Origin of the sequence: Lysinibacillus sp. 54212 (assembly GCF_036662795.1) — a bacterium.
GTDB lineage: Bacteria > Bacillota > Bacilli > Bacillales_A > Planococcaceae > Lysinibacillus_B.
Genome location: NZ_JBAFWZ010000025.1, coordinates 1 through 50,811, shown reverse-complemented (window position 1 = coordinate 50,811; position 50,811 = coordinate 1). Strand labels below are relative to the sequence as shown.

Annotated in this window: 56 protein-coding genes; 49 read left to right on the top strand and 7 right to left on the bottom strand. The window is 39.8% G+C overall.

Annotated features, from left to right (window positions below; all coding sequences use genetic code 11):
* Positions 1-251: hypothetical protein (locus V4T18_RS15095; protein ID WP_332650725.1), on the top strand; the 251-nt coding region annotated here is incomplete at its 5' end.
* 19 nt (positions 252-270) lie between these two features.
* On the opposite strand, the gene V4T18_RS15090 is transcribed toward V4T18_RS15095, so the two are convergent.
* Positions 271-810: a DUF2529 family protein gene (locus V4T18_RS15090; protein ID WP_332650722.1), complete on the bottom strand. Its 540-nt coding sequence runs from the start codon at positions 808-810 to the stop codon at positions 271-273.
* Between the two features lie 138 nt (positions 811-948).
* Between V4T18_RS15090 and V4T18_RS15085 the strand changes: the two genes are divergently transcribed.
* From V4T18_RS15085 to murA, 32 genes are all read left to right on the top strand, one after another.
* The gene (locus V4T18_RS15085) at positions 949-1,305 is read left to right on the top strand and encodes a response regulator (RefSeq protein ID WP_332650720.1); all 357 of its coding nucleotides are present in this window, start codon (positions 949-951) and stop codon (positions 1,303-1,305) included.
* A 140-nt stretch (positions 1,306-1,445) separates the two neighbouring features.
* Positions 1,446-2,300, top strand: coding sequence for a class II fructose-bisphosphate aldolase (locus tag V4T18_RS15080; RefSeq protein ID WP_332650718.1), 855 nt, complete (start codon positions 1,446-1,448; stop codon positions 2,298-2,300).
* Positions 2,301-2,407: 107 nt separating this feature from the next.
* Positions 2,408-3,058 (top strand): fructose-6-phosphate aldolase, encoded by a 651-nt coding sequence (gene fsa / locus V4T18_RS15075; RefSeq protein ID WP_332650715.1) that lies wholly within the window; start codon positions 2,408-2,410, stop codon positions 3,056-3,058.
* 43 nt (positions 3,059-3,101) lie between these two features.
* Positions 3,102-4,385 (top strand): UDP-N-acetylglucosamine 1-carboxyvinyltransferase, encoded by a 1,284-nt coding sequence (locus tag V4T18_RS15070; RefSeq protein ID WP_332650733.1) that lies wholly within the window; start codon positions 3,102-3,104, stop codon positions 4,383-4,385.
* Positions 4,386-4,454: 69 nt separating this feature from the next.
* The gene (gene glpX / locus V4T18_RS15065) at positions 4,455-5,417 is read left to right on the top strand and encodes a class II fructose-bisphosphatase (RefSeq protein ID WP_332650713.1); all 963 of its coding nucleotides are present in this window, start codon (positions 4,455-4,457) and stop codon (positions 5,415-5,417) included.
* 111 nt (positions 5,418-5,528) lie between these two features.
* Positions 5,529-6,812 carry a transcription termination factor Rho gene (gene rho / locus V4T18_RS15060; protein ID WP_332650711.1) on the top strand — a complete coding sequence of 428 codons (1,284 nt, stop codon included), beginning with the start codon at positions 5,529-5,531 and terminating at the stop codon, positions 6,810-6,812.
* Positions 6,813-6,994: 182 nt separating this feature from the next.
* Positions 6,995-7,198 (top strand): 50S ribosomal protein L31, encoded by a 204-nt coding sequence (rpmE, locus tag V4T18_RS15055; protein ID WP_332650708.1) that lies wholly within the window; start codon positions 6,995-6,997, stop codon positions 7,196-7,198.
* Between the two features lie 78 nt (positions 7,199-7,276).
* A complete protein-coding gene (locus V4T18_RS15050; protein WP_332650705.1) occupies positions 7,277-7,849 on the top strand; it encodes a thymidine kinase in 573 nt (190 codons plus the stop codon).
* Between the two features lie 113 nt (positions 7,850-7,962).
* Positions 7,963-9,039 (top strand): peptide chain release factor 1, encoded by a 1,077-nt coding sequence (gene prfA, locus V4T18_RS15045; RefSeq protein ID WP_332650702.1) that lies wholly within the window; start codon positions 7,963-7,965, stop codon positions 9,037-9,039.
* The gene (gene prmC / locus V4T18_RS15040; protein ID WP_332650700.1) at positions 9,026-9,889 is read left to right on the top strand and encodes a peptide chain release factor N(5)-glutamine methyltransferase; all 864 of its coding nucleotides are present in this window, start codon (positions 9,026-9,028) and stop codon (positions 9,887-9,889) included. Before prfA ends, prmC begins: the two co-directional genes overlap by 14 nt.
* A 44-nt stretch (positions 9,890-9,933) precedes the next feature.
* Positions 9,934-10,500 (top strand): stage II sporulation protein R, encoded by a 567-nt coding sequence (locus tag V4T18_RS15035; protein ID WP_332650699.1) that lies wholly within the window; start codon positions 9,934-9,936, stop codon positions 10,498-10,500.
* A gap of 101 nt (positions 10,501-10,601) precedes the next feature.
* Complete coding sequence (locus tag V4T18_RS15030) at positions 10,602-11,639, top strand: L-threonylcarbamoyladenylate synthase (RefSeq protein ID WP_332650697.1); 1,038 nt, start codon at positions 10,602-10,604, stop codon at positions 11,637-11,639.
* Between the two features lie 308 nt (positions 11,640-11,947).
* Positions 11,948-12,400 (top strand): low molecular weight protein arginine phosphatase, encoded by a 453-nt coding sequence (locus V4T18_RS15025; RefSeq protein ID WP_332650695.1) that lies wholly within the window; start codon positions 11,948-11,950, stop codon positions 12,398-12,400.
* On the top strand, positions 12,397-13,683 hold the full coding sequence (locus V4T18_RS15020) for a methyl-accepting chemotaxis protein (protein ID WP_332650693.1): 1,287 nt from the start codon (positions 12,397-12,399) through the stop codon (positions 13,681-13,683). Before V4T18_RS15025 ends, V4T18_RS15020 begins: the two co-directional genes overlap by 4 nt.
* 134 nt (positions 13,684-13,817) lie before the next feature.
* Positions 13,818-15,035 carry a carboxylate--amine ligase gene (locus tag V4T18_RS15015; RefSeq protein WP_332650690.1) on the top strand — a complete coding sequence of 406 codons (1,218 nt, stop codon included), beginning with the start codon at positions 13,818-13,820 and terminating at the stop codon, positions 15,033-15,035.
* 737 nt (positions 15,036-15,772) lie between these two features.
* Positions 15,773-16,210 carry a ribose 5-phosphate isomerase B gene (rpiB, locus tag V4T18_RS15010; protein WP_332650730.1) on the top strand — a complete coding sequence of 146 codons (438 nt, stop codon included), beginning with the start codon at positions 15,773-15,775 and terminating at the stop codon, positions 16,208-16,210.
* 14 nt (positions 16,211-16,224) lie between these two features.
* Positions 16,225-16,779 carry a TIGR01440 family protein gene (locus tag V4T18_RS15005; RefSeq protein ID WP_332650688.1) on the top strand — a complete coding sequence of 185 codons (555 nt, stop codon included), beginning with the start codon at positions 16,225-16,227 and terminating at the stop codon, positions 16,777-16,779.
* Between the two features lie 13 nt (positions 16,780-16,792).
* Positions 16,793-18,034, top strand: a complete 1,242-nt coding sequence (gene glyA / locus V4T18_RS15000; protein ID WP_332650686.1) for a serine hydroxymethyltransferase — start codon at positions 16,793-16,795, stop codon at positions 18,032-18,034.
* Between the two features lie 173 nt (positions 18,035-18,207).
* Positions 18,208-20,379 (top strand): EAL domain-containing protein, encoded by a 2,172-nt coding sequence (locus V4T18_RS14995; RefSeq protein WP_332650684.1) that lies wholly within the window; start codon positions 18,208-18,210, stop codon positions 20,377-20,379.
* Between the two features lie 129 nt (positions 20,380-20,508).
* Positions 20,509-21,138: a uracil phosphoribosyltransferase gene (gene upp, locus V4T18_RS14990; protein WP_332650681.1), complete on the top strand. Its 630-nt coding sequence runs from the start codon at positions 20,509-20,511 to the stop codon at positions 21,136-21,138.
* Positions 21,139-21,198: 60 nt separating this feature from the next.
* On the top strand, positions 21,199-22,320 hold the full coding sequence (wecB, locus tag V4T18_RS14985; protein WP_332650679.1) for a non-hydrolyzing UDP-N-acetylglucosamine 2-epimerase: 1,122 nt from the start codon (positions 21,199-21,201) through the stop codon (positions 22,318-22,320).
* Positions 22,321-22,845: 525 nt separating this feature from the next.
* Positions 22,846-23,217: an ATP synthase subunit I gene (locus V4T18_RS14980; RefSeq protein ID WP_332650677.1), complete on the top strand. Its 372-nt coding sequence runs from the start codon at positions 22,846-22,848 to the stop codon at positions 23,215-23,217.
* Between the two features lie 30 nt (positions 23,218-23,247).
* Positions 23,248-23,973: a F0F1 ATP synthase subunit A gene (gene atpB, locus V4T18_RS14975; RefSeq protein WP_332650675.1), complete on the top strand. Its 726-nt coding sequence runs from the start codon at positions 23,248-23,250 to the stop codon at positions 23,971-23,973.
* Between the two features lie 74 nt (positions 23,974-24,047).
* Entirely contained in the window at positions 24,048-24,260 is a 213-nt protein-coding gene (atpE, locus tag V4T18_RS14970) for a F0F1 ATP synthase subunit C (RefSeq protein ID WP_010857993.1), read from the top strand.
* 170 nt (positions 24,261-24,430) lie between these two features.
* Positions 24,431-24,952, top strand: coding sequence for a F0F1 ATP synthase subunit B (gene atpF, locus V4T18_RS14965; RefSeq protein ID WP_332650728.1), 522 nt, complete (start codon positions 24,431-24,433; stop codon positions 24,950-24,952).
* Complete coding sequence (locus V4T18_RS14960) at positions 24,949-25,479, top strand: F0F1 ATP synthase subunit delta (RefSeq protein ID WP_332650669.1); 531 nt, start codon at positions 24,949-24,951, stop codon at positions 25,477-25,479. The genes atpF and V4T18_RS14960 overlap by 4 nt, the downstream gene beginning before the upstream one ends.
* 28 nt (positions 25,480-25,507) lie before the next feature.
* Positions 25,508-27,016 carry a F0F1 ATP synthase subunit alpha gene (atpA, locus tag V4T18_RS14955; RefSeq protein WP_332650668.1) on the top strand — a complete coding sequence of 503 codons (1,509 nt, stop codon included), beginning with the start codon at positions 25,508-25,510 and terminating at the stop codon, positions 27,014-27,016.
* Between the two features lie 165 nt (positions 27,017-27,181).
* Positions 27,182-28,039: an ATP synthase F1 subunit gamma gene (gene atpG / locus V4T18_RS14950; protein ID WP_332650666.1), complete on the top strand. Its 858-nt coding sequence runs from the start codon at positions 27,182-27,184 to the stop codon at positions 28,037-28,039.
* Positions 28,040-28,091: 52 nt separating this feature from the next.
* Positions 28,092-29,507 carry a F0F1 ATP synthase subunit beta gene (atpD, locus tag V4T18_RS14945; RefSeq protein ID WP_332650664.1) on the top strand — a complete coding sequence of 472 codons (1,416 nt, stop codon included), beginning with the start codon at positions 28,092-28,094 and terminating at the stop codon, positions 29,505-29,507.
* 24 nt (positions 29,508-29,531) lie between these two features.
* Positions 29,532-29,939 (top strand): F0F1 ATP synthase subunit epsilon, encoded by a 408-nt coding sequence (locus tag V4T18_RS14940; RefSeq protein ID WP_332650662.1) that lies wholly within the window; start codon positions 29,532-29,534, stop codon positions 29,937-29,939.
* A gap of 64 nt (positions 29,940-30,003) precedes the next feature.
* Complete coding sequence (locus V4T18_RS14935) at positions 30,004-30,243, top strand: DUF1146 family protein (protein WP_332650660.1); 240 nt, start codon at positions 30,004-30,006, stop codon at positions 30,241-30,243.
* A 367-nt stretch (positions 30,244-30,610) separates the two neighbouring features.
* Positions 30,611-31,915: a UDP-N-acetylglucosamine 1-carboxyvinyltransferase gene (murA, locus tag V4T18_RS14930; RefSeq protein WP_332650657.1), complete on the top strand. Its 1,305-nt coding sequence runs from the start codon at positions 30,611-30,613 to the stop codon at positions 31,913-31,915.
* Between the two features lie 467 nt (positions 31,916-32,382).
* Here the strand turns inward: murA and V4T18_RS14925 are convergent, their stop codons facing one another.
* Both V4T18_RS14925 and V4T18_RS14920 read right to left on the bottom strand, forming a co-directional pair.
* Complete coding sequence (locus V4T18_RS14925) at positions 32,383-32,571, bottom strand: hypothetical protein (protein ID WP_332650656.1); 189 nt, start codon at positions 32,569-32,571, stop codon at positions 32,383-32,385.
* Between the two features lie 246 nt (positions 32,572-32,817).
* On the bottom strand, positions 32,818-33,021 hold the full coding sequence (locus tag V4T18_RS14920; RefSeq protein WP_332650654.1) for a hypothetical protein: 204 nt from the start codon (positions 33,019-33,021) through the stop codon (positions 32,818-32,820).
* A gap of 103 nt (positions 33,022-33,124) precedes the next feature.
* Here V4T18_RS14920 and spoIID point away from each other — a divergent pair, with 103 nt between their 5' ends.
* The 10 genes from spoIID (at position 33,125) to V4T18_RS14870 (ending at position 40,139) form a co-directional block, all read left to right on the top strand.
* Positions 33,125-33,982: a stage II sporulation protein D gene (spoIID, locus tag V4T18_RS14915; protein ID WP_332650652.1), complete on the top strand. Its 858-nt coding sequence runs from the start codon at positions 33,125-33,127 to the stop codon at positions 33,980-33,982.
* Positions 33,983-34,047: 65 nt separating this feature from the next.
* On the top strand, positions 34,048-34,695 hold the full coding sequence (locus V4T18_RS14910) for a M23 family metallopeptidase (protein WP_332650650.1): 648 nt from the start codon (positions 34,048-34,050) through the stop codon (positions 34,693-34,695).
* 183 nt (positions 34,696-34,878) lie between these two features.
* The gene (locus V4T18_RS14905) at positions 34,879-35,145 is read left to right on the top strand and encodes a sporulation transcriptional regulator SpoIIID (RefSeq protein ID WP_332650648.1); all 267 of its coding nucleotides are present in this window, start codon (positions 34,879-34,881) and stop codon (positions 35,143-35,145) included.
* 190 nt (positions 35,146-35,335) lie between these two features.
* Complete coding sequence (locus V4T18_RS14900) at positions 35,336-36,337, top strand: rod shape-determining protein (protein ID WP_332650646.1); 1,002 nt, start codon at positions 35,336-35,338, stop codon at positions 36,335-36,337.
* A gap of 110 nt (positions 36,338-36,447) precedes the next feature.
* Positions 36,448-37,287, top strand: coding sequence for a flagellar hook-basal body protein (locus tag V4T18_RS14895; protein WP_332650643.1), 840 nt, complete (start codon positions 36,448-36,450; stop codon positions 37,285-37,287).
* Between the two features lie 59 nt (positions 37,288-37,346).
* The gene (locus V4T18_RS14890) at positions 37,347-38,183 is read left to right on the top strand and encodes a flagellar hook-basal body protein (protein ID WP_332650641.1); all 837 of its coding nucleotides are present in this window, start codon (positions 37,347-37,349) and stop codon (positions 38,181-38,183) included.
* A 20-nt stretch (positions 38,184-38,203) separates the two neighbouring features.
* Positions 38,204-38,476: a DNA-directed RNA polymerase subunit beta gene (locus tag V4T18_RS14885; protein ID WP_332650639.1), complete on the top strand. Its 273-nt coding sequence runs from the start codon at positions 38,204-38,206 to the stop codon at positions 38,474-38,476.
* A gap of 274 nt (positions 38,477-38,750) precedes the next feature.
* A complete protein-coding gene (gene fabZ / locus V4T18_RS14880; protein WP_332650637.1) occupies positions 38,751-39,188 on the top strand; it encodes a 3-hydroxyacyl-ACP dehydratase FabZ in 438 nt (145 codons plus the stop codon).
* Between the two features lie 101 nt (positions 39,189-39,289).
* Positions 39,290-39,673: a hypothetical protein gene (locus V4T18_RS14875; RefSeq protein WP_332650635.1), complete on the top strand. Its 384-nt coding sequence runs from the start codon at positions 39,290-39,292 to the stop codon at positions 39,671-39,673.
* Positions 39,674-39,770: 97 nt separating this feature from the next.
* The gene (locus tag V4T18_RS14870) at positions 39,771-40,139 is read left to right on the top strand and encodes a hypothetical protein (RefSeq protein ID WP_332650633.1); all 369 of its coding nucleotides are present in this window, start codon (positions 39,771-39,773) and stop codon (positions 40,137-40,139) included.
* Between the two features lie 56 nt (positions 40,140-40,195).
* Here V4T18_RS14870 and V4T18_RS14865 read toward each other — a convergent pair whose 3' ends face one another.
* Entirely contained in the window at positions 40,196-40,621 is a 426-nt protein-coding gene (locus tag V4T18_RS14865; protein ID WP_332650631.1) for a YwpF family protein, read from the bottom strand.
* Between the two features lie 257 nt (positions 40,622-40,878).
* Between V4T18_RS14865 and V4T18_RS14860 the strand changes: the two genes are divergently transcribed.
* Positions 40,879-41,319 carry a single-stranded DNA-binding protein gene (locus V4T18_RS14860; RefSeq protein ID WP_332650630.1) on the top strand — a complete coding sequence of 147 codons (441 nt, stop codon included), beginning with the start codon at positions 40,879-40,881 and terminating at the stop codon, positions 41,317-41,319.
* Positions 41,320-41,556: 237 nt separating this feature from the next.
* On the opposite strand, the gene V4T18_RS14855 is transcribed toward V4T18_RS14860, so the two are convergent.
* Complete coding sequence (locus tag V4T18_RS14855; RefSeq protein ID WP_332650727.1) at positions 41,557-44,310, bottom strand: DEAD/DEAH box helicase; 2,754 nt, start codon at positions 44,308-44,310, stop codon at positions 41,557-41,559.
* Positions 44,311-44,325: 15 nt separating this feature from the next.
* Complete coding sequence (locus tag V4T18_RS14850) at positions 44,326-45,894, bottom strand: hypothetical protein (protein WP_332650629.1); 1,569 nt, start codon at positions 45,892-45,894, stop codon at positions 44,326-44,328.
* Positions 45,895-46,046: 152 nt separating this feature from the next.
* Here V4T18_RS14850 and V4T18_RS14845 point away from each other — a divergent pair, with 152 nt between their 5' ends.
* Positions 46,047-46,604, top strand: a complete 558-nt coding sequence (locus V4T18_RS14845; protein ID WP_332650627.1) for a hypothetical protein — start codon at positions 46,047-46,049, stop codon at positions 46,602-46,604.
* A gap of 185 nt (positions 46,605-46,789) precedes the next feature.
* Here V4T18_RS14845 and V4T18_RS14840 read toward each other — a convergent pair whose 3' ends face one another.
* The gene (locus V4T18_RS14840) at positions 46,790-47,263 is read right to left on the bottom strand and encodes a helix-turn-helix domain-containing protein (protein WP_332650626.1); all 474 of its coding nucleotides are present in this window, start codon (positions 47,261-47,263) and stop codon (positions 46,790-46,792) included.
* Between the two features lie 185 nt (positions 47,264-47,448).
* Here V4T18_RS14840 and V4T18_RS14835 point away from each other — a divergent pair, with 185 nt between their 5' ends.
* The 4 genes from V4T18_RS14835 (at position 47,449) to V4T18_RS14820 (ending at position 50,595) form a co-directional block, all read left to right on the top strand.
* Positions 47,449-47,763 (top strand): hypothetical protein, encoded by a 315-nt coding sequence (locus tag V4T18_RS14835; protein ID WP_332650625.1) that lies wholly within the window; start codon positions 47,449-47,451, stop codon positions 47,761-47,763.
* A gap of 232 nt (positions 47,764-47,995) precedes the next feature.
* Entirely contained in the window at positions 47,996-48,472 is a 477-nt protein-coding gene (locus V4T18_RS14830) for an IDEAL domain-containing protein (protein WP_332650623.1), read from the top strand.
* 250 nt (positions 48,473-48,722) lie between these two features.
* Positions 48,723-49,604, top strand: coding sequence for an NERD domain-containing protein (locus tag V4T18_RS14825; protein ID WP_332650622.1), 882 nt, complete (start codon positions 48,723-48,725; stop codon positions 49,602-49,604).
* 331 nt (positions 49,605-49,935) lie between these two features.
* Positions 49,936-50,595, top strand: a complete 660-nt coding sequence (locus V4T18_RS14820; protein ID WP_332650621.1) for a hypothetical protein — start codon at positions 49,936-49,938, stop codon at positions 50,593-50,595.
* The last annotated feature ends 216 nt before the right edge of the window (positions 50,596-50,811 follow it).

The following is a 50,811-nucleotide window of genomic DNA, read 5'->3' as shown; positions in this document are numbered from 1 at the left end:
ATCCGAACCAAAGAATGAGCTATCCGCACAAAAGCTGGTCGTATCCGAACAAAAGTAGGCTATTCGCACGAAAGCCGGGCGTATCCGCACAAAAGGTTGAGCCATCCGCACAAAAGCCGATCGTATCCGCACGAAAGCAGAGTCTATCCGAACAAAACACCACCACCCAAAAAAACCAATCCCAAACCAAAAAAACCACCACCACCCCAAAAAACCAACCCCAAACAAAAAAAACCACCACCAAACAATAGGTTCGGTAGTGGTTAACGATTATTCCGCTAATTCATCCTCATCAGAAATCATTTCATCATAATTCATTTTTATTGCTTCATAGATATACAGCGCTGCGATTAAATGGGGAAACACGATACGTTCACCTAGATTTGTTGGGTGTGGTAAAATGCCACCGCGTATCTTCATGCTAATATACGTATAGGCAAGCTCGCTCAGTACATTCTCTTCATTCGCTACTTCACTTGCAACGGCTGAAAATGGAATAAAGTGATCATAAAGCTGCTGGGCTAATGAAATAGCGTCCGCGTTATTTGCACTGCGCGTGAAAATACAAACACGGTCAGCTTCAGTAATTTTAGTAGCTGGTGTCCAGGGAATGAGTTTTACGAAAGGCGCTTCACTCGATAGGGCATTCATCTCTACTGCCTTCATCTCACCGAAGCATGCAAAATATACATTTCCATGTCCAATTGTAGCTTGTGCAAGTAAACGAGCTGTATCCTCAATTGCTTCTTCTTCACTTGCTTGAATTCGTCCTAATAGACCATTTAATTGAGTAGTTAAAATTTTCGACATAAATCCACCTCCACTCTATTATAAAATTGAATCAATCTAATTGCAAAATGGGGAATTTGATATAATAATAAGCAGGAATTGGAAAAAAAGTATAGAATATATTATAGATTGACAATTATCGGTAAGGGGAGTCGTGATATGAAAAGAATATTAATTGTAGATGATCAACATGGAATCCGACTTTTATTAAATGAAGTATTTAAAAAGGAAGGCTATCAAACATTTTTAGCGCCGAATGGAATAGAAGCTTTACGCATTTTTGATGAGGAAATAATAGATTGTGTATTATTAGATATGAAAATCCCAGGAATGAATGGTATAGAGATTCTTCGTCATCTAAAGGAAAGAAATTCTGCTATTCCAGTCGTGATGATGACTGCCTACGGAGAGCAAAATATTATTGAAGAAGCACTCCAATTAGGTGCAGTAAGTTATTTTACAAAGCCATTTAACATTTTTGATATTCAAAACGAAGTAAAGAAAATATTAGAATAATAAAGTGTCGAATTTTCACTTCCATAGTGAAAAATAATTCTGTATACACTAAAGCAGGCAGTAGCGCATACTGGCTGTTTTTGTTATGATTGATTTGAATGTTTTCCATCAATATTTATATCCCAAGGAGGATTTTTATAATGACATTAGTTTCTATGAAAGAAATGTTAATTAAAGCAAAAGCAGAAGGGTATGCTGTAGGTCAATTTAATATTAACAACCTAGAATTTACACAAGCAATTTTACAGGCGGCACAAGAAGAAAATTCACCTGTTATTTTAGGTGTATCTGAAGGTGCTGGTAAATACATGGGTGGCTTTATCTCAGTTGTACATATGGTGAAGGGCTTAATTGAAAGCTACAACATTACTGTACCTGTAGCTATTCATTTAGACCATGGTTCTAGCTTCGATAAATGTAAAGAAGCGATTGACGCGGGCTTTACATCTGTAATGATTGATGCTTCTCACCATCCATTTGAAGAAAATGTAGAAATTACGAAAAAAGTTGTCCAATATGCACATGCTAAAGGTGTATCAGTAGAAGCGGAATTAGGAACTGTTGGTGGCGAAGAAGATGGCGTGATTGGCGGCATTATTTATGCAGATCCACAGGAATGTAAAAACCTTGTTGAAGCAACGGGCATTGATTGCTTAGCGCCTGCTTTAGGTTCAGTGCATGGTCCTTATAAAGGGGAGCCGAACTTAGGCTTCAAAGAAATGGAAGAAATCTCTAACTTAGCGGACCTTCCTCTAGTACTACACGGAGGCACTGGTATTCCAACAAAGGATATCCAGCGTTCAATTTCTTTAGGTACTGCAAAAATTAACGTGAACACAGAAAATCAAATTGCAGCAACAAAAGTAATCCGTGAAGTGTTAAACAACGATCAAAAAGTGTATGATCCTCGTAAATATTTAGCACCTGCTCGTGAAGCTATCAAAACTACGGTTATTAGTAAAATGCGCGAATTTGGTAGCTCTCAAAAAGCTTAAGAGAAAGCGAACAGCTTGAAGTGATTGCAGGAGAAGTGTCTGAGTAAATCAGCCTTCTCTTGATTTTTGATATAAAGAACTATACTTGTCAGGAGGATTTTATTACTATGAAATTTTTTATTGATACAGCGAACTTGGATGAGATTAAAGAAGCACACTCTTGGGGTATTTTATCAGGTGTTACAACAAACCCATCCATTGTAGCAAAGGAAGCAAATATTTCATTCCATGATCGTTTACGTGAAATTGCTGAGCTAGTTGATGGCTCGGTAAGTGGGGAAGTAATCTCTTTAGATGCTGAAGGGATGATTAAAGAAGGACTTGAGCTGTCGGCAATCCATCCGAACATTACGGTAAAATTACCGATGACACCAGATGGCCTTAAAGCATGTAAATTCTTCGCCGAAAAGGGTATTAAAACGAATGTAACCCTTATTTTCTCTGCTAATCAGGCATTAATGGCTGCTCGTGCAGGTGCCACTTATGTATCACCATTTTTAGGCCGTCTTGACGATATCGGTCATAATGGTGTTGACTTGATTTCAACGATTGCTGACATCTTTACAATCCACGATATTAAAACTGAAATTATTGCCGCTTCAATTCGTCATCCGCAGCATATTACTGATGCAGCGTTAGCGGGTGCGCATATTTCTACAACACCATTCAAAGTTTTAAAGCAATTATTAGATCACCCATTAACTGAAAAAGGAATTGAAGGATTTTTAGCGGATTGGTCGAAGCGTGAAGGTCAATAATAAGAAAAATAATCTTTCCAACCATGAGGAGTCGTACGCTTATATGGATGTTTATAAAATTACAGGCGGCAAACGTCTACAAGGTACAATAAAGGTAAGTGGTGCAAAAAATAGCGCTGTTGCTTTAATCCCTGCATCAATTTTGGCGAGCTCTTCCGTTACAATTGGAGGGATTCCAGAAATTTCAGATGCATGGACACTAAAAGCCTTGCTTGAGGAAATCGGTGGCGAAGTAACATTTGACAATGGAAAAATGACAATTGATCCGAGCAAAATGCTTGCAATGCCTCTTCCGAATGGCAATGTAAAAAAGCTCCGCGCCTCCTATTACTTAATGGGGGCTATGCTCGGGCGCTTTAAAAAGGCTGTCATTGGGTTGCCTGGTGGATGCTTTTTAGGTCCACGTCCTATTGACCAACATATCAAAGGGTTTGAGGCGTTAGGTGCAACCGTAACAAATGAGCACGGCGCAATCTACTTACGTGCTGATGAATTACGCGGTGCAAAAATTTATTTAGATGTTGCCAGTGTCGGTGCAACAATCAATATCATGCTTGCTGCAGTTCTTGCAAAAGGTCGGACTGTCATTGAAAATGCAGCGAAGGAGCCTGAAATTATCGACGTGGCGACATTGCTTTCAAATATGGGTGCGAAAATTAAAGGAGCTGGTACGAGTGTAATCCGTATTGACGGTGTAGAAGAATTACACGGTACGAAGCATACAATTATTCCAGACCGTATTGAAGCGGCAACCTTTATGATTATGGCAGCTGCAATAGGCGATGGTGTTTTAATCGATAATGTGATTCCTCTTCATTTAGAGGCTGTGATTGCGAAATTACGTGAGATGGGCGTTCAAATTGATGAGGACGAAGAAAGTATATTCGTACCGAAGCAAGGTCCGCTTCATGCAGTAGATGTAAAAACGCTTGTATACCCAGGTATTCCGACTGATGTACAGCAGCCACTTTCGGTGTTATTAACGCAGGCAACAGGATCATCTAAAGTAACGGATACAATTTACTCTGCACGCTTTAAGCATATTGATGAGCTTCGTCGAATGAATGCCAAAGCGCGTGTTGAAGGAAATACGGCAATTATTGAAGGGCCAACAGCTCTTGAAGGATCAACTGTAACAGCTACAGATTTACGTGCAGGTGCAGCACTTGTACTCGCTGGTCTCCTTAGTAAGGGAGAAACAGAAATACACGATATATATCATATTGAGCGCGGCTATAGCTCACTCATTAAAAAGCTTTGCGCGCTTGGTGCAGATATTCGTCGTGAAACAATTCTGACAAGTACTCAAAACCGTCTAGAATCTTAAGGCGATGAATATGTTACAATGGTAGTGAAAGTTTCAGCAATAGGGCTGAAAACGGGAGGCAAATTTATAATGGAACGTAGTTTATCAATGGAAGTAGTCCGCGTGACAGAGGCTGCAGCAATTGCTTCAGCCAAATGGATGGGACGCGGACTAAAAAATGAAGCAGATGACGCAGCAACAACGGCAATGCGCGTTATGTTTGATACAATCCCAATGCATGCAAAGGTTGTTATTGGAGAAGGTGAAATGGATGAGGCACCGATGCTATATATCGGTGAAGAGCTCGGTTTACGTAATGGTGGACCAGAAGTAGATATCGCTGTCGATCCTTTAGAAGGTACAAATATTGTAGCGAAGGGAACAAATGGCGCGATGACAGTTTTAGCCATTGCAGATCGTGGTAATCTTTTAAATGCACCAGATATGTATATGGAAAAAATCGCTGTAGGACCAGAAGCGGCAGGGAAAGTAGACATTAATGCTTCTGTTACGTATAACTTATTACAAGTAGCGAAAGCGAAAAATAAGGATATTTCTGACGTTGTAGCAACACTTTTAGATCGTCCACGTCACCAAGCAATCGTTGATGAAATTCGCGAGGCAGGTGCCCGTATTAAATTTATTCAAGATGGTGACGTAGGTGCAGCAATCAACACTGCATTTGATGAAACAGGTATTGATATTATGTTCGGTACGGGTGGTGCCCCTGAAGGCGTCATTTCTGCCGTAGCATTAAAATGTCTAGGTGGCGATTTCCAAGCAAAACTTGTACCGGAAGATGAGGCACAGCTACAGCGTTGTAAGGAAATGGGTATAGATGTTGATAAAGTCCTTTCTATGGATGACCTTGTAAAAGGGGATGATGCTATTTTTGCAGCAACTGCTGTAACAGATTGCGAGCTTTTACGTGGTGTACAATATAAAGGCGCGTATGCATTAACGCATTCAGTCGTTATGCGTGCAAAATCAGGAACTGTTCGTTTTATTGAAGGACGTCACAGTTTCGAAAAAAAACCAACTTACAATAAATAACTTCTAAATATAATATGCCCGGAATACCTTTCTCCGGGCATCTTCTTACAAGTTTCATCCACTTCGAGAACATCCATAATATAAAAAATCTAAATAGACTGGGGACATGTTATGTCAGCTCTTACAATTGCGCAACTAGAAGATATGACGTTAAAAGAGTTATATGCTCATGCGCGCGAAGTTAAAGTTTCTTACTATAGCAAGCTTAATAAAAAAGAATTAATTTACGCCATTTTAAAAGCTCAATCAGAACGAGAAGGCTATTTCTTTATGGAAGGTGTACTAGAAATCGTATCTCAGGAAGGATTTGGCTTCCTTCGTCCAATCAACTATGCACCATCAAAAGAGGATATTTATATTTCAGCCTCACAAATTCGTCGTTTTGACCTTCGTAACGGGGATAAAGTAACGGGAAAAGTACGACCACCAAAGGAAAATGAACGTTATTATGGCTTATTGCAAGTACAAGCAGTAAATGGTGAGGATCCAGAGGTTGCAAAAGAACGTGTTCACTTCCCGGCCCTAACGCCATTATATCCAGATCGTCAAATTAAACTAGAAACAGAATCTAATAAATTATCAACACGTATTATGGATTTAGTCGCGCCAGTTGGGTTTGGTCAACGTGGTTTAATCGTTGCGCCACCAAAGGCAGGTAAAACATCATTATTAAAAGAGATTGCGAATGCCATTACAACAAATTATCCAGAAGCAGAGTTAATTGTTTTACTAATTGATGAGCGCCCAGAAGAGGTAACAGATATCGAACGTTCAGTAAAGGCAGACGTTGTTTCCTCAACATTCGATGAAGTGCCAGAAAACCATGTGAAGGTTGCTGAAATCGTATTAGAGCGTGCCCGCCGTTTAGTGGAGCATAAGCGTGATGTAATCATTTTAATGGACTCGATTACACGTTTGGCTCGGGCGTACAACTTAGTTATTCCTCCAAGTGGCCGTACACTTTCTGGTGGTATTGATCCTGCAGCATTCCACCGTCCAAAACGATTCTTTGGTTCAGCACGTAATATAGAAGAGGGCGGTAGTTTAACTATTTTAGCAACAGCATTAGTCGATACTGGCTCTCGTATGGATGAAGTAATTTACGAGGAATTTAAGGGAACAGGTAACTTAGAGCTACATTTAGATCGTCATTTAGCTGAGCGCCGTATCTTCCCAGCACTTGATATCCGTCGTTCTGGTACACGTAAAGAAGAATTATTAATTCCGGCTAACCAACTAGAGAAGCTTTGGGCAATTCGTAAAACATTTTCGGATGCACCAGATTTCGCCGAAAAATTCTTACGTAAATTACGTACAACAAAATCGAATGAGGAGTTTTTCGAGAAGCTAGATGCTGATATGAAAAAAGCGACAAAAGGAAAAGGTTTACTATAAAATACCCCTTGCATTTTTGGAATCGTCTATGCTATTATACTTTAAGTATGCAACGTGCACATATGTAGCTGGCTTTAACGCTTTTATTACGGTTCATCTGTAATAACATATTCGGGCTATGTAAGGTGCAGTTCGAATAATACTCTGTACCAGATGGTTCAGGGCGAGAGGAGAAAACGAATATGAAACAAGGAATTCACCCAGATTACAAAACTGCAGCAGTAACTTGCTCTTGCGGTAACACTTTTGAGACTGGTTCAGTAAAGGAAAAAATCGTTGTCGAGTTCTGCAACGAATGTCACCCATTCTACACTGGTCGTCAAAAATTCGCGTCTGCTGACGGACGTGTTGATCGTTTCAACAAAAAATACGGTCTTAAAAACTAATTTTGATAAAATGCCTGCTGAGCGTAAAGTCGTCCAGCAGGCATTTTTTTCAGCAATAATTAGAAAGGGGACAGAGCATTGGCACAGTTATTTTTTAAATACGGGGCAATGAATAGTGGAAAATCGATTGAAATTTTAAAAGTAGCACATAATTATGAAGAACAAAATAAGCCGGTATTAATCTTCACTTCGGGAATCGATACGCGAGATGAAGTAGGTGTAGTATCGAGTAGAATCGGTCTGAGAAGTGAAGCTATTGCCATTTTCGATAGAACAAATATTTTTGATATTGTCCGAAATCATGAGGAAAAGCTGTATTGTGTATTAATTGATGAGGTTCAATTTTTAACAAAGGAGCATGTCCAGCAATTAACGCAAATTGTAGATGAGCTAAATATTCCAGTAATGGGATTCGGTTTAAAAAATGACTTTAAAAACGACCTATTTGAAGGAAGTCGCTATATGCTCATTTATGCTGATAAAATTGAGGAAATGAAAACGATTTGTTGGTTCTGCCATAAAAAAGCTACGATGAACCTTCGTGTTGATGAAAATAAAAAGCCAATCTATACGGGTGATCAAATTCAAATAGGTGGAAATGACTCTTATTATCCTGTATGTCGCAAATGCCATCAAAATCCACCACTTTAATGAAAGATTTTCGCATAATTGTAGCATGAGAGGCGCAATTTCTTTATACTATTGAAGGTGGAATATAAACAACTTGCCAGTATGGCTTATATAAATAGTAGAGGTGAAAATCAATGTTTGATCGATTACAAGCGGTTGAAGATCGTTATGAAAGGTTAAATGAATTACTAAGCGATCCAGATATCGTGAACGACAGTAAAAAGCTTCGTGATTATTCAAAAGAGCAATCAGACATCCAAGAAACAGTCGAAGCATACCGAGAATATAAAGAAGTAAAGCAACAGTTTGCAGATGCACGTGAAATGCTTGATATCGAAAAAGATCCAGAAATGCTTGAGATGGTAAAAGAAGAATTTAACGACTTAAAGGGACAAATTGACGAGCTAGAGGAACGCCTTCGTATCCTATTAATCCCGAAAGATCCAAACGATAATAAAAACGTAATTATGGAGATTCGTGGAGCTGCAGGTGGAGACGAGGCGAATATTTTTGCCGGAGACTTATTCCGTATGTATACACGCTATGCCGAAACACAAGGCTGGAAAATCGACATTATGGAAGCAACACCGAATGCAATGGGGGGCTACAAAGAGGTCATCTTCATGATTAATGGGCAAGGTGCCTATTCGAAATTCAAATTTGAAAATGGTGCCCACCGTGTACAGCGTGTTCCGGCGACGGAATCACAAGGCCGTATCCATACATCAACAGCTACAGTAGCATGTTTACCAGAAGTGGAAGAGGTCGATGTAGATATTCACGAAAAAGATATTCGCGTTGACACGTTCGCATCATCTGGTGCGGGTGGTCAATCCGTAAATACAACAATGTCTGCTGTTCGTATGACCCACTTACCAACAGGGGTTGTTGTATCGATGCAGGATGAGCGTTCTCAGCTGAAAAACCGTGATAAGGCGTTAAAAATTCTACGTGCACGTGTAGCAGATATGTATCGTCAAGAAGCACAAAAGGAAATTGATGCAACACGTAAATCAGCAGTCGGAACAGGCGACCGTTCTGAGCGTATTCGTACGTACAATTATCCACAAAATCGTGTAACAGATCACCGCATCGGCTTAACAATTCAAAAGCTTGACCAAATTGTCGAAGGTAAGCTAGATGAATTTATCGATGCATTAATTTTAGAAGAGCAAGCTTCTAAATTAGAGAGCTTAAATGACAGAGCGTAAAACAATTTTTGAGGCCCTAAATGGGGCTTCTTCTTTTTTAGTGGATAAAGGTCGCGATGAAAATGCAGCAAGACTCTTACTGCAGCACATTTTGGGGACGAATTACTCAGGGCTCATGATGCGTATGCAGGAGACACTTACAGAAGAGCAATTAACAACATTCCATCTGTACATCGAAGCGCATGGGAATGGGAAGCCAATTCAATATATAACAGAGGAAGAGGAATTTTACGGGCGCACGTTTCAAGTTGACGAATCCGTTTTAATTCCACGACCTGAAACAGAGGAATTAATCGTCTGTGCACTGCAATCTATGAAAAAAATATTCGGTGAACATGCGCCGATTAAGCTTGCAGATATTGGTACTGGTAGTGGTGCGATTGCGATTACAATGAAAAAGGAATGGGCAGAGGCGAGCGTAACTGCAACAGATATTTCCCAAGTAGCGTTAGAAAAGGCTAGAATAAATGCTGCCAGTCTACAAGCCAATATCGATTTTCGTTTAGGTGATTTAACGGAGCCAATTTCAAATGAAAAATGGGATGTTGTTTTATCTAATCCGCCGTATATAGCATTTGACGAGGCAGCAGAAATGTCAGAGGTCGTGCTAGCGCATGAACCACATTCGGCACTTTTTGCAGAAGAGGATGGACTTATTCTATATCGAAAGTTGGCTGAAAGTTTACCGACACTAATGAATAAGCCGGCCTTTATTGCAGTCGAAATTGGCTATAAGCAAGGACAAGCGGTAAAAACTTATTTTCAGCAGTACTTTCCAAAAGCCCATGTAGAAGTGCTAAAAGATATAAATGGAAAAGATAGAATCGTTTTTTGTGAAATAACGGAATAAAATAGAAACTCCTTGTCAATGATAGGTGGCAAGGAGGGATTTATATGTTACGTGATTACGAGATTGTTAGAAAGCCAAATATATTCTTTGCAGTGATTAAACTATTAGCCAGTGGACTTGCCTTATATTGTATCGTTCTATTAGTACCGACTATTGTAGAAGTTGCTGAGGCAACTAGAGTAGTAGAAGAGGACTCAGTCAAAATACGTGTTATTGCTAATAGTAATACGGATAAGGATCAGCAAATCAAGCAGGAAGTTGCAGAAAGCTTAAATTCGCTCGAGCCAATCCTAATGCAATATGAACGGAATGAGATTAAAGATTCCGATGTCTATAATGAAGTAAGCAGCTTAGTGGAAAAAGATTATCCACAATTAGATGTGAGTGTGTCGATTGGGGATAACTTAATTCCACCGAAACTCTATTTGAACTCTTTTTATCCACAAGATTCTTACAATTCGATCGTTTTGAAAATCGGGAATGGACGTGGAGATAATTTCTTTTGTTCAATATTTCCTAGTATTTGCAAGGAACCAGAAGAGGAAGAAGAGCAGGAAGAGGAAGAAGTACGCTTTGTGCTTTGGGATTGGTTTAAGGGATTATGGTCGTAGGAGTTGTGCACATTTTCTGAAAACTTATACACAATTTCTTCGAAGTTATTAACAAATTGTGGATTACTAGAAAGAATTGTTAGAAATAAAGGAGTGAAACGATGAAAACGCTACTATTAACCGTGGATAATTGTGTGAATAATTCAGAAATTTATTCACAAGCTGTGGATTACTTAAACAGAGGTGAGTTAGTTGCCTTTCCAACAGAAACAGTTTATGGCTTAGGGGCAGTTGCTACAGATGAGAGTGCGATAAGGAAAATTTTTGAAGCGAAAGACCGTCCTTCTGATAACCCGTTAATTGTTCATATCGGAAATGTTGAAGAAATACCTACTTATATAGAGTATATTCCCGAAGTAGCCAAAAAATGCATGGAAAAATTTTGGCCGGGACCGCTTACGATCGTTATGAAGGCAAAGGATGGGGTCGTAGCTCCAAGTGTCACAGCGGGCTTAAATACGGTCGGAATAAGAATGCCAGATCATCCAGTAGCACTTACTTTATTACGGACTTTAAAAAAACCATTAGCAGCGCCTAGTGCCAATCGAAGTGGAAAACCGAGTCCAACGAAGGCATTTCATGTGAAAGAAGATATGGATGGACGTATCCCGTGTATAATAGACGGTGGCACAACGGGGATAGGCTTAGAGTCCACTGTACTTGATGTAACAACAGAGACGCCTGTCATTTTACGCCCAGGTGGTGTGACGAAGGAGATGCTAGAGGAAGTCATCGGTCGGGTTGCACAGCCGACGTTACAAGAGCAAAAGGAAGAAAAGACTCCAAAAGCACCTGGCATGAAATATACCCACTATGCACCTGAAGCACCGGTTTATCTGATCGATGACAGCACAAATTTATACGAGGCGATTGCTAGACTGCAGGCGGAAGGTCATACAGTAGCATTGCTTGCACCAGATGGCTATGAACAGTGCGGAGCAAATTATTTCTTTACTCTTGGTGATGAGAACGAACAGCAACAAATGGGCGTGTACTTATATGATGCGTTGCGTGCTTGTGATAAAACAGATGCAACCATTATTTTAGCAAGGGCTACATATAAAAAAGGTGTAGGCGTGGCCATTATGAACCGTCTCGAAAAAGCTGCCGGCGATAAATGGTATAACAACAAAAAATAAAAGCGAAAACTTCACGATATTTGTGGAGTTTTTTTATACTATAATGGTAGTTTCATAATTTAAATGATTTATAATGTTATTTTTTAGTATATATTATTATCTTTTGTAACAATTAGAGTTTGGTATATAGTTCTTTTTACTTTCAAATATATGATATCTTTACTTTTATTCTATTATTAAATTTGATATGCTAGATTACAAATACATGCTTAAAAGTAGTATATTTCGTGATTATTACGTGTATATTTTTAGTTTAGATAGGGAATTTGCAAGAAATAAACGACAAATGGATATGGAGAGATAGATCGATGAATATTTATTTTGTATGTACAGGGAATACTTGCAGAAGTCCAATGGCAGAGGCAATTTTAAAGAATAAACAGCTGCCTAATGTTGAGGTGCGTTCGGCAGGTATTTATGCACTCGAGGGCGGAGAGATATCAGAGAATGCAAGGGCGGTGCTTGCAGAAGAAAATATTCAACATAATCATGTTTCCAAGGGAATCAATCAGCAGGATATTGAATGGGCAGATGTAATATTAACGATGACAAGTGCACATAAGGATATGGTATTACGATTTTTTTCTCAAGCTCAAAATAAAACCTTTACATTAAAGGAATATGTTACGCCATATAGTGGACAAGATGTATTCGATCCATTTGGCGGAGACCTCAATCTTTATAAGCAAACGTATCAAGAATTAAAACGACTGATAGAAGAACTAGAAATTAAATATAGAGAGGGGTTACCAAAAGAATGAAATCTAGTAGGAAAGCATTTAACTTACGCAGAAAATTAATATTATTTGTTGGTGTTTTAGCCCTGATAACATACTCGGTTAGCTTTGTATTTATTGAATTTATACAACCTACTTTTTTTGCAGGGGTAGACCGAAAATTATTTGAAGTGATTACATACGGATTAGGCATTACGTGGTCTTGTATTTTAGCAGCTATTTTTAGTATTGTCCTTGTTCGTCCTCTACAGCAGCTTGAGGAGACGGCAACGCGTGTAGCAGAAGGAAATATCGGGCAGGATGTCAATATGCCTCGAACAAATGATGAAATTCGTTCGGTAGCGGAGGCGTTCCAACTAATGCTGACGAATTTACGCAAAATGGTAGACGGAATTGAGGATAATTTTCATACAACGAATAGTACGATTCAAAATTTATCAGACCAAACTGCGGCAGCATCCAAGCAATCGGAAAGTATTGCGGGTACTGTAAGTCAAATTTCGAGAGGATCAGACATTTCTGCAACTGCAGTACAGGACACGGTAGAGGCAATTGAAGATGTACGAATACTAGCAACGGAAGTAAATGATCTTGCATTAAACTCTGCAACGCAATCTCATTATATTATTGAAAATTTAACGGAAACAACAGATGCGATTCAAAGTTTAGTAGAGAGTATCCGTAAAATTGCAAAGGGCAATGAGCAAGCGTTAGAAAATATTAAAGAGCTTGAAAATAATGCTCAACAGGTTGAACGTATTATTGGGCTTGTGGGTGATATTGCTGCACAAACGAACTTATTAGCGCTGAATGCATCGATTGAAGCTGCACGCGCAGGGGAACATGGAAAAGGCTTCGCTGTTGTGGCCGAAGAGGTGCGTAAATTAGCGGATGAAAGTGCAAATGCGGTTAACGGCATTACAGCTTTAATTCAAACGATTCAAAACAATGTTAATGTTGTTGTAAAGCAAATGAATGAACAGGTTACGTATGCAGTAAGTGAATCGAATCGCGTATCAGAAACAACCGCTGCAGTTGAAGGCATGGCTAATAATGTACATGGCATGGCGAATGCCGTTGTAGATATTTCTAAGCTTGTAGAAAAGCAAATGCACAATATTGAAACGACTGCACGTCAATCGCAGGAAGTTGCAGCGATTACGCAAGAAACATCGGCGAGTGCACAGGAGGTTAGTGGTGCAGCGACAGAGCAGGCGTATTCTATCGATCAAATAGAAAAGCTATCGCAGCATTTACAGCAGCAGTCCGATGAATTGCATAAAGTAATTCGTCGATTTGAACGCTAGGAATAAATAATGTTAGAATAAGAACGTGGTGGCAAATACTTGTCATCGCGTTTTCTTAATGGTTTGGCTAGTATAATTGCTAGTGAGGCAAGCATTACGACATTTTAAACAACAAGCAAAAAGTAGGAGGACTTATGGGTGACAATTATCCATTCATTCCAATAATCGTTGGAACTGATATAAATGCATATACGATGACCATTTCCTTTCATGAGGAATATGGTATTAGGCCAATCTTAGTAGGGAAGGCACCCCTACCATTCACAAAGTTAAGTACAATTCCGAAGGTCATCGAGTATTTTGATGAAATATCGGATCCGGAAAAATTCGCGTCTGTTTTAATAAAGGTAGCCGATAAGTATAAGGAGCCTAACAAGAAGCTTCTTTTAATTGGTACAAATGATTTATATGTACGATTAATTATTGAAAATGCAGAAATATTACGAGAGCATTTCGTATTTAACTATATTTCAGAAGAGATCATGAATAAGCTTCAAATTAAATCGAATTTTTACAAGCTATGTGAAGAATTAGGAGTAGATACTCCAACAACATATTTTTATAGCTGTGAATCTCAGTCAGACTTTGATGAAGAGATGGTCTATCCAGTCATTGTAAAGCCAAGTAATGGGATTATGTATAATGAACGGAAATTTGCTGGTCAGCAGAAAGTGTATAAAGTGAACACACTCGAAGAATTAAACCGTGTTATTCATATGATTAAAGAGAGTGGTTATTCGGACGAGCTCATTATCCAAGATTACATTCCGGGCGATGATACATACATGTGGGATTCGGTTGTGTATGTTAGCTCCCGTGGAGAGGTTCAGCTTGTAACCTTTGCAAGAGTCGTGCTGCAGGAGCATACACCAACCGCGATTGGGAATTATACAGCAGTAATGACATCTTATAATGAGGAAATGATGAAAAAGCTGCAAGGATTTTTAGAGCATGTTGGTTATACAGGCTTTGCAAATTTCGATATTAAATATGATGAGCGTGATGGGAAATATAAGCTATTTGAAGTAAATATTCGTCAAGGTCGTTCGAGCTATTATACAACCCAAACAGGTCATAATATGGCACGTTATTTTGTGGATGACTTGATTTACGGAAAAGAGAAGGAGCTAACTTATTTAAAAGAAGATTATTTATTTACTGTTGTGCCGAAAATTGTTTTAAAGAAGTTTGTTGGGAATAAGGAAGTACAGCAGGAAATTCGTCGTTTACTTCGCCAACGTAAATTCGGAAATCCATTGTTTTATAAAAAAGATAAACATTTTAAACGAAAATTATATATGTTTGCCCGCCAGGTGAACTACTACTTTAAATATAAGAATAATAATTGGTGATATTTTTTTGATGATATCCAAAATAATCTAAAAAAATGAGTAAACTTACATCCGTAAAATTCTAATTAAGTTCTGTTTTAAAAGTAAATCGCTGATTTCCGTTTCAGGCGGTCGCTTTCCGCGGGCGAAGCGTTGAGCCTCCTCGTCGCCAGGTGCTCCTGCGGGGTCTCAACACTCCGCTTTCCCGCTGGAGTCGCCGCCTTTCACTCCAATCAACGAACATCCACCCTTTACAAATCTAAATGAATAATAATATCCGTAAAGAGTTTTATCTCTAAATATAGACTCTATAAAATCAGGAAGTAAAAGGGGAATTTAGGAAACAAGTATTTTTAAATTTTCTCATTTAGAATTGTAATATTAGGCAAGCCCCGCCACGTAGACTTCTGTGGGAAAGCGAGACAGACGAGACCCCACAGAATTTGCACACGTGCAAATTCGAGGAGGCTCGGCGCTCGCCCACGAAAAGCGAAGTGGCGGGGCTTGCCAGTTGAAATATTGCTCACTCTTTTTTAGAGTAGTCGGTAAAGGTTGAATAGATTCAATTGACGAAAAAATAAACGAATACTATAAAAAATATGGAGGATACGGCAATATTGTCGAACGTTTTTAGCCTTTTAATGATTTAATATTCGTGTTTTGTTCAGTATAATTATGAAAAAGCCTAAAAAAGATTTTTTTATAGTCCAATTAATGTTACACTATGTATGATTATATTTCGAAAAGAGGGAATTTCATTGAAAATCGCTATCTCTTCAGATCACGGCGGTAATAACCTACGTAAGGAGATTATGGCTCTTTTAGATGAGTTAAATATTAGCTATGAAGATTTTGGTCCACAAACAAATGAGTCAGTAGATTATCCAGACTATGCTCGTCCAGTTGCAGAAAAAGTAGCGGCGGGTGAATTTGATCGTGGGATTCTAATTTGCGGCACAGGTATAGGTATTTCAATTGCGGCTAACAAATTTAAAGGAATTCGTTGTGCGTTAGTGCATGATGTATTTTCAGCAAAAGCAACACGTTGTCATAATGATTCCAATGTATTAGCAATGGGTGAACGTGTGATTGGACCTGGCCTTGCAAGAGAAATTGTTGCAGCTTGGTTAAACACAGATTTTGAGGGCGGTCGTCATACTCGTCGTGTCGAAAAAATATCCGAGTTAGAAAAATAAGAGGCGATTTGAAAATGGAGTATATTGAAACAATAAAAGGTCAACTTAATCAATTACTAGAAGAGTTTGAAAGGCAGGTTACGTTTCAGCCGAAGCAGCTTTTAGTTATTGGTTGCTCTACTTCAGAGGTACTCGGACAACGCATCGGAACTTCAGGAACATTGGAGGTCGGTGAGGTTATCTATGAATTATTATCGAAATTTTCGAAAAAACACGGATTATATATTGCTTTCCAAGGCTGTGAGCATATTAATCGTGCCTTAACGCTCGAGCGAGAGGCGGCTGAATATTATCGGTATGAGCCAGTTACTGTCACGCCAGTTCGTACAGCTGGGGGTGCGATGTCAGCCTATGCTTACACAAAGATGTCACATCCAGTTGTAGTAGAAAATATCCGTGCACATGCGGGAATTGATATCGGGCAAACAATGATCGGTATGCATTTAAAAGAAGTAGCTGTACCAATCCGAACATCTGTGAAAACAGTTGGTGAGGCGATTATTACGTTAGCAACGACGCGTCCTAAGCTAATTGGTGGCGAACGCGCACAATATACACTAAACATTTAGGGGGATTTACACTATGGCATTTGAAAAATTAGCTCTTCAAGACAAAGCCGTTTTAGACGGTATTTTAGCAGAGAAAAAACGTCAAAATTCAAACATCGAATTAATTGCTTCTGAAAACTTTGTAACGGAAGCGGTAATGGAAGCACAAGGTTCATATTTAACAAATAAATACGCTGAAGGTTACCCTGGTAAACGCTACTATGGTGGCTGTGAGCATGTGGACGTTGTAGAAGATATCGCACGTGATCGTGTAAAAGAATTATTCGGCGCAGAGTATGCAAACGTTCAGCCTCACTCAGGTGCACAAGCAAACATGGCCGTATACCACACAATTTTAAAGCCTGGTGACACAGTACTAGGTATGAACTTATCGCACGGCGGTCACTTAACACACGGTTCTCCAGTAAACTTCTCTGGTGAATTATATAACTTCGTAGAATACGGTGTAACTGAAGATACACATGTGATCGACTATAACGATGTTCGTGAAAAAGCAATCGCTAACAAGCCGAAATGTATCGTTGCAGGTGCTTCAGCTTACCCACGTGAAATTGACTTTGCAAAATTCCGTGAGATTGCAGACGAAGTAGGCGCATACTTAATGGTAGATATGGCGCATATTGCTGGTCTAGTAGCTGCTGGTGAGCATATGTCTCCAGTTCCTTATGCTGACTTCGTGACGTCAACTACACATAAAACATTACGTGGTCCACGTGGTGGTTTAATTCTTGCTTCAAAAGAATGGGAGCAAAAATTAAATAAAGCTGTATTCCCTGGTATTCAAGGAGGACCTTTAATGCATGTAATCGCTGCAAAAGCAGTAGCATTCGGTGAAGCTCTTCAACCTGAGTTCAAAGAATATGCAAAACAAATTAAAGTAAACGCTAAAGCATTAGCAGCTAGTTTAATAGAAGAAGGCGTTGAAATCGTATCAGGTGGTACGGATAACCACTTATTACTACTAAATGTAAAATCTTTAGGTTTAACAGGTAAAGTGGCAGAGCACTTACTAGATGAAGTAGCGATTACAACGAATAAAAATACAATTCCTTACGATACAGAATCTCCATTCGTAACATCTGGAGTACGTGTTGGTACTGCAGCAATTACGACACGTGGCTTTAAGGAAGAGGATGCAACAGAAGTTGGTAAAATTATTGCTTCTGTTCTAAAAAATCCAGAAGATGAGGCTGTGAAAGAAGAAGCACGTCAACGTGTCCAAGCATTAACGGACAAATATCCATTATACGCATAATAAATAAAAAAAGAGGTACTTTTGCACTAAGCAGGAGTACCTCTTTTTTTTGGATATAATAGAAAAAAACCTAAAAATATACCTTTTACATATTGCTTACTGCATATATATTCAGTAATAATTAATAGTAGTAACATATCTGTATTTATAGATTGAGATAAGGAGGGGTGTCTATGGCTATTCAATTACCAAGTAGGAGATATGAAATATTATACCGCGCTATAAAGTCGTTAGGTGATAAGTCGAACAGAAGCTATCTAATTTTAGACTCAGATTTTAATATTGCGTACTGTAATGAGCTCTATAGTCAATTAACAAACTTTCAACTATCGGAAATCGCGTACCGACCTTTTCAATCATTTGTATATAATACAAAAGGTGATAATTATATTACAGAAATACAAAAACGTCTTCAGCAAGGGAAAATTACGAAGGCGGAAATACTACATAAGAAAAATAAAGGAAAAACCTTTTTTTCAGAAATCGAATGTTATCCTTTTCAAAATGAAATAGGCGAAACACAGCTAGTCTTATTATTCGTAAAAGATTCCACGTATATACAAATCTATGAGTTAATGAACCGACTTGAGCAGGAAATGTTCGGAGCTATTCAAAGAGAAAGCTCATTTTTTGAACAAATTCAGCTCATATGTAATGGAATGGATGAGCCGTTTTCTCCTCATTGTTTAACGACGATTGCTATTAAAGAAAAAGAGCAAATACATATTATGTCATCAGATCAGTTTGGCGAATTCCAAAAGATTAACTACGTATTAAAAGATCCCATGGAAATTGCGACGTATGAATCTTTAATAGGAAACACGGAACCGTTCATAGATCAACATATAGAAGGAACACATCTACATGCCTACCATAAGGAATTTGCACGCTCTAGAGGCCTTAATGGCTGTGTCCATTTTCCAATCAGTCAACAGAACAGTGAAAGTCTAGGTGTGATAACGATTTATTTCGGAAAGAAAGGATATGCTAATAAACCGTATATTCAGCTTATAGATAAAGTGGTAGATTTAATATTTTTGGCGTATACCTATGAAAAAAAACAGCAGGAAATTTATCAGCTAGCATACATAGATCCTTATACTGGAATTGTAAATAGAGAAGGATTTATAAAAAGAATTAAAGAGCTTGGATCCCAACGACAAAATGGAGTAATTAAAATCCTTGAGCCGAGTGAATTCTCAAGAATTGTCGAGCTATATGGACGTGCGGCCGGTCAAGAGGTATTGAAACAACTATTCGAGCGATTTTTAAAGGAAAGCGTTCACCGTTCGATTATTATTGGTCGCTTCTCAAGCTCTTCGCTCGTCCTCTATACGACTCGTTCAGAGGATCGCTTATTTGAAACAGAGGTATTGTTAAAAAAACTGGTCGAACAGCCCTTTGTTATTAATGACCAAAGAATTTATATTTCAATAAAATGTGGCATTGCCATTTTTAAAAAGCAGGACTATTTAAACGATAGTATACGGCATGCTGAAAGTGCACTAACGGCTGCTAAGGGACATGCAGGCACGTTTATAAGTTATTATCAAAAGCGGACAGACGAGCAGCTTGAAAAAGAAATGCATATCTTAAATCACCTAAATGAAGCGGTCAAAAATAAAGAGCTAATGGCATATTTTCAACCTAAGGTAGAGCTGCGTAGAGGTCGTATCGTAAGTATGGAAGCACTTGCTAGGTGGTATTCATCGAAGCTTGGCTTTGTGTCGCCAGCTGATTTTATTCCAATAGCCGAGCGGGCAGGGCTCATACGTGAAATTGATTTACAAATTATTGAGCAAGTGTTGATTTGGTTCCAGCAACGACAGTATAAGGGGAAACGGATTGTACCAATTGCTATCAATATTTCACCAGAGCATTTCTATCATCCGAAATTTGTCGAACAGCTCGAAGATTTAGTGAAAAAATATTATGCAGACCCTAATTATTTAATTATTGAAATAACAGAAAATTTAGGGCTTGAGGATATCGAGCGTGCACAAAAAATTATTAGAGAATTATTTGTTCGTGGATTTAAAACAAGTGTCGATGACTTTGGGATTGGCTATTCCTCTCTCAGTTATTTGCAAAAGCTTATGTTTTCAGAATTGAAAATAGATCGAAGCTTTACTTCCCGTATACATGAGGCGGGAACATATGCAATCGTACGCTCGATTATTCAAATTGCTTATAACCTAGAAATTAGCGTTGTAGCAGAAGGTGTAGAGACAGAAGAGCAGGCTGAAGTATTGCAACAACTTGGCTGTGATTATGCTCAAGGATTTTTATATCATAAGCCAATGTCCATTGAAGAAATTGAAGATAAAAGAGTATTGGATGCATGAATTTATGAGGAATATTAAATAAATATTCCAAATTATAACGTCAAGAAACTGTGATAACTGTTTTTGTCACAGTTTCTTTTTTTGTGCTATACTATTTCAGATAAACAACAGTTAGGAGAGATCTACTCTATGAGTAAAGTATACGTTTTTGATCACCCATTAATTCAGCATAAGCTTACTTATATTCGTGATATCAATACAGGCACAAAAGAATTTCGAGAGCTAGTAGATGAGGTAGCAACGTTAATGGCCTTTGAAATTACTCGTGAGCTACCACTTGAGGAAATTGAGGTAGAAACACCTGTAACAAAGGCTAAAACAAAAGTATTATCAGGTAAAAAAATTGCCATTGTTCCAATTTTACGTGCAGGTATCGGTATGGTTGACGGGGTATTGAAATTAATTCCAGCTGCTAAGGTTGGTCATATTGGTTTATACCGTGATCCGGAAACGTTAAAGCCAGTAGAATATTATGCGAAGCTGCCAGCTGATGTAGAAGAGCGTGACTTTATTATCGTTGATCCTATGTTAGCAACAGGTGGCTCAGCAGTTGAGGCAATTAACTCACTGAAAAAGCGTGGAGCAAAAAGTATTAAATTCATGTGCTTAATCGCCGCTCCAGAAGGTGTAGAGGCGATTCAAAAAGAGCATGACGATGTAGATATTTATATTGCAGCGTTAGATGAAAAGCTAAATGATCACGGCTATATCGTTCCAGGCCTAGGTGACGCAGGAGACCGTTTATTCGGTACAAAATAAAAATACAACAGGGATGCTATATTGTAGCATCCCTATTTCTCATAGGAAAGGTGAAGAGCATTGACGAAAAAGTTTAAAGTAATGACGATTTTTGGTACGCGACCAGAAGCGATTAAGATGGCGCCGCTCGTGTTGGAGCTAGAAAAACACCCTGAAACGATTGAATCCATCGTGACAGTGACAGCGCAGCATCGACAAATGCTTGATCAGGTGCTTGAGACATTTAATATTCAACCAAATTACGATTTGAACATTATGAAGGATCGACAAACGCTAATCGATGTTGCAACAAATGCGCTGCAAGGGTTAGATAAAGTGATGAAAGAAGCTCGTCCTGATATTGTACTTGTACATGGTGACACAGCAACAACGTTCATCGGTAGTTTGGCTGCATTTTACAATAAGATTGCCATTGGTCATGTGGAGGCGGGACTTCGTACAGGACAAAAATATTCGCCATATCCTGAGGAAATGAATCGTCAGCTGACAGGTGTGATGGCAGATTTACATTTTGCACCAACAGAGCAATCGAGAGAGAACCTTTTAAAAGAAAATAAGCCAAATGATGCGATTTATATTACAGGAAATACAGCAATTGATGCATTAAAAACGACAGTTAGTAAAGAATATAGTCATCCGATCCTTGAGAAGATTGGTGCGGACCGTATGATTTTATTAACTGCACATCGCCGTGAAAATTTAGGAGAGCCGATGCGTAATATGTTCCGTGCGATTAAGCGCCTTTTAGCAGAGCACGCGGATGTACAGGTAGTCTATCCCGTGCATATGAATCCAGCTGTTCGTGAAATTGCCAATGATATTTTAGGTGATGACCCACGTATTCACTTAATTGAACCGCTTGAAGTCTTTGATTTCCATAACTTTGCTTCCCGTTCATTTATGATTTTAACTGATTCTGGTGGCGTGCAGGAGGAGGCACCTTCATTAGGAAAGCCTGTACTTGTCCTGCGAGATACAACAGAACGTCCTGAAGGTATTGCGGCTGGTACGTTAAAGCTTGCGGGTACAGATGAAGAAACAATTTATAAGCTTGCGAATGAATTATTAACTGATTCCACAGCTTATGAGACTATGGCGAAAGCTTCCAATCCTTATGGGGATGGTTTTGCTTCACAACGAATTGTTGATGCATTACTTAATTTTCTGCAAAATGAAAAATAAAAACATTCAAAAAAATAAAAATTCATTTTTAAAAATAGTATTTAGCGAAAAGTAGTTTAAAGTAGCGAAAATCGTCGTTAGTTTAAGGTGTGGAAATGTATTTGTGAATTTTCATACACAAATTTGTCAACAATTTGACAAGGAATTCTCTCTTGTGAAGTTTTTCACCAGAACTAATTGACATCAAATATCCCCTATTGTATGCTAACAAAGGGTAAGAATGATAAGGGTTTCCTATAGTCAAAAGACCTTGAAACACTTGTTATATCAAGTTTCTACTAGATTGACAGTCGTAACCAAAAACTGTCAATTTACAACATTTTTATGGCTCAAGATTTTTGTCCATAAAGGTGGTTGACGTTTTAGTAGCAGAATTAGTTGCGTGAAAAGGACATGCTAGGCAGCTTTACTATTTGTTACTAAAAGGCAACATTGCTTGTAGTACATTCACTACACACTGCCATTCGCTTGATGGTCATACAAGATTCTTTACTCGAAAAAAATGGTTCAGGAGATTAATTGCCAATGCTAGATTTGCATCATATTTTCGCTATGCAGAAGAAAGCGTTATTTTTTTTGCTCGCTCTTTGTGCTTTAGGCTGGGGATTTACTGCATACCAAACAGTGTTCGCCGGAATAGCCGTAGGTGCATTTTTTGGCACGTATAACTTTTGGATTTTACTTCGACGAATGGAGAAGTTTGACCGTTCCATTGGTGAAGGGACGAAAACACCATCAATAGGTACGGCTTTACGGTTCGGATCTGGTGTTGCGGCAGTCGCAATTGCAATTTCGTTGCCACAATATTTTCACTTAATTAGCACGGTCATTGGGCTAATGATTCCGTACATCTTCCTCGTTGTTGAGCGAGTAGTACACTATGTCAAAAACCATTAAAGTGCATTGGAAAGAGAGGTGAATGCAGAAATGAATCATAAAAGTCCTGAAGCGGTACTTGACCTTGGCTTTGTTTCATTAACATTTAACTTATCAACAGTGATGATGTTAATGGTGTCAGCGGTCATCGTGTTCTTAATTGCTTTTATTTCGACACGTCGCTTAGCACTTAAGCCAACAGGTATGCAAAACTTCATGGAGTGGATAATGGACTTCGTGAAAGGCATTATTTCAGGTAACATGGACTGGAAAACAGGTAGTCGGTTCCATATTCTTGGGATTACACTTATCATGTTCGTCGCAGTGTCCAATTTGTTGGGGCTTCCATTCGCAATCATGTATGATGATTACTTATGGTGGAAATCACCAACAGCTGACCCAACAGTAACAATGACATTAGCAGCTATGGTAATCGTATTAACGCATTACTACGGTATTAAAGCTAAAGGAACTGGTGGTTATGTAAAAGAAACATACTTCCAGCCAATGTCGTTCATGTTCCCATTAAAGATTGTTGAGGAGTTTGCGAATACGTTAACTCTTGGTCTACGTCTTTACGGTAACATTTATGCCGGTGAGATTTTACTTGCGTTAATCGCAGGTTTAGCAACATCTGGTGCAGTAGGCTTCATCGGTGCGGTTGTTCCGATGATGGCATGGCAAGGATTCTCGATCTTTATCGGGTTTATCCAAGCTTTCATTTTCACTATGTTAACAATGGTTTATATGGCACACAAAGTGAGTCACGACCATTAATTATAAATTTCCACATTAACCACGTGGTCATTTGAATCAAAAAAAAAAGCAAATTCCAAGGAGGAAATTTTACAATGGGTTTATTAGCAGCAGCAATCGCAATCGGTCTAGGTGCACTTGGTGCAGGTATCGGTAACGGTCTTATCGTTTCAAAAACAGTAGAAGGTATCGCTCGCCAACCAGAGGCTCGTGGCGTTCTTCAAACTACAATGTTCATCGGGGTAGCATTAGTTGAGGCCCTTCCGATCATCGCGGTAGTAGTAGCATTCATCGTAATGAACAAATAATCTTAGGATTATTAGATGATAATGGCGAAGCACATCTTCGCCATTCCTTTTGTATGGGTAAGGATATCTCCTTCTCCAATCATAATTAGTAGTAATTAACACTGAAAGCAAAGTTTTAAACATTATAGATTTTTTTGAATATCCAAGCTCTTGAAGGGAGTGAAACAATCGTGGTATTAGATAAACTGGTACTTGGTGCTGGAGCAACAGGTCTTAATACAGGTGATATCCTTGCAACAGTTGTAATCTTCGGCGTTTTAATGCTTCTTTTAAAGAAATTCGCATGGGGTCCATTAATGGGCGTAATGCAACAACGTGAAGAATTAGTTGCAAGTGAAATCGATGCAGCTGAAAAAGCGCGCAAAGAAGCTCACCAATTATTAGAAGAACAAAAAAGCATTTTAAAAGAAGCTCGTACTGAAGCACAAACAATTATTGAAGGTGCTAAAAAGCAAGCTGATGTGACACGTGAAGAAATCGTCACTACAGCTCGTAACGAAGCTACTCGCTTAAAAGAAGCTGCTGTTCGTGATATTGAAGCAGAAAAAGAGAAAGCAATCGCTGCTGTTCGTGAAGAAGTGGTTTCACTATCAGTTCTTGCGGCGTCTAAAGTTCTTGGAAAAGAAATTTCTGAGGCTGACAACAGCGCATTAATTAAAGAAACGATTGCGAAGGCAGGCGAAGCGAAATGAGTCAAGTAGCTAAGCGCTATGCTGAAGCATTATTCGGATTAGCAAGCAATCAAAATATCATTGCTGAAGTAAGCGCAGATTTAAAGGAGCTTTCAAAAGTTGTAGAAACAACACCTGAATTACTTTCATTAGTAAATGCTCCTAAAATTTCTGCTGAACAAAAGAAAGCAATGTTAGCAACTATTTTAGTAAACGTGAATTCAGCAGTACTTAATACAATCAACCTTTTAGTTGATAAAAAACGTATTAATGAAATTGCTGAAGTAGCACAAGAATTCCAAGCTTTAGCAGCGTCTGCACAAGGTGCTGCAGAAGCAACAGTATTTTCAACTCGTGCTTTAACTGACGAAGAACGTGCGGAAATTTCTGCATCATTCGCAAAGTTAGTAGAAATGGAAAAACTAGACATTACAAACGTAATTGAGCCATCTTTAATAGGTGGTATTCGTGTACAAATCGGCAACTACATTTATGACAGCACAGTAGCAGCAAAGCTAGATGGTCTAAAGCGTACGTTAGTTGGTTAATTTTAAGAAATGTGAGAGGTGAACATACATGGGCATCAAAGCTGAAGAAATCAGCAGTCTGATTAAACAGCAGATTGAAAATTACCAATCTGAATTACAAGTAAGCGAAGTAGGTACAGTTATCCGCGTTGGTGACGGTATTGCTCTTGCTCATGGCCTCGACAACGTCATGGCTGGAGAGCTTTTAGAGTTCTCTAACGGTGTAATGGGTATGGCACAAAACTTAGAAGAAGGTAACGTAGGTATCGTTATTCTAGGTGACTACCTTGGCATCAAAGAAGGCGATGAAGTTCGTCGTACAGGTCGTATCATGGAAGTACCAGTTGGTGACGCACTAATTGGTCGTGTTGTAAACCCATTAGGTCAACCAGTTGACGGATTAGGTCCAATCAACACAGATAAATCTCGTCCAATTGAAAGCCCAGCTTTCGGTGTAATGGCACGTAAATCAGTTCATGAGCCATTACAAACAGGTATCAAAGCGATTGACGCGCTTGTACCAATCGGTCGTGGTCAACGTGAGTTAATTATCGGTGACCGTCAAGTAGGTAAAACATCTGTTGCAATTGATACAATCTTAAACCAAAACGGTGAAAACATGATTTGTATCTATGTTGCAATCGGTCAAAAAGAATCTACAGTACGTGGCGTAGTTGAAACGCTTCGTAAAAACGGTGCATTAGATTACACAATCGTTGTAACAGCTTCAGCTTCTCAACCAGCTCCGCTATTATTCTTAGCGCCATTTGCTGGTGTAACGATGGCAGAAGAATTCATGCTACAAGGTAAGCACGTATTAGTTGTATATGATGACTTATCAAAACAAGCATCTGCTTACCGTGAGCTTTCATTATTATTACGTCGTCCTCCAGGTCGTGAAGCTTACCCTGGTGACGTATTCTACTTACACAGCCGTTTATTAGAGCGTGCTGCAAAGTTAAACGAAACTTACCAAAATGGTTCTATTACAGCATTACCGTTCGTAGAAACACAAGCAGGGGATATCTCAGCTTACATTCCTACAAACGTTATCTCTATTACAGATGGTCAGATCTTCTTACAATCTGACTTATTCAACTCTGGTGTACGTCCAGCGATCAACGCCGGTTTATCAGTATCACGTGTAGGTGGTTCTGCTCAAATCAAGGCGATGAAAAAAGTTGCTGGTACATTACGTCTAGACTTAGCTGCTTTCCGTGAGTTAGAGTCATTCGCTCAATTCGGTTCTGACTTAGATAAAGCAACTTTAGCTAAATTAGAGCGTGGTAAACGTACTGTTGAGGTTCTTAAACAAGACCTAAACAAACCACTTAAAGTTGAAAAGCAAGTAGTGATTCTTTATGCATTAACTAAAGGTCACTTAGATGATATTCCAGTAGCTGATATCACTCGTTTCGAGGGTGAATTATTAAGCTGGTTAGATTCAAACCACACTAGCGTATTAGATCATATCCGTACGACAAAAGATCTTCCAGCTGATGCAGATCTAGTTGAAGCGATCAACGCTTTCAAAAAGACTTTCGCAAAATCTGAGTAATATCTAGATAAAGGATATTCGAGCGCGTATTGCATCCGACAAGCGCTGGAGAATACTCACAAATGTGCTTGCACATGAAGGGAGTATTTGAAGCGACCTCGAGGATGCTGCGAGAATATCTAGATAACGGTTCTTGATACAATAACAAAAGGTGGTGAAATACCAGTGGTAAACTTACGCGAAATTAAAGGTCGTATTAACTCTACAAAGAGCACGCAAAAAACGACAAAAGCGATGCAGATGGTTTCGTCTTCGAAATTACGTCGTGCAGAGCAAAACGCAAAAGCTTATGTTCCTTACATGGAGAAAATTCAGGACGTAGTAGGCGCAATCGCAGCAGGTACAAAAGACAGTGGACATCCAATGTTAATGTCTCGTCCTGTTAAGAAAACAGCTTATTTAGTAATTGGTTCTGACCGTGGTTTAGCAGGTGCTTATAACTCAAGTATCCTTCGTCAGCTACAACGTGTAATTAACGAACGTCACAAATCAAAAGATGAGTACGTTATTTTTGCAATCGGTCGTGTTGTCCGTGATTACTTTGTAAAACGTGATCATAATGTCATCGGCAGTGTTGTTGCTCTTCCTGACCAACCTACATTTGCTGATATTAAAGAAGTCGCTCGTAATGCTGTTGGTATGTTCATTGATGGTGCATATGATGAACTTTATATGTACTATAACCACTTCGAAAGTGCTATTTCTCAAGTAGTAACGGAGAAAAAGGTTCTTCCTTTAACTGATATTGCACCTTCAAGCACAAATGCTGCATATGAATTCGAGCCTTCAGGTGAAGCAATTCTGGAAGTATTACTTCCTCAGTATGCAGAAAGCTTAATTTTCGGCGCCTTATTAGACGGAAAAGCAAGTGAACATGCTTCTCGTATGACGGCAATGCGTAGTGCAACAGATAATGCATCTGACTTAATTGCAGACTTATCTCTTCAATACAACCGTGCTCGTCAAGCGGCAATTACACAAGAAATTACAGAAATCGTTGGTGGAGCTGCAGCCTTAGAATAGGTCTGCACCTCGCACTGACTTCGTATAAGAATACGATAGGAGGGTACACATCATGAACAAAGGACAAGTTCTACAAGTAATGGGTCCAGTAGTAGACGTTAAGTTCGAAAACGGCCAATTACCAGCAATCTATAACAACTTAACTGTTAAGATTGAACGTCCAAACCAAGAGCCAACTCTTTTAGCTCTTGAAGTTGCAATCCACTTAGGTGACGATGTTGTTCGTACAATCGCGATGTCATCTACTGACGGTTTACAACGTGGAGCAGAAGTTATTGACTCAGGTAAAGCAATCTCAGTACCTGTTGGTGACGTAACATTAGGTCGCGTATTTAACGTACTTGGTGAGGTTATCGACTTAGGTGAAGAAATTCCAGCAGAAGCTCGTCGTGATTCAATTCACCGTGAAGCTCCAGCTTTCGATCAATTATCAACTACTGTTGAAATCCTTGAAACAGGTATCAAAGTAGTAGACTTATTAGCACCTTACATTAAGGGTGGTAAGATCGGTCTATTCGGTGGTGCCGGTGTAGGTAAAACAGTATTAATCCAAGAATTAATCAACAACATCGCACAAGAGCACAGCGGTATCTCTGTATTCGCAGGTGTAGGTGAGCGTACTCGTGAAGGTAATGACTTATTCCACGAGATGACTGACTCTGGCGTTATTAAGCAAACTGCCATGGTATTCGGTCAAATGAACGAGCCACCTGGTGCGCGTATGCGTGTAGCGTTAACTGGTCTTACAATGGCGGAGTTCTTCCGTGATGAGCAAGGTCAAGACGTACTATTATTCATCGACAACATCTTCCGTTTCACACAAGCAGGTTCTGAGGTTTCTGCCCTATTAGGTCGTATGCCTTCTGCGGTAGGTTACCAACCAACTCTTGCTACTGAAATGGGTAAATTACAAGAGCGTATCACATCGACTAACAAAGGTTCTGTAACATCGATTCAAGCGATTTACGTACCAGCCGATGACTATACTGACCCAGCTCCAGCTACAACTTTCGCTCACTTAGATGCAACAACTAACTTAGAGCGTAAGTTATCTGAAATGGGTATCTATCCAGCCGTTGACCCATTAGCTTCAACTTCTCGTGCACTTTCTCCAGAAATCGTTGGTGAAGAGCACTATGCAGTAGCTACTAACGTTCAACGTACAATTCAACGTTACCGTGAGTTACAAGATATCATCGCTATCTTAGGTATGGACGAGTTATCTGACGAAGATAAGCAAACAGTAGAACGCGCACGTCGTATTCAATTCTTCTTATCTCAAAACTTCCACGTAGCAGAGCAATTCACTGGTCAAGAAGGTTCTTATGTACCAGTTAAAGAAACTGTTCGTTCTTTCAAGGAAATCCTTGAAGGTAAATACGACCACTTACCTGAAGATGCTTTCCGTTTAGTTGGTGGCATTGAAGAGGTAGTAGAAAAAGCTAAAGGTATGGGCGTAGAGGTTTAATTCTAACGGCGAGGAGGAAAAAATATGAAGACAGTAACAGTCAATATTGTCACTCCCGACGGCCCAGTATACGATGCTGAAGTAACAATGGTTATCGCCAAAACAACTTCAGGTGAAATTGGTGTGCTTCCAGGCCATATCCCTATGGTCGCTCCACTTGCAATTGGTGCAGTGAAGCTGAAAACAGAAGGCGGTCAAACTGAGCTTGCGGCTGTTAACGGTGGTTTTATTGAAGTACGTCCAGACAAGATTTCGATTTTAGCTTCTTCTGCAGAGGTTGCTTCTACAATCGATCTTGCTCGTGCAAAAGCTGCGTTAAATCGCGCTGAGCAACGACTTCAAAAGAAACAAGATAATGTTGATTTCAAACGCGCTGAGTTATCGTTAAAACGCGCGATTAATCGTATCAATGTTCATGAGGGTAATATCTAAAATAGGAAGCGGACAGATTGTTCTGTCCGCTTTTTTTTAACATTATTGAAGGAGTGTCAATATAATGGATATATATGCACAATTTGGTCAACAGGCGGTCTTTGGCATTGCATCACATCTTTTTTTTATAGCAGTCAGTTTTTATGCCCTACAAGCATTTCGTTTAGAGCAACTATTTAAAAAGGGTCGAACATTTCAAATACAATTAATCTATATTCTTTTAAGTATCGCAATCGGTTCAACCGTATCCAACTTCCTTATTAGCTTTTCACAATGGTCACAGCAGCTGCAGTATTTATTCTAGTATAATGAATAAGTATTCATTCTATTATATGCATTGTAGGGGGAAATAAGTTTGTTGTTTATCGCTACAGCGTTTATAATTTCCCGGGTAATATTAAATATTCATAATTATATAGATTAATTTGTGATATTTAATATCGGTATAATAACTTTTTGTTGTTTGTTGTAAATTCACCATATTTGTAAAGAATGCGTAATATAAAATATATAGCTTATTTACACAAATTAACGTAAAATAGTGATTTGGGAGCTTGTATCCAAATGAGTAACAAGGTAACATTGATTTTGTTGTATAAATTGAACTATTAATCTTTTAAATATATTGTGGGTTTACAGTTTCGTAACAATTGTATTCGGAGGGACGAATTGTGGATAAAATTATTGTAACTGGCGGTCAAACGCTCAAAGGTAATGTTAAAGTAGAGGGCGCAAAAAATGCTGTATTACCGATTTTAGCAGCCGCTTTATTAGCTTCAAATAAGGAAAATGTGATTAAAGATGTGCCAAATTTAGCGGATGTATATACAATTGCTGAAGTATTAAAAAGCTTAAATGCTACGGTTGATTATAAGGAAGACCAAAACGAAATGATCATTGATGCTAAGGCTACTCTTTCTAGCGAAGCACAATTTGAATATGTTAGTAAAATGAGAGCGTCTATTTTAGTAATGGGTTCACTGTTGGCTAGAAACGGATTTGCTCGTGTTGCATTACCAGGAGGATGTGCGATTGGTTCACGTCCAATTGAGCTGCACCTGAAAGGCTTTGAGGCAATGGGTGCGGAAATTTCATTTGGTCATGGTTATGTGGAGGCAAAAGTAGCAGATCGCTTACGTGGTGCCCAAATCTATTTAGATTTTCCTAGTGTAGGAGCGACAGAAAATATTATGACGGCAGCCGCCCTAGCAGAGGGGACGACAATTATCGAAAATGCTGCAAAAGAACCTGAAATTGTTGATTTAGCAAACTTTATTAATGGTATGGGTGGTCGTGTAATTGGCGCGGGTACGGCGACAATTCGTATCGAGGGTGTCAAGGAGCTAACAGGCTGCACACATTATATCATTCCAGACCGTATTGAAGCAGGTACATTTATGGTAGCTGCTGCCATTACACGTGGGGATATTGTCATTGAAAACGCTGTACCTGAACATATGACAGCACTAATCGCCAAAATGCGTGAAATGGGTGTAGAGATTATTGAAGAGTTCGAGGGACTACGTGTGCGTGCTACTGGGAAATTAAAGGCTGTTGATATTAAAACAATGCCACATCCAGGTTTCCCAACAGATATGCAATCGCAGTTGATGGCGCTCATGTTAACCGCTGAAGGAACGAGCATTATTACTGAAACTGTTTTTGAAAATCGCTTTATGCATGTGGAAGAATTCCGAAGAATGAATGCCGTTGCGAAAATTGAAGGACGTTCGGTATTTATTGAAGGAAGCACATCACTTCAAGGTGCAGAAGTTGCAGCGACTGATTTACGTGCTGCTGCATCATTAGTTTTAGCAGGCTTAGTATCAGAAGGTGTTACACGCGTCACAAAGCTTCATCATTTGGACCGAGGCTATGTTAAATTCCACGAAAAGCTGGCTGCACTCGGCGCAAACATTGAACGCGTATCCGAGCAAGATCAAAAAGCTTCTTCTAAAAAACAGGCTACGGCATAAATACAATATGCCGTCCATCGCATTCTTATGCCAATAATTTTTGATTTTTCACCGTAAGTGCCTTTTTTGTGCGCTTACGGTTTTTCATGTAGGAGAGGTTGAGCTAAAAACTAATACTCCTCATGGAATCAACGAAATTGGGCTTAGAATCAACAAAGGTAGGGACAGAATCGAAGGAATAATCCAATTAATACCAAAAACTGCTCGATTGGGTCTAAGAATTGCCCAATCTAACGTAAAAACCGCCCAATTAGTCCTCAGTTCCACCCAATCGGACCCCGAAATCACGGATAGGGTCGGCTTTTGTGCGGATAAGGTCTTCTTTTGTTCGGATAGCTTTCTTTTGATCGTATAGCAGCTCCTTTAGTGCGTATAGCCTCTGCTTATGTTCGGATAGGGTCGGCTTATGTGCGGATAAGGCCTTCTTTTGTTCGTATAGCAGCTCCTTATGTGCGGATAGCCGCTGCTTATGTGCGGATAGTCTTCTTTAGTGCGTATAGGGTCGGCTTTTGTGCGGATAGCACTCCCTTATGTTCGGATAGCGGCTGCTTTTGTGCGTATAGCCAGCTCTTATGTTCGTATAGTTGCTCCTTATGTGCGGATAGCACTCCCTTATGTTCGGATACCTGCTCCTTTAGTGCGTATAGCCTCCTCATTTGTTCGTATGACTCCATCTTTTGTTCGTATAGCAGCTCCTTATGTGCGGATAGTCTTCTTTTGTTCGTATAGCCGCTGCTTATGTTCGGATAGGGTCGGCTTATGTGCGGATAGTCTGCTCTTATGTTCGGATAGCTACTCCTTTCGTGCGTATAGCACTCCCTTTTGTTCGTATACCTGCTCCTTTAGTGCGTATAGCCTTCTTTTGTTCGTATACCCGCTGCTTATGTGCGGATAGCCGCTGCTTATGTGCGCATAGCACTCCCTTTTGTTCGGATACCTGCTCCTTTAGTTCGCATAGCCTCCTCATTTGTTCGGATAGCAGCTCCTTTCGTGCGCATACCACACGCTTTTGTCCGGATGACTACTCCTTCCAAAATCATCCCACCAAAAATCCAATCAAATCTCTGTCCACAACAATCTTTCCGCCATCCTAACCCTATATTCACTGTAGAAGAAACTAATTTTCATCCTATTAGAAATATATTATGAACTTCCAACATACAATGGCGTATGAAAAGAAATATTATACTTTTATTATTGTTCTGCCTTATGTTTGTATTACCTTTGTTTTCTTATAAGCGAGCTACTACTACTAAACCAGCTGAAGAACGCTGTGAGATTTTCATAACACTCTCACCAACGAACACGCAAATACCTTTAGAAGAATATATTATCGGTGTCGTTTCTGGAGAGATGCCTGCTAACTTTCATCCAGAGGCGCTGAAGGCACAAGCGATAGCCGCGCGTACTTATGCTATTTATCAAACGAATTATGGAGAAAAGCCGATTCTTCAAACAACGACGCATCAAGTGTTTCAATCAAAGGAAAAGCGCCAGCAAAAATGGCTCGCTACCTTTGCAGAAAATGAAGAAAAAATTACGCAGGCTGTGCAAGCAACGGCAAATGAAATACTAACGTATAACAAAGAGCCCATTACGGCGATGTTTCATGCCTCTTCAAATGGTAGGACAGAATCAGCCCAAAACTTTAGTGGCAACGATGTTCCGTATTTACAATCGACCACCTCTCCAGAACAGCAGGCTTCTGTTGATGAATTTACCTTAAAGCAGTTGAACACAAAGCTAGGGACAAACTTCACCTTGCCACAAATACAAGCTGTAAAAATGACGCATAACAATACGAAGCGCGTGGAGACGATCACGATTGCAGAGAAGGAATGGACAGGGAGAGATTTCAGAGAGGCACTTGGCTTACGCTCTACTGATTTTACAATTGAATTGAAGGAAGGCAAAATTCAGTTCCATACGAAGGGCTACGGACATGGTGTAGGAATGAGTCAGCACGGGGCAAATGAATTGGCGAAAAAGGGGGAAGAAGTGTACGATATACTGTCCCATTACTACTCAGGAACGGATATTTCAAAGGTTAGTTGTCCGCCGAAATAAAATTTCAAATATTTGTTGTTTAAAATTTCCTTTAGCTGTTAACACTGGGGCTAGAGGTGATGAATATGCGAGAGGACAAACAAATTAATCCTACTCCAAAAAACTTTTTTGAAAAGCCGTGGTTTTGGCCGGCAGTTTATGCAGGTGTGGCGCTAATTATTATTGCATTTATTTTGCTTTACAATGCGTTTGCAGAACCAGAAAAGCCTTCAGATTTAACACAGCCTGTATCTGATCCAAATCCAGTAATACAAACGAATTCAGCAAAAGAGACGATGAAATTTCCGTTTGATGAAAAATCTTTAAACAACGTGAAGATTTTACAAGACTTCTATGATATGACTGCAGATGCTGAAGCTCGTGAAAAGGCTTTGCTCGTATTTAAGCAAACATATCAGACATCTAATGGACTATCAATTTCTATTAATAGCGAGCCATTTGAAGTTTTAGCAGCCATGAGTGGTGAAGTAAAAGAGGTCAAGCTGGATGCATTCACAGGAAATGCAATTACGATTGAGCATGCTAACGGGATGACTACACGTTATAGCTCACTCAAAGACATTCTAGTAAAAGAAGGCGATAAAATAACGCAGGGCGAGCCACTTGCAACATCGTCTGAAAATGAGTGGAACCCAACAGCGGGGATTCACCTGCATTTTGAAGTGATGAAAGAGGGCGAGTACGTTAACCCTCGAAGCATGCTAGGATTCTAAAAGAATAGCTTCATACTGCGTTAAAAGGACACATCTCGCCTTATTTTTTGCGAGATGTGTCTTTCTGTCTGAAAGTAGTTCTACCTATCGACAAGAGCGCATAAGCTGAATAAACAAAAAGGCACACCAATTTTTCACAATAACTACTGCACCTTCTAATATCCGATTCGAAAGGAAGAGAGAGTGCACGAACATATTCGGCATCGCTGCGTTCGACTAGGAGAACTACTGCTAGAAACAGGGGAAACTGTTCGCGCAATCGCTAAAGTTACTGGCTACTCAAAAAGTACCGTGCATAAGGATTTAACGGAACGCTTAGGGCAGGTGAATGAAGTACTTGCACAGGAAGTAAAGGAAGTGTTAGCGTACCATAAATCGATACGGCACTTGCGAGGAGGCGAAGCGACTCGCAAAAAATGGCAACAAAAGCAAATTCAAAAGAGTGACTAGAAAGGCATTTAGACATGTTGAAACGCTGTCTAAATGTTTTTTCGTTTGGAAAATTCCGTCTATTTATTAACTGAAAGTGGAAATTATGAACATAAATATAGATGTAATTACGTAGTGAATATGATAAAATATTCAAGATAAACAGATATGCACGTATACAAGCTAGAAATGCTGGGAAGGAGATAAAAAAATGTTTTCAAAAGATATTGGCATCGATTTAGGTACAGCAAACGTATTAATTCACGTAAAGGGGAAGGGCATTGTATTAAATGAGCCTTCTGTAGTAGCAATTGACAAAAAATCAAATAAAGTACTAGCTGTAGGTGAAGAGGCACGTCAAATGGTAGGGCGAACACCAGGCAATATTATTGCTATTCGACCACTAAAGGACGGTGTAATAGCTGATTTCGATGTGACGGAAGCAATGCTGAAGCATTTTATTAATAAATTAAATGTTAAAGGCTTTTTATCGAAACCACGTATTTTAATTTGCTGTCCAACAAACATTACAAGTGTTGAGCAAAAAGCGATTCGTGAAGCGGCTGAAAAATCAGGCGGCAAAAAGGTATATCTAGAGGAAGAGCCAAAAGTTGCTGCAATCGGAGCAGGCATGGATATTTTCCAACCTAGTGGAAATATGGTCGTAGATATTGGCGGTGGAACAACAGATATTGCGGTATTATCAATGGGCGATATTGTAACGAGTGAATCAATTAAAGTTGCTGGGGATGTTTTTGATAATGATATCCTACAATACATAAAGAAAGAGTACAAGCTGCTAATCGGAGAACGTACAGCCGAGGCAATTAAAATGACAGTTGGTACTGTTTTCCCGAATGGTGAACGTGATGAGTCAATGGAAATCCGTGGACGTGATATGGTGACAGGCTTACCACGTACTATTACTATACATTCAGGTGAAATTGAACGTGCGCTACACGAGTCGGTTGCGATGATCGTTCAATCCGCAAAAAACGTTTTGGAAAAAACACCACCAGAACTATCGGCAGATATTATCGATCGCGGGGTTATTTTAACAGGTGGCGGTGCATTACTACATGGCATGGATCAGCTGCTAGTCGAGGAGTTAAAGGTACCTGTTTTTGTAGCTGAAAATCCAATGGACTGTGTGGCGATTGGCACAGGCATTATGCTTGATAATATCGACCGTGCCACAGGTTCAAGTTTATAAACATTAACCGAAATTAAATATAGCTGAGTCAATTTCATAAAGGGTAATGTTCAAATTCGATGATGGAATTTTGATAGAGCTAGATAAAAAAACGAATTGAGGTGGCACCTTTGTTTAAAGGGTTTTATACAGTAACTTCAGGAATGATCGCACAACAGCGTAAAACGGAAATATTAACAAATAATATGGCAAATGCAAATACACCAGGCTATAAAGCAGACCAATCAACAATTCGCTCCTTCCCAGATATGCTTATGTCTGCGATTAAATCGAATGGGGTACCAACAAAGCATGGGTTAAATATTTTAACGGCAACACCAGTAGGCGCGGTTAATACAGGTGTCTACTTACAAGAAACCTTAGCAAACTATACACAAGGTTCCTTAATTGAAACAGGCTTATCGACGGATGTGGCATTAATGGATGGCTATTTACCAATCGATGAACAGTCTGGAAACCAGGGCGCGCTGTTCTTCCGACTACAGCATCCCGATGGTAATGAGGCATACACACGTAACGGTAACTTTACATTAGATGGTGAAGGCAACCTTGTAAATGGTATGGGACTTTTTGTGTTAGATAGTAATGGACAACGAATCACGCTCGAAAATGATAAATTTTCTATCTCACAAGAAGGAAATATCACGGATGAAAATGGCGTGCAAGTAGCACAGCTTGGCGTTTCATTCGCAGCAAATACAGATGTGTTAATGAAGCAGGATAACGGATTATTCCGCATGCTTGAGGGAGAGGCCTTACCTTCAGCGTACGCGGTAGAGGGTGTTACATTTGGTCTACAGCAACAATATCTTGAAGGCTCTAATGTAGATGCATCAAGATCGATGACAGAATTACTAACAGCCTACCGTGCGTTTGAAGCGAATCAAAAGGTACTGCAAACATATGATCGAAGTATGGAAAAGGCAGTAAATGAAATCGGTAAAATTTAACCTCTTTCAAGGCTAGCAGGACGCTCGCTCACTATTAAAACACACTGGAGGATAACAAGATGCTTCGTACAATGATTACAGCTTCAAATACATTAGGTCAATTGCAAACGAAATTAGATACAATCGGTAACAATATTGCCAACAGCTCGACACATGGATATAAAGCAAAGCAAGCTACTTTCCAGGAGCTCTTGTATCAGCAATATAATAACGATAAACTAGATAGAACATTACGCCAATCACCAGTCGGCATTCGCTACGGTGTGGGCGCACATATTAGCCAAATTCAGTCGAATCAAACACAAGGCGCACTGCAAACAACAAACCGTGATCTTGACTTTGCGATGACAAAAGAAAATCAGTATTTTAATATTTTATTGCAGGATGGTGACGGCACTCGTACGGCGTATACACGTCAAGGGAATTTCTATGCTTCGCCGATTGGAAATGGCAATGTTATGCTTGTGAATGGTGATGGCTATCCTGTAGGGGACGCTAATGGAAATGCGATTACATTCCGCGATGATGTATCGGGTTTTTCTCTGTCAGGTGAAGGTACATTAAATATAAATTATAATGACGGCACATCACAGCAGGTGGCATTGGGTGTTACACAGATTACAAAGCCACAAGTAATGGAGCAGCTGGATGGCACGTACATCGCTCTTCCGAATAACTTAAACGAGCTAGGTTATGCAGAAGGTGATATACTAACAGAAATGCAAGGTGCAGATCGTGCGGGAATTAGTATGGAGGCAGGTATGCTAGAAGCTTCAAATGTCAATTTATCGCAGGAAATGACAGACTTAATTTCCACACAGCGTTCCTATCAATTTAACTCACGAGCTGTCACAATTGCTGATCAGATGCTAGGACTTATTAACGGCATCAGATAAGGTAATAGGGAGAACAAATTATGACGATTGAACAAAATCAAACACCTGATGAAAAGCCAAAGAGAAACAGGCAACAGGAAGAAAATGAAATAGATGCTAAGCCAACAAAATGGGTGAGACTTCGCCTAATTCCGATCCCGTTACGCATCCTTCTTGTCCTACTGTTAATAGTCGGTACGGCATCACTAGGTGTAATCGTTGGCTATTCAGTTATCGGGGGTGGAGAAGCTGTAGATGCATTTAAATGGTCGACTTGGCAGCATATTCTCGATATTATGAATGGTAAAGAATAGAACAGTGCGCTTGCTATAGGTAAGCGCACCTTTCCATGTTCCTATCCTTTCATCCGTTGTTTAATTTTTATCATTTAGGAAAGATTAATGTTATTATAAGTCATTACCCAAACATGTACTTGAATAAAAATGAAGTTCTATTTTATGAAGCACATGCAGCGAAAGGTGGCCACGCCCTCGGAAAGCGTCCTCTTGTAGTGGAATGTGCTATCACGTACAAATTTTAGAGTAGAACCAAATATAGATAGATTGAATAAATCGCAGGGGGTTACCAATGTTAACAACAGAACAAATTCAAGCAATACTACCACATCGCTATCCATTTTTATTTGTCGATCGAATTTTAGAGGTTGAAAATGGAAAACGCGCGGTCGGTATAAAAAATGTATCGGTCAACGAGGACTTTTTCAATGGTCATTTTCCTGGCTACCCAGTTATGCCAGGTGTGCTAATTGTTGAAGCATTAGCACAGGTCGGTGGTGTGGCTCTATTAAATGCAGAAGAAAATAAAGGTCGTCTTGCTTTTTTAACAGGCATTGATAATTGTCGCTTTAAACGTCAAGTAGTACCAGGGGATCAATTAAAACTAGAAGTAGAGTTCGTGAAGCTACGTGGTCAAATGGGTAAAGGACATGGCGTTGCAACTGTAAATGGCGAGCTTGTTTGTGAAGCAGATATTTTATTCGCTTTAGGACCAGTAGTTCAGCCTTAATTTGCATTTCTGACGTAAAGGATATAGAATATAAAAGTTGAAATATTCTTTTCATATTCGTATGCGCAGGTTTGGCTTTAAACGTAGGAGGTTTTAAATAGATGTATAAAGAACTGTCTTCAGGCGTCAAAATAAGCATTACTAGATCGATCTCAACGTCTTTTGAATCATACTTAGCTAGTATTGGTTGGGATGAAGAAAAATTTTCGATGGAAGATTTTGTTGCGAGCTGGCAAAAATACTTTACAGAAAATGCTGCTTGGTTCGATAAAGTACCACAAGAAATATTAATTGACCCACAATTCCATGAAGAAGTTGCAAAAAAAATGGATGAAGTGATTGAAAAAGTACTAAATGAAAAACCGACAAAAAAACAAATTGAGTCAATTGAAAAAATGCAGCAGCAATTAGGTACAAATTATTCTTTTGATTGCAAGGCTGAAGCAGCTTATGTTGAAGGGCTTTTAAAAGAAAAATTAAAATAGATTCAAACATGTTAGGATAGTTCCTTCCGTTCTCGGGCACTCTATGTACGACCACGCACATAGTGGTTCAAAGCTTGAGAAAGGAGGGAGTTTTTTTATGCTAAAAAAGGGTTTCATCGCTTTATTGTTCGCACCATTGCTTCTCGTCGGCTGTAATATGGATAACAATGATGTTAACGAGGAAACACCGATGCAGGATGTCGAGCGAGGTGTTGAACGTGGTGTAAATGATGTTCAGGATGCACTTACACCAGATAACAAACCGTATTTGGAAGACAATGGAGACGATACATTGGTAAATCCAAATAACAATAATGATGTAATGAATGGCAACGGTGCCGGTAGAAACGGCTATACTGCACCTACTGAGGGCAATAATGATACTCGTATAGATGAAAAGGATGGCGTAGATGTCATTGAAGAAAAGCCCGATAACAAAGTCAATGATAACGTAGATAACCGTTAAACAGGAAGCTAATTCATAAGTGGCCGCTTATGAGTTAGCTTTTCTACATATTCGCATTAAACACCCTTAAGTTTAGGGCGAACCTTCATACCATATTGAAAGCGGCTAAGGAGCTCATCCTTTGATAAATCTTCCTCTAGTAGCTCTTTTAGTAATTGCTCTGCATATTTTTTTCGCGGTGCCGTGAGTGTTCCTTTTAATAAGACAGAAATATGGTCACCGATTTCACGGATTACACTCACTACGACTGTAAAAGGTGCAGGCTCATTATCTGGGAATGAAATAACGACGCGCGCTTTAAAAACGTCAGAGGATTGTAAAAGTGCAGCAAAGTCTGCCTTGTACGCAGCTGGAATATATAGCTCGAGAATCCACGATTGATGACTATTCTCTTGATTAATAATAATGCCATCTGTCAGTGGTATTTGCCTCGTGCCGTTCTTCGTTGTCATGTCGAATGACAACATTTTAAAAGATTTCATCCACACCCACCTGTCCTTCCAACAATTTGTATTCTTATTATATCATAGAAAAATTGCAAGTTCTTTAATTAGAGCATTTTCAAAAACCTGATAAAACAAACATAAAAGAGTGAAAAAAGTCGAAAAAAATAATTTGGCAGGTGTCTAAGTTTCGAATTTGACACATGAAAAGAGAGCGGATTTCGCTATTTAGCGTTTTGCCATAATGGAATCGTATCCGTTATGCTAGCATCAATACAACGAAGGGAGGTGTGTGAATGAATCAAGTCGGGCTAGTCGGTCGTTTAACGAAAGACGCTGCACTTCGACAACTTTCGGGCAATAAATCGACAACAAGCTTTGTGTTAGCGATTAACCGAAACTTCCGAAACAATCATGGCAATATTGATGCTGACTTCGTATTCTGTAATGCATGGGGAAGGCTAGCGGAACGGATCTCGCAATATTGCGGAAAAGGGTCATTGATTGGTGTCAATGGTAGGCTCCAGTCGAGATCCTACACGAACAAGGACAATGTAAAAATTTACACAATGGAAGTAGTTGTTGAGGATGTCCGATTTTACGCGCTTAAATCGAGAGAAGAGAAGCTCGCGCAAACAGAGCAGCCAACTCATTCTGTCGAGCAGGATCCAGAAGTAGAGCAATTTGTACTACCAGAAGCGGAAGAAGAAGGAAAAGAAGTATCGATGACATTCTAACTCGTAAATGTAGAAGGTGAAAGAGATGATAACATGTTTTCGTTATGAACATTAGAAATAGGGGTGATCGTACAAAGTCCAGTAGTGACCGCACAATTTGTATTCCCATTCTTTTTAAAACGGTGGCATGTCGCTATCTGCCGTTTTCAATACTTATTACAACTGAATATGCATAAAAGTAAGCAACTAAAAAGAGAGTCTTTCCTCGTGGCGCTAACAAGGTAGACTCTCTTCCAATTATTTTAATACGACCGTATCTAGCTTCATTAAATCCATCAGCTCGCCATCATCCAGCTCGGTTAACCATTGACTCGATTGGATTAATTCCTCAGACAAGGCGGACTTGATCGAGATCATTTTATCGATTTTTTCTTCAATCGTACCAATCGTAATAAACTTATGCACCTGCACAAATTGTGTTTGCCCAATTCGGTAGGCACGGTCTGTTGCTTGATTTTCAACAGCAGGATTCCACCAGCGATCGGCATGCAGGACATGATTCGCTGCAGTTAAGTTGAGTCCCGTTCCACCCGCCTTTAACGACAGTAGGAAAATTGGGAATTCTCCAGCCTGAAAAGCTTCTACTAACACGTCCCGTTGTTGCTTAGGAGTACGACCAGTTAAAAACGGTACGTCAACATCATATAACTCTGAGAAACAATGCTGCAGTAGCTGCCCCATTCCGATATATTGTGTGAATATTAGGCATTGCTCCCCACTTTCAACGATTTCCGCCGCAAGCTGTACAATACGCTTTACTTTAACGGAGCGCTGGAGTAGATCGTGAGCATCCTCAAACGGCTCCTTTAAATAGAGTGCCGGATGATTACATAGCTGTTTTAGCTTGTTTAACATTTTTAGTATTCGCCCTTTTTTCTCAAAGCCAGTGAGCTGTTCGAGCTGCGCTAATGTGTCTTCAATATAGCCCTCATAAAGCGCGGCCTGCTCAGAGGTTAATGGACAAAACTCCTGCATTTCCTGTTTATCAGGCAAATTAAGCATCAAATCCGGATCCCGCTTTGTACGACGCAGCAGGAATGGACGAATTTTCATACGTAGGACATGCTTATGTTTATCCGATTCATCCCGTTCAATCGGTAGGATAAATTGCTCCTGGAATTTGCCGAAGCTACCAAGATAGCCTTTATGAATAAAATCAAAAATGGCCCACAGCTCGGATAAACGGTTTTCGACAGGAGTCCCTGTTAAGGCAATATGATGTGCACCTTTTAGCTTTCGAATTGCTCGAGATTGCAGCGTTTGCATATTTTTAATATTTTGGGCTTCATCAAGAGCAATTGTAGACCAATCCGTATGCTGTAGAAACTCTGCATCCTGTGAAATGGTACCAAATGTCGAAAGTACGATATGTGGCTTTTCCTTACTTAAAAAGGAAGAGAAAGCTTCATCCTTTAAGCGATTGGACCCGTAATGTGTATGCACAGAAAGGGATGGTGAGAAGCGTGCTAGCTCCTTTTGCCAGTTGCCAAGTACGGAGGTTGGACAAATAATAATCGTCGGCTTTTCCTCCTGCAATGTTTCATACGTATAGAGAATATACGTAATAAGCTGCACCGTTTTCCCGAGCCCCATATCATCGGCTAAGCATGCACCAAACTGCTGCTGGCGCATAAAAGTGAGCCATTCAAAGCCCTGCTGCTGATATGGACGGAGCTCAGCGTGTAAGCCCTGCGGAACAGGAACCTCAGGCAAGCCTTGCTTTAGCTGCAACCTCTCTAAATAACCTTGCAGCGATTTTTGCATCTCAAAGGCAAACATTGGATCATCCCGGTCTCCATCATCCTCTTCATCGAGAGGAGCGGTTAATGTTTCCGGTAGCTCACGGAATAATAGCTCGCGAACGGTCCAATTTTCTTCCTCTGCCTGTGCCATCAGCTCGCGCATTTCTTGCATCCAAGTAGCATCAATACGGAACCATTCTGTACCGATTCGAACAAATTCACGCTTTTCCTCGACCAATTTACGGAATTGCTCGGCTGGCATGTCTTCACCGTTCATCGAAAACTGCCATTTAAACGTTAAAATATCATCCAGTCCAGCGACCTTTTTCGTCGGCTGATTATTCGCACTAACGCGTACCTTAAGCTTCGACTGTCGGAGCTCCTTCAGCCAAGCCGGTAAAATAATTTCAAAGCCAAGCGACTGCAGCTTCGCTAGGTCATGCCTAAGGAAGCTACGAACCTCTGCATCCTGTAGTGGTACATATAAAAAGTAGTTGGGCGAAGGATAACTGTGCTCAAAATGCAGCAGGCTCAGCATTTGTCCCTGTAAGTTTTCGATATCTGGCGCAAGGTCCACCCATTTTTCAGGAAGCGCCATTTCAATTGGTAATGCTCGCTTACGAACAGCAGGCGTCCAATGCTTTGCTATAGAAGGAGAGATTAGCACCGTTTCGAGTAGCCAATCGTCCTCATTTTCAGGCGGCTCACTTAAACGAAGCGCTACTTGTACATTGCCAATCGTTCGCAGGGTTTGCAATGGCCATCCACCTTGCTGAAAATAGGGAAGTAGCGCTGGAATATCTTCGGTCGTTAAGCCGGATTTCGTCAGCTTTTGTCCGACTGCTACAGTCAATAATTCAGCCTTGTCAATTGTGAAGGATAGCTCATCCTCCTCAATACTTGCATGCAGCCAAGACGAACCATCCTGCCAATGGGGAAGCATGTTTTGAACCGCCTGTAAATGCTGCGCGGATTTTTCATCAGCTCCCTTAAGCTGTAACAGGGGATGCTTGTAGCTGTCGGTTAGTAAATCGAGTAAATCAGCCGCTGTCATTATTAAATCACGTTCGTCTAGCTTGAGTGACAAGCCATAAAAGCTCGGCTCGTATTTATAATAAAGGAGCGGTGCCCAATTACTCGGTGGATAGATTAAGCCATCTTCATTTAACGCCATAACTGAATAATAGCCTGGCCTAATTTCGTCAATCTTCAACCGCAGTGTTTTGACGAACGGAATCTTTTCAATCATCACAGACTCTACTCCTTAGGATAGTAAATTTGCTTTCTCAAGCTCTTCTTGAAGCGCACGAAGTCGTTTAAATTGCCCCCGTACCGTTTCGATATAATCGTCGAAATACTGTACTTTCCCTGCTTTTTTGGCAGCAGATTTCATCGACTTCCAAATTCGTGTCGCCTGCTTATAGTTCATACGCGATTTTTGTCGTACTTCTTCCATTGCATAATGATGATAGAGTGGCAGCAAGACTCCCGGATTTACCTTTAAAACCTGCTTGAGTCCACACGCTTCTAAATGCGAAATAGAAGAAGGATATAAATGATGCAGCGCAACCCATTCATCGTACCGCTCCCTACGCAATAAAAAATCAGAGTACGGTTGAATGCCGTAACGTCCGAATGCCCCATACAACAGCATCTCTTCCTCATCGTTGAGTTCGACCTCAGTATACAGTGTGTTTAACTGACGAACGAACATTTGACGCTGATGCGGAACGAGCACCTCATTAATGTAGTAGGGCAAATGAGGGAGCATAGCCTTTAAAATAAGTGTCGCTGATTGCTCATCGTTTTGATTCAAGGCAAAGTGAACAATCGCCTCGTAAATTTGAATTTGATTCGCATCGACATGCTGAACGTTCTCTACGATGGCTTCGCGATTCTTTAGCTTAATGTGGAAAATGAGCTCGATAATTTTTATAGGGAACTCAATATCAGGTAGCGTACCTTGTAGTATTTCTAGCTCCTGACTTGCCCGCTGTCGCTCATTGAAAATTGTATCCCAGCATCGTAGATAAAATTTTAATCGGTATTGTAATAAGCCTTTTCCCTGGAGAAGAAGCTGTCGCACCTGCTCCTGCAAGGCATCATAAAATGGATCCGTAGCAAACAGCCGCGATCGCGTACCGAGCTCATCCATTACATCAGCCCCATAGTCATAGCGCTTATCAATCGCATAATGGAAATACTCTGAGGTCATCGGTGAATCGGTTTTTATACAATGTGCCCAAAGCTTATTCAGCACAGCTAGCTCGATAAATAATTTAAAGAGGGGCTGCCATTCACGCTCATATGGCATATAGCGGCGCAGTTTCCCATGAGCACTTTCAATAATGGATGTGACAACATAGCTTTCAATGCGTCGATTGGACTGAAGAATATGCCCCATCACCTCATCAACCATCCGTTGCCAGCTCTCCGGACTACGCTCTGCCGCCAACTGATTCAACTGCACATTTTTTTTAGCTCGCCAATTCGCAGCCCAATCCTGCACCGAGCCAAAATGCTGATACAGCCCGAGCATTACACCAAGCTGATGCCGACAAAGCTTTTGCGGACACGTACATTGTACACCATTATAGTGAAAATCAATCATCACCTCCGCAGGCCGCACATCCTGCACAACCGTATACAGCTTCGAGGCAGTCGGATTATACCGCTCAAACAGCACCGATTTATTTCTCACCGAAAACACAGCCCGTCGCACAATCTCCTCATCCTCAGCCGAAGAAGGATGCAGCTCACGTTCATATTTCTCCAAAACCCTAAGAATAAAGTCCTTATTTTCAAGCGCAATCGCCGTAATAGAAAGCCCCATCATAACCTCTCCTAAAAAAGTCGTTCCTTTTATTATAGCTCGAATTTGATTCACAGGTAAAGATACCGACTCCAGATACCATCTCCGGTCGACAAAGTAGCATCTAAAAGAAACGTGTATGTACAGAAAGCGTATTTGTGGACAAGAGGAGCGTGTATGCGAACAAAAGCAGTGTGTATCCGCACAAAAGAGGTGTGTATGCGAACAAAAGGATAGGCTATCCGAACAAAAGAGGTGTGTATGCGAACAAAAGGAGCGTGTATCCGCACAAAAGAGGTGTCTATCCGAACAAAAGGGAGCCAACCGCACAAAAGAGGGGTGTATGCGCACAAAAGAGAGCCACCCGCACAAAAGAGGCGTGTATGCGAACAAAAGGATCGGCTATCCGAACAAAAGCAGTGTGTATCCGCACAAAAGCGGTGTCTATCCGAACAAAAGAGGCGAGTATCCGAACAAAAGGGAGCCATTCGCACAAAAGAGGCGTGTATGCGCACAAAAGGAGCGTGTATCCGCACAAAAGAGGTGTCTATCCGAACAAAAGGGAGCCAACCGCACAAAAGAGGGGTGTATGCGCACAAAAGGATCGACTATCCGCACAAAAGAGGCGAGTATCCGAACAAAAGGAGGCCATCCGCACAAAAGAGGCGAGTATCCGCACAAAAGCAGCCCCCATCCGCACAAAACAGCATCCAACTACTAAAATCAATTAAGCAGCCCCCTAAAAATACAATCAAACTTTTAAAGTTATCAAAAAAAGCAACCTTACTAGGTTACTTTTCACACGCGCTCCCATCTCGAGCCCCCGTCTTTAGATAAGCCGCCGCCCAGGCCCCGCTTCCGCACGCGCTCTAATCTTCAGTTCCGCCCAGCCCCCAGATCGGTTCCGGCTCCCGCTCTAGTCTTCCTCTCCATCCCCGTTTTCAAGCTTTTCAATTTTTGTTAGTAAATCCGCCTGTAAAGAAACGATCGTACGAATCGCGTTTAAGCATCTTTTTTGTTTTTTGCTATCGAGCATGGCAAGCTGACTAATCAATTCACGTATTTCGGGTGTCGAAGAAATGAAATCATAATAGGCCTCGCCATAATTTGTCGAGTAGCGCTCCCATATTTCCTGGGTCTGCAAGGCCATCTGCTCAGCGGTTAGACGCCTTCGTTCTCTCGGTCGATCAAATAACATATTAAGAAATGTCTCATCAGATATTGCAAATTTTTCTTTTAATTCAAGCACAGTGTTAAAAGGAAGAGGACGCTCACCATTTTCATAATTTGAGTATGTATTAGGTTTTAGATTTAGTCGATAGGCTGCCTCCGTCAAACTAATATTCAGTTCATTTTTACGAAATTCTCTTAAACGTTGATGAAAGGTCACACAAATCCCTCCTTTTATTACCTAATCTAAATTAAGCTCCTATTAATAATAGCAAATCCCACGCTCCGTGGAAAAAGGATTCTCAGAATGTGGGATTTAAGAAAAATGACTCATAAATGATATATAATTTTGCATAATATTGTAAGAATGTTAGGAGGAGAGTTATAATTTTGAAGGTCTATAAAATGAATATTTCTTTTGTAGCAAATGACGTTGTAAATGATAGAGCTTTTCATTGGACCCTAAATTTGGGCATCCACGAAAAAGCAAAAACGAAATTGATTATTAAATCCAATAAAATGTACAGGGAATTTAATCGGATTATTTTGAATGGCTATTATTATGACAAAGTTATTTTCGATTTTAAAAAAGGGATCATCATTATTACACAACGAAATTATAACTACGATGCTATACATAATTTACTTGAAGGGGTTACCGTCTATTCGAGTAACTCGATTTCGTTTTCGACGAGCATACGTCGACGTAAATTTCAATAATGTGGAAGTTTGAAAAAGGAAAAGTATGGGTATATTACTGTTAAGAAAATATCTAATGCTAAAGAATTATTTTATAACCTGATTTTTCAAATTAAACACATTTTTGATGATAGAAACCGTTTTTGTCTCAAAAAATTATTGAAAGGGGCGAAAATGTATATAAATACCTATCCGAAATGTTGTGTTATTTCTCTTAGAGTCAGAATATTTTAACTATTAGGAGGGGTATTATATGATTACTGTTCAATTCATGAAGCCTTTTTACACAAAAGTATCTGGGACAAAAATGCGCTTAGTGTTTGCATATCAATATTTTTCAATTTTGAAGGACGAAGAAGTGTATCATTTCATCCCGATTGAAGGTAAGGAAATGATTGTCAATCTAACGACGATGCAGGTGGAAAATTTATCTGAGGTGTTTGTATTCCAGCGCGGCAACCGATTTATTCGTCTACCACTTTATCAGCTTTTATTAGTCTCAAATGTGCACGAGCATTTGAAGCCAATTTTAGAGGGAAAAACTGCCGAGGTAAAAGCAATCGAGCATGAGACTGTGGAAATTGATGAGGAGGTACAAGGGCTCATCCAATCTTTAGAGGAGGCAAACCTTTCGCGATTAATTGACGATGCCTTAGCCCAACGCAATGAAGAATTATTTTATGATTTAATGATGAAAAAGGATAAATTTAATGGAGGCTATGCGATGTGAGCACGTTCTCCAGGTGAAAAAGCGCTAATTCTATAGAAGAATGGTGCTTTTTTATTTATCGGTTTAATCGGATTTTTCGAAATACTATTTTAGAAAATATTTGAAATTGAATAATAATATAAGTATAATTAGAATAGGTTCATAATTATTTTTAATGAATCTTTCCTCAACCCATTTTTCCTCTTTTTGCTTAGCAAAGGAGGACCTTTTTATTTCTACGTTTAAAAAGTCATTATTTCAATATGGACTTGTGACACTATCTAAGCGCTTGCATCCAGAGCATGAAAAGTATCCGCAAATACAAGATGAAATAAAACGCATAGAAGCTGGTGATTTCGGCGAGCGTTATTTGATTGAGTTGTTTGAAACGGAACTCAACCAAGATATGCTACTATTGCATAATATTTTTATTGGAAAGAATCAAATCGATCTACTTCTTTTAACGAAAAACTGGTGCCTACTTTTAGAAGTAAAAAATATTAAAGGCCATTTGATTTTCACGACGAACCCGCGACAACTAATTCGTCGGAATGAGGACGGAACCGAAGAGGTGTTCCAAAGTCCCGAAAGTCAGCTTGAACGACTTCATTTTGCTCTTGATGCATTTTTCAAGAAGCACGCTGTAAACCTCCCCATTTACAGCGCAATCATTTTCCCTTTTAACAACGTTATTATTGAGAAGTCAACAACCCAATTCCCGGTTTTTGTTGGCAAAGATATTTTAAATTATATTAAGTCGTTTAAAGTTGATAAAAACTATAGCAACATTGCAGCTCTTTCAAAGTTATTGCAAAATATCTCAACGCCTTGGCATCGCTTTCCTCTATGTGATTACTATAATATACCACCATATTTTATTCGAATCGGTGTAGAATGTACGCATTGCGGCACCATTCCGATGATTCGATTAAATCGTACGTGGAAGTGTGGAAGTTGTGGCGTCACTGATCGCCATGCTCATGTTAAAGCGTTGCAGGATTATTATGTGTTGATAGGAAATTATATAACAAGTAGGGATGCTTTGAATTATTTAGGATTAAGAAATCGTTTCGAAGCAATCCGAATTTTGAATTCGACTAGTATCCGCAGAATCGGTCACACAAAATCAAGCAAATACGAATTAAAACTATAAAAGTAAATTGAAGGAAAAAAGGTTGGGGAATCTAAAATTTTCTTATTCGAAAATTACTTTTATTTTAAGAGGTGCTGTTGAATAAAGGATCTGCATCGGAGCTGGAGCCGAATCCGAACAAAAAAGTGTGCTATCCATACAAGAGGTGTCCGTATCCGCACAAAAGGGGCCCATCCGCACAACAGAGTGCCTGCAAGTACATATAGCTACTATTTTTGCCTTGAGATTTCAGATTGGCGAGTAAATTTCAAAAAGTGGCTAGTATTTCAAAAAAATCGGCTAGTATTTTTCAAAAAGTGGCTAGTATTTTCAAAATTTTGGCTAGTATTTTTTGAAGAATGTGCTATTCGCACAAAAGGGGCCTATCCGCACAAGAGGTGTCCGTATCCGAACAAAAGCATGTGCTATCCGCACAAAAGGGGCCCATCCGCACAAAAGGTGTCCGTATCCGAACAAAAGAGTGTGCTATCCGCACAAGAGGTGTCCGCATCCGCACAAAAGCATGTGCTATCCGCACAAAAGGTGTCCATCCGCACAAAAGAGTGTGCTATCCGCACAAGAGGTGTCCGTATCCGAACAAAAGCATGAGCTATCCGCACAAAAGGTGTCCGTATCCGAACAAAAGCATGAGCTATCCGCACAAAAGGTGTCCGTATCCGAACAAAAGCATGTGCTATCCGAACAAAAGCATGTGTTATCCGAACAAAAGGGTGTGCTATCCGCACAAGAGATGTCCGTATCCGCACAAAAGCATGTGTTATACGAACAAAAGGTGTCCATCCGCACAAAAGAGTGTGCCATCCGCACAAAAGAGTGTGCTATCCGCACAAACCCCACCAAAACCCCCACCTCCCAACCAAAAAAGAAGACCCGTCCATTTTCAGTTCAGGTCTCCTTATCTATTTCTTATTCTTTACAAAACAACCAATCACTCTACATTCACAGAGTTGGTTCTTACATAGAATCATTTCTGATCAGTAAAAGGTGCTAGCTTCGTACCAAAAAGCTTTTGACTATTCGAATCTAGACTTATCCAGATAGGGGTTAATAACCCGCTAGCTTCGTACAAAAAACTCATGATATATACGCTTCTAGACTTATCTAGAAAAGGGTTTAAAATCCCGCTAGCTCCGTATCAAAAATCTTCTAATATATTCGAATCTAGACTTATCCAGATAGGGGTTAATAACCCGCTAGCTTCGTACAA

Bases quoted from the DNA above. Each gene is read 5' to 3' on its own strand.
- V4T18_RS15090 (WP_332650722.1), bottom strand. From the start codon at position 810: ATGTCGAAAATTTTAACTACTCAATTAAATGGTCTATTAGGACGAATT.
- V4T18_RS15085 (WP_332650720.1), top strand. From the start codon at position 949: ATGAAAAGAATATTAATTGTAGATGATCAACATGGAATCCGACTTTTA.
- V4T18_RS15080 (WP_332650718.1), top strand. From the start codon at position 1,446: ATGACATTAGTTTCTATGAAAGAAATGTTAATTAAAGCAAAAGCAGAA.
- fsa (WP_332650715.1), top strand. From the start codon at position 2,408: ATGAAATTTTTTATTGATACAGCGAACTTGGATGAGATTAAAGAAGCA.
- V4T18_RS15070 (WP_332650733.1), top strand. From the start codon at position 3,102: ATGGATGTTTATAAAATTACAGGCGGCAAACGTCTACAAGGTACAATA.
- glpX (WP_332650713.1), top strand. From the start codon at position 4,455: ATGGAACGTAGTTTATCAATGGAAGTAGTCCGCGTGACAGAGGCTGCA.
- rho (WP_332650711.1), top strand. From the start codon at position 5,529: ATGTCAGCTCTTACAATTGCGCAACTAGAAGATATGACGTTAAAAGAG.
- rpmE (WP_332650708.1), top strand. From the start codon at position 6,995: ATGAAACAAGGAATTCACCCAGATTACAAAACTGCAGCAGTAACTTGC.
- prfA (WP_332650702.1), top strand. From the start codon at position 7,963: ATGTTTGATCGATTACAAGCGGTTGAAGATCGTTATGAAAGGTTAAAT.
- prmC (WP_332650700.1), top strand. From the start codon at position 9,026: ATGACAGAGCGTAAAACAATTTTTGAGGCCCTAAATGGGGCTTCTTCT.
- V4T18_RS15035 (WP_332650699.1), top strand. From the start codon at position 9,934: ATGTTACGTGATTACGAGATTGTTAGAAAGCCAAATATATTCTTTGCA.
- V4T18_RS15030 (WP_332650697.1), top strand. From the start codon at position 10,602: ATGAAAACGCTACTATTAACCGTGGATAATTGTGTGAATAATTCAGAA.
- V4T18_RS15025 (WP_332650695.1), top strand. From the start codon at position 11,948: ATGAATATTTATTTTGTATGTACAGGGAATACTTGCAGAAGTCCAATG.
- V4T18_RS15020 (WP_332650693.1), top strand. From the start codon at position 12,397: ATGAAATCTAGTAGGAAAGCATTTAACTTACGCAGAAAATTAATATTA.
- V4T18_RS15015 (WP_332650690.1), top strand. From the start codon at position 13,818: ATGGGTGACAATTATCCATTCATTCCAATAATCGTTGGAACTGATATA.
- V4T18_RS15005 (WP_332650688.1), top strand. From the start codon at position 16,225: ATGGAGTATATTGAAACAATAAAAGGTCAACTTAATCAATTACTAGAA.
- glyA (WP_332650686.1), top strand. From the start codon at position 16,793: ATGGCATTTGAAAAATTAGCTCTTCAAGACAAAGCCGTTTTAGACGGT.
- V4T18_RS14995 (WP_332650684.1), top strand. From the start codon at position 18,208: ATGGCTATTCAATTACCAAGTAGGAGATATGAAATATTATACCGCGCT.
- upp (WP_332650681.1), top strand. From the start codon at position 20,509: ATGAGTAAAGTATACGTTTTTGATCACCCATTAATTCAGCATAAGCTT.
- V4T18_RS14980 (WP_332650677.1), top strand. From the start codon at position 22,846: ATGCTAGATTTGCATCATATTTTCGCTATGCAGAAGAAAGCGTTATTT.
- atpB (WP_332650675.1), top strand. From the start codon at position 23,248: ATGAATCATAAAAGTCCTGAAGCGGTACTTGACCTTGGCTTTGTTTCA.
- atpE (WP_010857993.1), top strand. From the start codon at position 24,048: ATGGGTTTATTAGCAGCAGCAATCGCAATCGGTCTAGGTGCACTTGGT.
- V4T18_RS14960 (WP_332650669.1), top strand. From the start codon at position 24,949: ATGAGTCAAGTAGCTAAGCGCTATGCTGAAGCATTATTCGGATTAGCA.
- atpA (WP_332650668.1), top strand. From the start codon at position 25,508: ATGGGCATCAAAGCTGAAGAAATCAGCAGTCTGATTAAACAGCAGATT.
- atpD (WP_332650664.1), top strand. From the start codon at position 28,092: ATGAACAAAGGACAAGTTCTACAAGTAATGGGTCCAGTAGTAGACGTT.
- V4T18_RS14940 (WP_332650662.1), top strand. From the start codon at position 29,532: ATGAAGACAGTAACAGTCAATATTGTCACTCCCGACGGCCCAGTATAC.
- V4T18_RS14935 (WP_332650660.1), top strand. From the start codon at position 30,004: ATGGATATATATGCACAATTTGGTCAACAGGCGGTCTTTGGCATTGCA.
- V4T18_RS14925 (WP_332650656.1), bottom strand. From the start codon at position 32,571: ATGAGGAGGCTATACGCACTAAAGGAGCAGGTATCCGAACATAAGGGA.
- spoIID (WP_332650652.1), top strand. From the start codon at position 33,125: ATGTTTGTATTACCTTTGTTTTCTTATAAGCGAGCTACTACTACTAAA.
- V4T18_RS14910 (WP_332650650.1), top strand. From the start codon at position 34,048: ATGCGAGAGGACAAACAAATTAATCCTACTCCAAAAAACTTTTTTGAA.
- V4T18_RS14900 (WP_332650646.1), top strand. From the start codon at position 35,336: ATGTTTTCAAAAGATATTGGCATCGATTTAGGTACAGCAAACGTATTA.
- V4T18_RS14890 (WP_332650641.1), top strand. From the start codon at position 37,347: ATGCTTCGTACAATGATTACAGCTTCAAATACATTAGGTCAATTGCAA.
- V4T18_RS14885 (WP_332650639.1), top strand. From the start codon at position 38,204: ATGACGATTGAACAAAATCAAACACCTGATGAAAAGCCAAAGAGAAAC.
- fabZ (WP_332650637.1), top strand. From the start codon at position 38,751: ATGTTAACAACAGAACAAATTCAAGCAATACTACCACATCGCTATCCA.
- V4T18_RS14875 (WP_332650635.1), top strand. From the start codon at position 39,290: ATGTATAAAGAACTGTCTTCAGGCGTCAAAATAAGCATTACTAGATCG.
- V4T18_RS14870 (WP_332650633.1), top strand. From the start codon at position 39,771: ATGCTAAAAAAGGGTTTCATCGCTTTATTGTTCGCACCATTGCTTCTC.
- V4T18_RS14865 (WP_332650631.1), bottom strand. From the start codon at position 40,621: ATGAAATCTTTTAAAATGTTGTCATTCGACATGACAACGAAGAACGGC.
- V4T18_RS14860 (WP_332650630.1), top strand. From the start codon at position 40,879: ATGAATCAAGTCGGGCTAGTCGGTCGTTTAACGAAAGACGCTGCACTT.
- V4T18_RS14855 (WP_332650727.1), bottom strand. From the start codon at position 44,310: ATGATTGAAAAGATTCCGTTCGTCAAAACACTGCGGTTGAAGATTGAC.
- V4T18_RS14850 (WP_332650629.1), bottom strand. From the start codon at position 45,894: ATGGGGCTTTCTATTACGGCGATTGCGCTTGAAAATAAGGACTTTATT.
- V4T18_RS14835 (WP_332650625.1), top strand. From the start codon at position 47,449: ATGAATATTTCTTTTGTAGCAAATGACGTTGTAAATGATAGAGCTTTT.
- V4T18_RS14830 (WP_332650623.1), top strand. From the start codon at position 47,996: ATGATTACTGTTCAATTCATGAAGCCTTTTTACACAAAAGTATCTGGG.